The organism is Tsukamurella conjunctivitidis (genome assembly GCF_007858475.1).
GTDB lineage: Bacteria > Actinomycetota > Actinomycetes > Mycobacteriales > Mycobacteriaceae > Tsukamurella > Tsukamurella conjunctivitidis.
This window is the reverse complement of record NZ_VIGX01000013.1, coordinates 1-53,810: the sequence shown is the minus strand read 5'-3', so window position 1 is coordinate 53,810 and position 53,810 is coordinate 1. Positions and strand designations below refer to the sequence as shown.

General features: G+C 71.0%; 59 protein-coding genes, 4 tRNA genes, 1 other RNA gene and 1 pseudogene. 37 read left to right on the top strand and 28 right to left on the bottom strand.

From position 1 onward, the window contains the following. The first annotated feature begins 135 nt into the window (after positions 1 to 135). Positions 136 to 693, top strand: a complete 558-nt coding sequence (locus FK530_RS18335; RefSeq protein ID WP_146488419.1) for a DUF6578 domain-containing protein — start codon at positions 136 to 138, stop codon at positions 691 to 693. A gap of 4 nt (positions 694 to 697) precedes the next feature. Here the strand turns inward: FK530_RS18335 and FK530_RS18330 are convergent, their stop codons facing one another. Continuing rightward, the gene (locus FK530_RS18330) at positions 698 to 2,023 is read right to left on the bottom strand and encodes an MFS transporter (protein ID WP_191834140.1); all 1,326 of its coding nucleotides are present in this window, start codon (positions 2,021 to 2,023) and stop codon (positions 698 to 700) included. Between the two features lie 28 nt (positions 2,024 to 2,051). On the opposite strand from FK530_RS18330, the gene FK530_RS18325 reads away from it, so the two are divergent. The 3 genes from FK530_RS18325 to FK530_RS18315 all read left to right on the top strand — a co-directional run bounded on the left by FK530_RS18325 (position 2,052) and on the right by FK530_RS18315 (position 5,453). Then, positions 2,052 to 3,017 carry a GlxA family transcriptional regulator gene (locus tag FK530_RS18325; RefSeq protein ID WP_146488418.1) on the top strand — a complete coding sequence of 322 codons (966 nt, stop codon included), beginning with the start codon at positions 2,052 to 2,054 and terminating at the stop codon, positions 3,015 to 3,017. A gap of 77 nt (positions 3,018 to 3,094) precedes the next feature. Continuing rightward, positions 3,095 to 4,237: an acyltransferase family protein gene (locus FK530_RS18320; protein ID WP_146488417.1), complete on the top strand. Its 1,143-nt coding sequence runs from the start codon at positions 3,095 to 3,097 to the stop codon at positions 4,235 to 4,237. Further along, entirely contained in the window at positions 4,218 to 5,453 is a 1,236-nt protein-coding gene (locus FK530_RS18315; protein ID WP_146488416.1) for a hypothetical protein, read from the top strand. Before FK530_RS18320 ends, FK530_RS18315 begins: the two co-directional genes overlap by 20 nt. Here FK530_RS18315 and FK530_RS18310 read toward each other — a convergent pair. The 9 genes from FK530_RS18310 to FK530_RS18270 all read right to left on the bottom strand — a co-directional run bounded on the left by FK530_RS18310 (position 5,426) and on the right by FK530_RS18270 (position 9,931). Further along, entirely contained in the window at positions 5,426 to 5,860 is a 435-nt protein-coding gene (locus FK530_RS18310) for an acyl-CoA thioesterase (protein WP_146488415.1), read from the bottom strand. The two genes, FK530_RS18315 and FK530_RS18310, sit on opposite strands and share 28 nt — an antisense overlap. Then, positions 5,857 to 6,948, bottom strand: coding sequence for a histidinol-phosphate transaminase (hisC, locus tag FK530_RS18305; protein WP_146488414.1), 1,092 nt, complete (start codon positions 6,946 to 6,948; stop codon positions 5,857 to 5,859). The genes FK530_RS18310 and hisC overlap by 4 nt, the downstream gene beginning before the upstream one ends. Before the next feature lie 85 nt (positions 6,949 to 7,033). Further along, positions 7,034 to 7,219, bottom strand: coding sequence for a CsbD family protein (locus tag FK530_RS18300; RefSeq protein WP_146488413.1), 186 nt, complete (start codon positions 7,217 to 7,219; stop codon positions 7,034 to 7,036). Between the two features lie 122 nt (positions 7,220 to 7,341). Next, on the bottom strand, positions 7,342 to 7,551 hold the full coding sequence (locus tag FK530_RS18295; RefSeq protein WP_146488412.1) for a CsbD family protein: 210 nt from the start codon (positions 7,549 to 7,551) through the stop codon (positions 7,342 to 7,344). A gap of 2 nt (positions 7,552 to 7,553) precedes the next feature. Beyond that, positions 7,554 to 8,147 (bottom strand): Asp23/Gls24 family envelope stress response protein, encoded by a 594-nt coding sequence (locus tag FK530_RS18290; RefSeq protein ID WP_191834141.1) that lies wholly within the window; start codon positions 8,145 to 8,147, stop codon positions 7,554 to 7,556. Then, positions 8,144 to 8,947: a hypothetical protein gene (locus FK530_RS18285; protein ID WP_146488411.1), complete on the bottom strand. Its 804-nt coding sequence runs from the start codon at positions 8,945 to 8,947 to the stop codon at positions 8,144 to 8,146. The genes FK530_RS18290 and FK530_RS18285 overlap by 4 nt, the downstream gene beginning before the upstream one ends. Positions 8,948 to 8,949: 2 nt before the next feature. Further along, positions 8,950 to 9,135, bottom strand: a complete 186-nt coding sequence (locus tag FK530_RS18280) for a DUF2273 domain-containing protein (RefSeq protein WP_146488410.1) — start codon at positions 9,133 to 9,135, stop codon at positions 8,950 to 8,952. Further along, positions 9,132 to 9,458 carry a hypothetical protein gene (locus FK530_RS18275; RefSeq protein WP_146488409.1) on the bottom strand — a complete coding sequence of 109 codons (327 nt, stop codon included), beginning with the start codon at positions 9,456 to 9,458 and terminating at the stop codon, positions 9,132 to 9,134. Before FK530_RS18275 ends, FK530_RS18280 begins: the two co-directional genes overlap by 4 nt. Continuing rightward, positions 9,455 to 9,931 (bottom strand): Asp23/Gls24 family envelope stress response protein, encoded by a 477-nt coding sequence (locus tag FK530_RS18270; protein WP_146488408.1) that lies wholly within the window; start codon positions 9,929 to 9,931, stop codon positions 9,455 to 9,457. Before FK530_RS18270 ends, FK530_RS18275 begins: the two co-directional genes overlap by 4 nt. 114 nt (positions 9,932 to 10,045) lie before the next feature. On the opposite strand from FK530_RS18270, the gene FK530_RS18265 reads away from it, so the two are divergent. From FK530_RS18265 to FK530_RS18250, 4 genes are all read left to right on the top strand, one after another. Beyond that, positions 10,046 to 10,606: an RNA polymerase sigma factor gene (locus FK530_RS18265; RefSeq protein WP_146488407.1), complete on the top strand. Its 561-nt coding sequence runs from the start codon at positions 10,046 to 10,048 to the stop codon at positions 10,604 to 10,606. A 71-nt stretch (positions 10,607 to 10,677) separates the two neighbouring features. Then, positions 10,678 to 11,199 (top strand): hypothetical protein, encoded by a 522-nt coding sequence (locus FK530_RS18260; RefSeq protein ID WP_146488406.1) that lies wholly within the window; start codon positions 10,678 to 10,680, stop codon positions 11,197 to 11,199. A 133-nt stretch (positions 11,200 to 11,332) separates the two neighbouring features. Then, positions 11,333 to 11,424, top strand: a tRNA-Ser gene (locus FK530_RS18255). Positions 11,425 to 11,462: 38 nt separating this feature from the next. After that, a tRNA-Arg gene (locus tag FK530_RS18250) sits at positions 11,463 to 11,535 on the top strand. An 83-nt stretch (positions 11,536 to 11,618) separates the two neighbouring features. Here FK530_RS18250 and FK530_RS18245 read toward each other — a convergent pair. Next, the gene (locus tag FK530_RS18245; RefSeq protein ID WP_146488405.1) at positions 11,619 to 11,819 is read right to left on the bottom strand and encodes a hypothetical protein; all 201 of its coding nucleotides are present in this window, start codon (positions 11,817 to 11,819) and stop codon (positions 11,619 to 11,621) included. After that, on the bottom strand, positions 11,816 to 12,181 hold the full coding sequence (locus FK530_RS18240) for an STAS domain-containing protein (protein WP_146488404.1): 366 nt from the start codon (positions 12,179 to 12,181) through the stop codon (positions 11,816 to 11,818). Before FK530_RS18240 ends, FK530_RS18245 begins: the two co-directional genes overlap by 4 nt. Before the next feature lie 266 nt (positions 12,182 to 12,447). On the opposite strand from FK530_RS18240, the gene FK530_RS18235 reads away from it, so the two are divergent. The 3 genes from FK530_RS18235 to FK530_RS18225 all read left to right on the top strand — a co-directional run bounded on the left by FK530_RS18235 (position 12,448) and on the right by FK530_RS18225 (position 14,990). Further along, on the top strand, positions 12,448 to 14,028 hold the full coding sequence (locus FK530_RS18235; RefSeq protein ID WP_146488403.1) for an FAD-binding protein: 1,581 nt from the start codon (positions 12,448 to 12,450) through the stop codon (positions 14,026 to 14,028). 100 nt (positions 14,029 to 14,128) lie between these two features. After that, positions 14,129 to 14,506: a DUF779 domain-containing protein gene (locus FK530_RS18230; protein ID WP_146488402.1), complete on the top strand. Its 378-nt coding sequence runs from the start codon at positions 14,129 to 14,131 to the stop codon at positions 14,504 to 14,506. Positions 14,507 to 14,543: 37 nt separating this feature from the next. Further along, positions 14,544 to 14,990 carry a carboxymuconolactone decarboxylase family protein gene (locus FK530_RS18225; protein ID WP_231706692.1) on the top strand — a complete coding sequence of 149 codons (447 nt, stop codon included), beginning with the start codon at positions 14,544 to 14,546 and terminating at the stop codon, positions 14,988 to 14,990. On the opposite strand, the gene FK530_RS18220 is transcribed toward FK530_RS18225, so the two are convergent. After that, positions 14,938 to 15,648, bottom strand: a complete 711-nt coding sequence (locus tag FK530_RS18220) for a phosphatase PAP2 family protein (RefSeq protein WP_158645140.1) — start codon at positions 15,646 to 15,648, stop codon at positions 14,938 to 14,940. The genes FK530_RS18225 and FK530_RS18220 overlap by 53 nt on opposite strands. 94 nt (positions 15,649 to 15,742) lie before the next feature. On the opposite strand from FK530_RS18220, the gene FK530_RS18215 reads away from it, so the two are divergent. Then, positions 15,743 to 16,441 carry a hypothetical protein gene (locus FK530_RS18215; protein WP_231706691.1) on the top strand — a complete coding sequence of 233 codons (699 nt, stop codon included), beginning with the start codon at positions 15,743 to 15,745 and terminating at the stop codon, positions 16,439 to 16,441. Positions 16,442 to 16,682: 241 nt separating this feature from the next. Here the strand turns inward: FK530_RS18215 and exaC are convergent, their stop codons facing one another. The 3 genes from exaC to FK530_RS18200 all read right to left on the bottom strand — a co-directional run bounded on the left by exaC (position 16,683) and on the right by FK530_RS18200 (position 21,597). Next, complete coding sequence (gene exaC / locus FK530_RS18210; protein WP_146488400.1) at positions 16,683 to 18,206, bottom strand: acetaldehyde dehydrogenase ExaC; 1,524 nt, start codon at positions 18,204 to 18,206, stop codon at positions 16,683 to 16,685. A gap of 99 nt (positions 18,207 to 18,305) precedes the next feature. Then, complete coding sequence (locus FK530_RS18205; protein ID WP_146488399.1) at positions 18,306 to 19,538, bottom strand: helix-turn-helix domain-containing protein; 1,233 nt, start codon at positions 19,536 to 19,538, stop codon at positions 18,306 to 18,308. 31 nt (positions 19,539 to 19,569) lie between these two features. Next, complete coding sequence (locus FK530_RS18200; RefSeq protein ID WP_146488398.1) at positions 19,570 to 21,597, bottom strand: CocE/NonD family hydrolase; 2,028 nt, start codon at positions 21,595 to 21,597, stop codon at positions 19,570 to 19,572. 200 nt (positions 21,598 to 21,797) lie between these two features. Between FK530_RS18200 and FK530_RS18195 the strand changes: the two genes are divergently transcribed. The 3 genes from FK530_RS18195 (at position 21,798) to FK530_RS18185 (ending at position 23,358) form a co-directional block, all read left to right on the top strand. Continuing rightward, positions 21,798 to 22,238, top strand: coding sequence for a DUF6918 family protein (locus FK530_RS18195; RefSeq protein WP_068526034.1), 441 nt, complete (start codon positions 21,798 to 21,800; stop codon positions 22,236 to 22,238). A gap of 2 nt (positions 22,239 to 22,240) precedes the next feature. Further along, positions 22,241 to 22,633, top strand: coding sequence for a RidA family protein (locus tag FK530_RS18190; RefSeq protein WP_146488397.1), 393 nt, complete (start codon positions 22,241 to 22,243; stop codon positions 22,631 to 22,633). A 110-nt stretch (positions 22,634 to 22,743) separates the two neighbouring features. Further along, on the top strand, positions 22,744 to 23,358 hold the full coding sequence (locus tag FK530_RS18185; RefSeq protein WP_231706690.1) for a putative glycolipid-binding domain-containing protein: 615 nt from the start codon (positions 22,744 to 22,746) through the stop codon (positions 23,356 to 23,358). Positions 23,359 to 23,371: 13 nt separating this feature from the next. On the opposite strand, the gene FK530_RS18180 is transcribed toward FK530_RS18185, so the two are convergent. Continuing rightward, positions 23,372 to 24,334, bottom strand: coding sequence for a prephenate dehydrogenase (locus tag FK530_RS18180; RefSeq protein WP_146488474.1), 963 nt, complete (start codon positions 24,332 to 24,334; stop codon positions 23,372 to 23,374). Between the two features lie 85 nt (positions 24,335 to 24,419). Between FK530_RS18180 and FK530_RS18175 the strand changes: the two genes are divergently transcribed. The 3 genes from FK530_RS18175 to FK530_RS18165 all read left to right on the top strand — a co-directional run bounded on the left by FK530_RS18175 (position 24,420) and on the right by FK530_RS18165 (position 25,539). Then, positions 24,420 to 24,938 (top strand): tRNA adenosine deaminase-associated protein, encoded by a 519-nt coding sequence (locus FK530_RS18175; RefSeq protein WP_146488396.1) that lies wholly within the window; start codon positions 24,420 to 24,422, stop codon positions 24,936 to 24,938. Continuing rightward, positions 24,938 to 25,402 carry a nucleoside deaminase gene (locus FK530_RS18170; protein WP_146488395.1) on the top strand — a complete coding sequence of 155 codons (465 nt, stop codon included), beginning with the start codon at positions 24,938 to 24,940 and terminating at the stop codon, positions 25,400 to 25,402. Before FK530_RS18175 ends, FK530_RS18170 begins: the two co-directional genes overlap by 1 nt. A 46-nt stretch (positions 25,403 to 25,448) precedes the next feature. After that, positions 25,449 to 25,539, top strand: a tRNA-Ser gene (locus FK530_RS18165). Positions 25,540 to 25,627: 88 nt separating this feature from the next. Here the strand turns inward: FK530_RS18165 and FK530_RS18160 are convergent. After that, positions 25,628 to 26,308 (bottom strand): DUF2306 domain-containing protein, encoded by a 681-nt coding sequence (locus FK530_RS18160; protein WP_146488394.1) that lies wholly within the window; start codon positions 26,306 to 26,308, stop codon positions 25,628 to 25,630. A 112-nt stretch (positions 26,309 to 26,420) separates the two neighbouring features. Between FK530_RS18160 and FK530_RS18155 the strand changes: the two genes are divergently transcribed. Continuing rightward, positions 26,421 to 27,257, top strand: a complete 837-nt coding sequence (locus tag FK530_RS18155) for an arylamine N-acetyltransferase family protein (RefSeq protein ID WP_146488393.1) — start codon at positions 26,421 to 26,423, stop codon at positions 27,255 to 27,257. Here FK530_RS18155 and FK530_RS18150 read toward each other — a convergent pair. Next, positions 27,244 to 27,639, bottom strand: coding sequence for a hypothetical protein (locus FK530_RS18150; protein ID WP_146488392.1), 396 nt, complete (start codon positions 27,637 to 27,639; stop codon positions 27,244 to 27,246). The two genes, FK530_RS18155 and FK530_RS18150, sit on opposite strands and share 14 nt — an antisense overlap. Here FK530_RS18150 and FK530_RS18145 point away from each other — a divergent pair. From FK530_RS18145 to FK530_RS18130, 4 genes and pseudogenes are all read left to right on the top strand, one after another. After that, a pseudogene (locus FK530_RS18145) lies at positions 27,630 to 30,077 on the top strand (MMPL family transporter); the annotation flags it as partial. The gene FK530_RS18150 and the pseudogene FK530_RS18145 overlap by 10 nt on opposite strands. Positions 30,078 to 30,656: 579 nt before the next feature. Next, positions 30,657 to 31,925, top strand: a complete 1,269-nt coding sequence (gene tgt / locus FK530_RS18140; protein ID WP_410468452.1) for a tRNA guanosine(34) transglycosylase Tgt — start codon at positions 30,657 to 30,659, stop codon at positions 31,923 to 31,925. A gap of 96 nt (positions 31,926 to 32,021) precedes the next feature. Continuing rightward, complete coding sequence (locus FK530_RS18135; RefSeq protein WP_146488391.1) at positions 32,022 to 33,011, top strand: GlxA family transcriptional regulator; 990 nt, start codon at positions 32,022 to 32,024, stop codon at positions 33,009 to 33,011. Positions 33,012 to 33,069: 58 nt separating this feature from the next. After that, complete coding sequence (locus tag FK530_RS18130) at positions 33,070 to 33,282, top strand: hypothetical protein (protein ID WP_146488390.1); 213 nt, start codon at positions 33,070 to 33,072, stop codon at positions 33,280 to 33,282. Here the strand turns inward: FK530_RS18130 and gluQRS are convergent. Together gluQRS and FK530_RS18120 are read right to left on the bottom strand one after the other, a co-directional pair. Beyond that, entirely contained in the window at positions 33,279 to 34,130 is an 852-nt protein-coding gene (gluQRS, locus tag FK530_RS18125; RefSeq protein WP_146488389.1) for a tRNA glutamyl-Q(34) synthetase GluQRS, read from the bottom strand. The two genes, FK530_RS18130 and gluQRS, sit on opposite strands and share 4 nt — an antisense overlap. A gap of 9 nt (positions 34,131 to 34,139) precedes the next feature. Then, positions 34,140 to 35,090 (bottom strand): helix-turn-helix transcriptional regulator, encoded by a 951-nt coding sequence (locus tag FK530_RS18120; RefSeq protein ID WP_146488388.1) that lies wholly within the window; start codon positions 35,088 to 35,090, stop codon positions 34,140 to 34,142. A gap of 62 nt (positions 35,091 to 35,152) precedes the next feature. Between FK530_RS18120 and FK530_RS18115 the strand changes: the two genes are divergently transcribed. From FK530_RS18115 to FK530_RS18090, 6 genes are all read left to right on the top strand, one after another. After that, positions 35,153 to 35,683, top strand: a complete 531-nt coding sequence (locus FK530_RS18115) for a DinB family protein (protein WP_146488387.1) — start codon at positions 35,153 to 35,155, stop codon at positions 35,681 to 35,683. A 58-nt stretch (positions 35,684 to 35,741) separates the two neighbouring features. Then, the gene (locus FK530_RS18110) at positions 35,742 to 36,770 is read left to right on the top strand and encodes an ATP-dependent DNA ligase (protein ID WP_166443311.1); all 1,029 of its coding nucleotides are present in this window, start codon (positions 35,742 to 35,744) and stop codon (positions 36,768 to 36,770) included. Then, positions 36,767 to 37,858 (top strand): DNA polymerase domain-containing protein, encoded by a 1,092-nt coding sequence (locus FK530_RS18105; RefSeq protein WP_410468450.1) that lies wholly within the window; start codon positions 36,767 to 36,769, stop codon positions 37,856 to 37,858. Before FK530_RS18110 ends, FK530_RS18105 begins: the two co-directional genes overlap by 4 nt. Before the next feature lie 48 nt (positions 37,859 to 37,906). Then, positions 37,907 to 39,430 (top strand): esterase-like activity of phytase family protein, encoded by a 1,524-nt coding sequence (locus FK530_RS18100; RefSeq protein WP_146488385.1) that lies wholly within the window; start codon positions 37,907 to 37,909, stop codon positions 39,428 to 39,430. Positions 39,431 to 39,491: 61 nt separating this feature from the next. After that, positions 39,492 to 39,842: an ArsR/SmtB family transcription factor gene (locus FK530_RS18095; RefSeq protein ID WP_146488384.1), complete on the top strand. Its 351-nt coding sequence runs from the start codon at positions 39,492 to 39,494 to the stop codon at positions 39,840 to 39,842. Beyond that, on the top strand, positions 39,839 to 40,480 hold the full coding sequence (locus FK530_RS18090; RefSeq protein ID WP_146488383.1) for an SRPBCC family protein: 642 nt from the start codon (positions 39,839 to 39,841) through the stop codon (positions 40,478 to 40,480). The genes FK530_RS18095 and FK530_RS18090 overlap by 4 nt, the downstream gene beginning before the upstream one ends. A gap of 4 nt (positions 40,481 to 40,484) precedes the next feature. On the opposite strand, the gene FK530_RS18085 is transcribed toward FK530_RS18090, so the two are convergent. The 3 genes from FK530_RS18085 to FK530_RS18075 form a co-directional block, all read right to left on the bottom strand. Next, positions 40,485 to 42,026, bottom strand: a complete 1,542-nt coding sequence (locus FK530_RS18085; protein ID WP_146488382.1) for a PE-PPE domain-containing protein — start codon at positions 42,024 to 42,026, stop codon at positions 40,485 to 40,487. 31 nt (positions 42,027 to 42,057) lie between these two features. Beyond that, the gene (locus tag FK530_RS18080) at positions 42,058 to 42,954 is read right to left on the bottom strand and encodes an alpha/beta fold hydrolase (protein WP_146488381.1); all 897 of its coding nucleotides are present in this window, start codon (positions 42,952 to 42,954) and stop codon (positions 42,058 to 42,060) included. A gap of 61 nt (positions 42,955 to 43,015) precedes the next feature. Then, entirely contained in the window at positions 43,016 to 43,309 is a 294-nt protein-coding gene (locus tag FK530_RS18075) for a DUF1330 domain-containing protein (protein WP_146488380.1), read from the bottom strand. Positions 43,310 to 43,490: 181 nt separating this feature from the next. On the opposite strand from FK530_RS18075, the gene FK530_RS18070 reads away from it, so the two are divergent. After that, positions 43,491 to 44,228 (top strand): class I SAM-dependent methyltransferase, encoded by a 738-nt coding sequence (locus tag FK530_RS18070; RefSeq protein ID WP_146488379.1) that lies wholly within the window; start codon positions 43,491 to 43,493, stop codon positions 44,226 to 44,228. Positions 44,229 to 44,294: 66 nt separating this feature from the next. On the opposite strand, the gene FK530_RS18065 is transcribed toward FK530_RS18070, so the two are convergent. The 4 genes from FK530_RS18065 to FK530_RS18050 form a co-directional block, all read right to left on the bottom strand. Continuing rightward, positions 44,295 to 44,987: a hypothetical protein gene (locus FK530_RS18065; protein WP_146488378.1), complete on the bottom strand. Its 693-nt coding sequence runs from the start codon at positions 44,985 to 44,987 to the stop codon at positions 44,295 to 44,297. Next, the gene (locus tag FK530_RS18060) at positions 44,984 to 45,175 is read right to left on the bottom strand and encodes a hypothetical protein (RefSeq protein WP_146488377.1); all 192 of its coding nucleotides are present in this window, start codon (positions 45,173 to 45,175) and stop codon (positions 44,984 to 44,986) included. Before FK530_RS18060 ends, FK530_RS18065 begins: the two co-directional genes overlap by 4 nt. Before the next feature lie 53 nt (positions 45,176 to 45,228). Then, positions 45,229 to 45,534, bottom strand: coding sequence for a hypothetical protein (locus FK530_RS18055; protein WP_146488376.1), 306 nt, complete (start codon positions 45,532 to 45,534; stop codon positions 45,229 to 45,231). Between the two features lie 301 nt (positions 45,535 to 45,835). Further along, positions 45,836 to 45,921, bottom strand: a tRNA-Ser gene (locus tag FK530_RS18050). 60 nt (positions 45,922 to 45,981) lie between these two features. Here FK530_RS18050 and ffs point away from each other — a divergent pair. The 7 genes from ffs to FK530_RS18015 form a co-directional block, all read left to right on the top strand. Beyond that, positions 45,982 to 46,078: signal recognition particle sRNA small type (gene ffs, locus FK530_RS18045), an RNA gene on the top strand. A 34-nt stretch (positions 46,079 to 46,112) separates the two neighbouring features. Further along, on the top strand, positions 46,113 to 47,399 hold the full coding sequence (locus FK530_RS18040) for an aspartate aminotransferase type Ic (protein ID WP_146488375.1): 1,287 nt from the start codon (positions 46,113 to 46,115) through the stop codon (positions 47,397 to 47,399). 29 nt (positions 47,400 to 47,428) lie between these two features. Next, positions 47,429 to 48,754 (top strand): glycosyltransferase 87 family protein, encoded by a 1,326-nt coding sequence (locus FK530_RS18035; protein ID WP_146488374.1) that lies wholly within the window; start codon positions 47,429 to 47,431, stop codon positions 48,752 to 48,754. Beyond that, a complete protein-coding gene (locus FK530_RS18030) occupies positions 48,744 to 49,976 on the top strand; it encodes a threonine/serine exporter family protein (RefSeq protein WP_146488373.1) in 1,233 nt (410 codons plus the stop codon). The genes FK530_RS18035 and FK530_RS18030 overlap by 11 nt, the downstream gene beginning before the upstream one ends. A 56-nt stretch (positions 49,977 to 50,032) precedes the next feature. Further along, on the top strand, positions 50,033 to 51,502 hold the full coding sequence (gene phoA, locus FK530_RS18025; RefSeq protein WP_146488372.1) for an alkaline phosphatase: 1,470 nt from the start codon (positions 50,033 to 50,035) through the stop codon (positions 51,500 to 51,502). A gap of 200 nt (positions 51,503 to 51,702) precedes the next feature. Next, positions 51,703 to 52,290 carry a hypothetical protein gene (locus tag FK530_RS18020; RefSeq protein WP_146488371.1) on the top strand — a complete coding sequence of 196 codons (588 nt, stop codon included), beginning with the start codon at positions 51,703 to 51,705 and terminating at the stop codon, positions 52,288 to 52,290. 77 nt (positions 52,291 to 52,367) lie between these two features. After that, positions 52,368 to 53,810: DNA polymerase III subunit gamma and tau (locus tag FK530_RS18015; protein WP_146488370.1), on the top strand; the 1,443-nt coding region annotated here is incomplete at its 3' end.

The window sequence follows — 53,810 nt, the reverse complement described above, 5'->3', positions numbered from 1 at the left end:
CGCCGGCGGCGACATCCCGGCGCTCGGTGCGTGTAATCGCACCGCTTCGACGGGGCATGGCTACGATAGCCGCGGAGGTACGCCGGGAGCCCGTGGAACCTACGTGCGGATAATCGAACACCCCGGTGCAGAGTCGTGAATTCTGCTTGGTCGCTGGACGTGTCGCTCGTGTACGTGCACATCTCGAACTGGGAGTACCAGTGCTGCGGCACGGTGCCCCGCGTCGGCGGGACGGTGCGCGGTTCGCTCACCCTGCACCCCAGCCGGCGGCCCGGCTACCCGGCGCCCGAGGTGCTCGACTGGGATCCCGCGTCGGGGCTGGTGCGGGTCGGCGATCTGTACGCGCAGCTGGGCTTCTCCGTGACCGATCCCTACCGCACCGATCTCATCATGAGCCTGGGCTGGCACGACGCCGGTCCGGCGCCGGCGGTCCTCGGCACCGTCGAGGTTCTGCTCGAGGAGACCGGCACCTACGTGCGGGAACGCACCGGCGAGCTCGACATCGATCCGGCCACCGTCGAGTACCGCGAGGTGCGCGAGGCCACGACGTGGCCGGAGGACCGGCTGGAGGTGGGCGGTCCGGCCGCCGCCGGCGTCGTGGCCGGGGTTCGGCTCGCGGGCGTCGTCGAGGCCGACGACCGGGCGCACGTGCGGGCGGAGGGGCTGCGCCTGTTCACCGAGGCCTCGGTCTGACGGCTCAGACGGCGACCGGCTCCGGCTCGGCCGCCCGGGCGCGCGCCCGCGGGATCGTCCAGCACATCGCCGCGGCGGCCACGCAGAGGGCGCCCGCGGTGTAGAACGCCGGGTCGTAGCCGCCCGACGCGTCGCGGATGTACCCGGCGCCGAAGGCCGCGACGGCGGCACCCAGCTGGTGCGAGGCGAAGATCCAACCGAAGACGACGGGGGTCGACTCGCCGAAGTGCTCGCGGGCCAGCGCCATCGTGGGCGGCACCGTCGCCACCCAGTCGAGGCCGTAGAACAGGATGAAGACGAGCAGGCCCGGCGCGATCCCCGGCGACAGCAGGGCGGGGAGCAGGGCGAGAGCCAGTCCGCGCCCGAGGTAGTAGACGACGAGCAGGATCCGGGAGTCGACGCGGTCGGTGAGCCAGCCCGAGGCGATGGTGCCGATCACGTCGAAGACGCCGATGAGCGCGAGCAACGAGGCGGCCGCGGTGGCGGGCATCCCGTGGTCGCCGGCGGCGGGGATGAAGTGCGTCTGCAGCAGGCCGTTGGTCGTGGCGCCGCAGATGGCGAAGCTCGCGGCGAGCAGCCAGAAGGCGGGGCGCCGGGCGCCCGCCGCGAGGCCCGCGAAGGCCGCCTTCACCGCGCCGCCGGCGGGGGCGGCCGGGGCCACCACCTCGGAGCCGCCGAAGGGCGGCAGGCCCAGCTGCGCCGGCCACGACCGCAGGAACAGGCCGGCCACGGGGATCACCGCGACGGCGACGGCGGTGACCACGAGGGTCGCGGTGCGCCAGCCGTGCGCCTCCGACAGCGCGGCGACCACCGGGAGGAAGATCAGTTGACCGGTGGCGCTGGCCGCGGTGAGCACGCCGGTGACCAGGCCCCGACGGGCGACGAACCACCGCATGGCGATCGTCGCGACGAAGGCCGTCGAGAGCGAGCCGGTACCCAGCCCCACCAGCACGCCCCACAGCAGCACCAGCTGCCAGGCGTCGGTCATGAAGACCGCGAGCCCGGTGCCGGCGGCGACGAGCGTGAGCGCGCCGATCACCACCGGCCGCACGCCCAGCTTGTCCATGAGCGCCGCGGAGAAGGGGGCGGTCAGCCCGAAGAGCGCCATGTTCACCGACATGGCGGCGCCGATCGTCGCGTGCGACCAGCCGAACTCCATGTGCAGCGGGTCCATCATCACACCGGGGACGGACCGGAAACCGGCCGCGCCCAGCATCGTCACGAAGGCGACGCCGGCCACGATCCAGGCGTAGTGCGGCGCGCGCAGGCGCCTCAGCGGTGTAGTCACCGGACCAGATTCCCGGATTCCGCGGACTCGAACCAGTGGCATTAATGACAGGATATGAAAGAATCGTGCCATGCATGTCGTCGCCGTCCTGCTGCTGGAACCGATCGTCGGCTTCGACGCCGCGATCCCGCCGATGTGCTTCTCCGAGGCCACCGACGAGGCCGACCGGCCTCTCTACCGGGTGATCACCTGCGGCGTCGACCGGAATCCCGTCCGCGCGACCGGCGGCTACGCGATCACCCCCGAGGCGGGCCCCGAGGCACTCGCCCTCGCCGACACGGTGATCGTGCCGGGTACGAAGATCGCCGGTCCGCGGTTCGACGGCACCCTGCCCGACGACGTCCGCGCCGCGCTCGCCACCATCCGGCCGGGCACCCGCATCGTCTCCATCTGCACCGGCGCCTTCGTGCTCGCCGCCGCGGGCCTGCTCGACGGGCGGAGCGTGACCACGCACTGGAAGTACGGCGCGCAGCTGCGCGCGCTCTACCCGTCCGTCGGGCTCGTCGACCACGTCCTGTTCACCGACGACGGCGACGTCTTCACCTCCGCCGGCCTCGCCGCCGGGCTCGACCTGTGCCTGCACCTGATCCGCAGCGACCACGGCGCCGCCGTCGCGAACAAGGTCGCGCGACACTGCGTCGTCCCGCCCGCGCGCGAGGGTACGCAGGCCCAGTTCATCGACGTGCCCGTGCCGGTGAGCGGGGCGGGCAGCACCGTCGAACCGCGGGACTGGGCCGCCCGCAACCTGCACGAGAACCTGTCGGTGGAGGTCCTCGCGCGTCGGGCGGGGATGTCGGTGCGGACCTTCAACCGGCGGTTCCGCGAGGAGACCGGACAGACCCCGGGGGCGTGGATCCTGCGCCGCCGGCTCGACCGCGCCCGCGAGCTGCTGGAGACCACCGAGCTGTCCGTCGACGCCGTCGCCCGCGACGCCGGGCTCGGTACGGGCGCCGGTCTACGGGCCCACCTGCGGCGCGACACCGGCATGACGCCGCTCGGCTACCGCCGGGCCTTCCGGGCGGCGCCCGGCGCGTGAGCCGCGCACCGTCGGGCCCGGTCGAGCGCCGCCCGGGCGCTGGACGAGCCCCGGGGTCGGGCGGGCAAGATGAACGGATGCAGAGTCGGGTAGCGCCGCTCACCGGGCTGCGCGCCGTCGCGGCGGCCACGGTGTGCCTGACGCACGCCGCCTTCTCGACGGGGCACTACACCGACGACTTCGTCGGCCACCTCTGGGCGCGGTTCGAGATCGGTGTGCCGATCTTCTTCGCGCTCTCGGGGTTCCTGCTGTTCCGGCCGTGGGTGCGCCTGCTGCAGGACGGTTCCGCTCAGCAGCCGGACCTGCGACGGTACGCCTGGCACCGGTTCCGGCGCGTCGTCCCGGCGTACTGGGTGGTCGTGATCGTCGTGTACGCGCTGGGCCTCGTCCGGCACGAACCCAATCCGTCCGGCGGCGGGATCGACGGTCTCGTCCGGAACCTCACCTTCACCCAGATCTACGGCTTCGGGCACCTGCGGGTCGGCCTCACGCAGGCGTGGAGCCTGGCCGTCGAGATGGCCTTCTACCTCGCGCTCCCGCTGATCGGGTGGATACTGACCGCGCTGCTGTGCCGGTATCGGTGGCATCCCGGGAGGCTGCTCGCCGGCCTCGCTGCGCTCGCCGCGATCACCCCGGTGTGGATCGTGATCGCCCCGTCCATCGAGCTCACGGCCCGCATGTGGCCGCCCGCCTACCTCTGGTGGTTCCTGGCGGGGATGGCCCTGACCGTGGCGGCCGCGCAGGCCCGACGGTGGCCGCGCGGCGCCACGGCCGCCTGCCTCGCGGTGGCGCTGCTCGCCTTCGTCGTCTCCGCGCTGCCCGTGATCGGCGGGCCGCCCACGATGGTGCCGAGGAGTCCCGTCGAGGCCATCGTGAAATCCGCGTTGTACCTGGTGATCGCGGCCGCGCTGATCGCACCGCTCGGGCTCGCACCGCACTCCGGATCGCTCTACCACCGACTGCTGGGCAGCCGTCCGATTGTGTGGCTCGGCGGGATCTCCTACGAGTATTTCCTGGTGCACCTCATCGTCATGGACGTGCTGCTCCTCGACGTCCTCGGCTGGCGGCCCTTCACCGGGAACATCGCCGTGGCCTTCCTCGCGACCTCCGCGGTCAGCATCCCGCTCGCGTGGGCGCTGCGCGCCGCCCTGCCCTTCGGGGATGATGAAAGGCGCACGACGACGGAGAAGGGGGTGACGGATGTCCGCGCAGGAGCCTGAGGTGCACATCGAGGCACCGGTGCGCCGGTGGTGCGATGCGCGCGCCATTCCCATGCCGCGCCGGGAGCTCTCCGACGAGGCGGCGCTGCTCATCGGCGCCGGACACCTGTCGCCCGCTGCTCGTGAAGTGGTGCTCAACCGCTTCGACACCGAGCGGGCCTTCCCGGACATCGGCGGCTACTCCAAGCTGCGCCGGCTCAGCCGGATCGCCGAGCACGAGGTGCCCGCACCGGCCGCCGACGGTACTCCGCCGAACCCGCTGCAGCAGGCCAGGGCGGCGGCCGACGCCGTCCGCGCCGCCGATGCCCGGCGCAAGCTGGCGGGCTTCCGGCACGCCTTCACCCTCAACCGGCTGTCCTTCGCCGCGGGCGTGCGCGCGGTGCGCCGCGCGCGCAAGGACGCGGTGCACCTCGACCTGGACGAGCGCGACGCCCTGTTCGACGCGCTGTGCCTGACCCCGCTGCCGGTGACCCCGTCGGCCGCGGCGGTAGCCGCACGCACCGTCGCGCGAGTGGCCGGGCCGGCCCTGCGGCTCGCGCCGCAGCTCGCGGGCTGGGTCGACGGACACGGCGCCCCCGACGAGGGCCTACTCGTCTTCGAGGACCGCTACGACGTGCTGCTCTTCGTCGCGGGCCTCGTCTACGACAAGGTCAGTTACTCCCGCTCGGTGAGCGCCGGCGAGTTCGACGAGCAACTCGGCCAGCTCGACCTGCCGACCGACCTGGTGCAGATCTCCGCCGACGTCGTGCAGCTCAAGTCGGTGTGGGGTCAGCTGCGCTACGCGCCCGGCCTCGCCGACGGCACCCGCGCGGGCGAGCTCGACAAGGTGTGGGACGAGCTCGTCGACCGGGTCACCGCGCTCACCCACGTGGGCGACCTCGTGGACGTCGCGGATTCCAAGCGTCCGCGGCGCATGTCCATCGAGTCGATCGACCAACAGATCCACGAGCTGGTGCAGCGCGCGGGCGAGCGCGAGATCTCCACGCAGAGCGCGCGCCGCGTCGCCGGTCAGATCATGGGCGCGCGCGGCGACCTCCCGCCCGCGCTGCCCGACGGTGCGCGGCGTGCTCTGCCGGGCGGGGGACACGGCCCTGCCGGGCCCTCGGCCGGGGCCGGCGGTCGAGACGGCGCCCGCCCCGGAGCGGCGCTGCCGGGCGAGGCGCCGAAGGCGTGGAAGCCGGCCCCGGCTCAGCCGCGCGACCAGGACGCCAGGTAGGACTTCTCCTCGTCGGTGAGGCGCCGCAGGCTGCGCTTGTCGATGTCGACCACGGCCATCTGCGTGGTCGCGAGGATCGCGGGCTTCGACTCCGGAGCCGCTTCGCGGGCCCGCACCTCGTAGCCGATGGTGAAGTCGACGCTGCGGTTCGACGCGATGTACATGCCCACCTGGACCGGCGAATCCTCGTGGTACAGCTGCGCCTTGTACTTGATCGCGACGTCGGCGATGAAGGCGCTCTTGATCAGCGGCGCGTACTTCTCGCCGGCGGAGAGCAGCCATTGAATGCGCGCCTCCTCCAGCAGCGTCACCATCCGCGCGTGGTTGACGTGGCCCAGCGCGTCCATATCCGACCAGCGCACGGGAACGTGTGCGGTGAAGGCGAACTCGTACCTGCCGAGGCTCACCGCCGCCACCCCGTGGCGAAGGCGAGGAAGGCGTCGTTCTCCTCGGGATCGGTCACGGTGACGCGGACCCCGGCCCCGTCGAAGCCCCGGACCAGAAGGCCCGCCTCGGCGGCGTCGGCGGTGAACCGCAGGGCATCGGCGCCCAGGGGCAGCCAGACGAAGTTCGCCTGCGTGTGCGGGACCTCGAATCCGGCGCCCAGCAGCGCCTCCCGGACGCGGGCGCGTTCGGCGACGACGGCCTCGGTGCGGGCGAGCAACTCGTCGCCCGCGTGCAGCGAGGCGATCGCGGCGGCCTGCGCGGGGACGCTGACGGAGAAGGGGAGGTGGACCTTGGTGAGCGCGGCGATCAGCTCCGGATCGGCGATGGCGTAGCCCACGCGCAGGCCCGCGAGCCCGTAGGCCTTGGAGAAGGTGCGCAACGCGATCACGTTGCGGTGCCGGGAGATCAGGGCGGCACCGTCGATGCGCTCGCCCGTCTGCTCGTTGGCGCGGTGGTACTCGTAGTAGGCCTCGTCGAGGGCCACGACGACGTGGGGCGGCACCTTCTCCAGGAACGCCTCGAGCGCCTCCGCGGAGACCGTCGTGCCGGTCGGGTTGTTCGGGTTGCAGATGAAGATCAGGCGCGTGCGGTCGGTGATCGCGGCGGCCATCGCATCGAGGTCGTGTTCGTGGTCGGCGGTGAGCGGGACCTGGACCGGCGTCGCGCCGACGACCCGGGTGACGATCGGGTAGGCCTCGAAACTGCGCCACGCGAAGATCACCTCGTCGCCCGGACGGCAGGTGACCTGCACCAGGTCCTGGCACAGCGCCACGGATCCGCAGCCCGCGTGCACCTGTTCCTCGGTGGCGCCCGTGAGCTTCGCCAGCTCGGCCTTGAGTGCCGTGGCGCCGTTGTCGGGATACCGGTTCGCGCTGCGCAGCACCTCCGTGAGGGCGGCGGCGACGGACGGCAGCGGGCCGTCGACGATCTCGTTGGAGGCGAGCTTGATCGCACCGGGCGCGGACTTCCCCGGGACGTACGCGGGGAGGGCGTCGAGATCGGAGCGGATGCTCAGCGGCGCGGGGCGGGACGGGTTCTCAGTGGCCACCACGCCAGGGTAGACCGCCGGTTCGCCCCGGCGGAGCACCGAGGCCGGTCGCGGCGACCGGCCTCGGTGTCAGTACTGCGGTGCGTCAGTCGCCCGAGAGCTTGTCCTTGAGGGAGTTCGCCTCGCCCTTGACCTTGTCGCCGAACTCGGCGGCCTTCTCCTTGGCGGTGGCGGCGGCCGAATCGATGTCGCCCTGCACCTTGCTGGCGGCCTCCTGGGCACGGCCCTTCAGATCCTCGGCCTTGCTCTTCGCGTCGTCTGCGAAACTCATGTCGTTGCCTTCCGGTGAACACGATGTACTGACCCGAGGACGGCCCCCGAGGCTTTGATTGTGCAAGAGCAGGGGCCGTCCCGCTGGGTGAACGTTTGCAATCGCGTCCCACCTGGGCGGATTCAGTTACCGGTCAGCTTGTCCTTGACGGCGTCGACGCCCTCCTTGACCTTGTCGGCCGCGTCCGCGATCTTCTCCTTCGCCGCCGCGAGGCCCTGATCGGCCTGGCCCTCGGCCTTGAGATCGTCATCGCCGGTGGCCGCGCCCGCGGCCTCCTTCGCGCGACCCTTGAGGTCCTCGGCCTTGTTCTTGGCGTCGTCTGCGATTCCCATGCCTATGTCCTCTCGGAGATCGTTCGGTGTTCCTCTTCTCGGGGGCGTTCCCCAAGTCCTTTGTCGCCCCGCCGGTCGTTCACCAGGATCTGGAAGCCGACGTCGGGGTTGGTGGCCGCGGTGACCTCGCGTCGTGCTGCCGACGCGAGCGCCGTCAGGTCCTCGACCGACGCGTCGGGGACGACGCTGACCGCCATCCGGACGATCGGCCGGCCCTTCTCCACGACGGTCGACGGCCGGGCCCGGCGGATCAGCGGGCTCCGCGACAGGTCCGCGGCGACCGCGTCGCCGACCCGGCCCAGGTCGACGGTGCCGCCACCGTCGGTGGGGACGGTGCGCGTGGACGCGCTCCGCAGGTGCCGCACCAGCAGCCACAGCGTGCCGAGGATCAGCACCACGCCGGCTGCGCCGATCACGGCGGGCCACCACGGTTCGTCGGGCAGCCGCGTGATGGTCGCGGTCGACACCCGGCGGGTGGCGTCCGTGGCCGTGCGCTGGCCGAGCCGGTAGCCGAGGGCCCAGAGGCCCCCGCCGAGCAGGACGATCCCGACCAGGCCGGCGACCAGCCGGTCGATCACGCGGGTCGAGGTCTTCATCGGGCCACCTCCTCGGCGGTGCGGCGGTCGGCGGCGATGCGCCGGCTGAACCAGAGGTCGTCGGTCACCGGCGCGTGGCTGCGCCGCCGCGGTTTCACGGCCGCGATGAGCAGCACCAGGCCCAGCACGATCGCACCGATCGTCGCCGGCCACGCCCACCAGGCCCACTGCACGTCGTCCGCGATGCGGGGGACCGTGTCGAGCCATCGGTGGCCCGCCACCCATCCCAGCGAGACGACGGTGTCGCGCACGGCGAGGACGCCGAGAGCCAGGACGCACAGCAGGAGCGGAACCGTCGCGATGCTCGCTCCGGCGGTCCGGCGGGGCGCCTGCTTGCGCAGGGTCCGTGCCGCCGTCGGCTCCTCCCGCTCGGGGAGGGGGCGTCGGTGCGCGAACGCGGCGGCGGAGGTCGTGCGCTCGTCGCTGATGCGGGTGATGTGCACGTGGACGTCCTCCGGGGTGGAACCGAGGCTGCGGGCGAGTTCGTCATCGATGGCGGTGCGCACGGACGGGACCAGGCGGGCGGCGTCGAGCGGCCATTCGGCCGCGATCTGCACGTCGACGTCGTTCCGGTCGCGATCGGCGAACCGGACGGCCGGGAGCTGCCGGGTCGCCAGCCCCCGGCGGCGTTCGGTGCCGGGCACCGTCAGGACGGCGTGCTCGATCAGCTTGCGCCGCACGCGGTCGTCGATCACGGTGCGACCCCGGTCGGCGGTCTCGACCGCCCGCTCCGCGCCCGACCGGCCGGGTGCATCGGTGGCGTCGGGTGCGGTATCGGGAGTGACCGATTCGGTGGTCATGGTCAGCTCCGGTCGCGCCGCCGCAGAGCGGTGAGGTCGATCAGGCCGTCGAAGTGGGCACCCACGGCCATGCCGGCCACCCCGAGGACGATCGCGAGCAGGAAGCCGACGAGCCCGCCGACGACGACGGCGATCGCCACCAGGAGGCCGATCACGCCTCCCCAGACGGTGAAGTTCCCTGGTGTCATGCGGTGTACTCCTTCGAAGAAGCGGACTCCGGGAGGTCGGAGACCACGATGTCGGACACGACGACGTCGACGGGGACCCCCGCAGCGTCGGTCGCCGCCCGTCGGACCCGGTCCGCGAGGTCGACGAGGTCGATGTCGCGGCGGAACTCGAGGACGACGCAGACCTGCCCGCCCTCGTCGTCGAGGCGGATCCCGCGGACCGTCCGGCCCGGCAGGTGGGTAGCGGGCGAGCCGGGGCCGCCGGCGTGGACGTCCACGACGCCGTCGATGGCCGTCACCGCGGCGACGACCCCGTCGACGCGCGCTGCGTGCGCCTTGCTCACTGGACTCGCGGCTCGGTCGAGGTCTCCTCGGCGGCCTCGTCGTCGTCGGCGAAGTGGACGTCGTGGACGGTGACGTTGACCTCGGTCACTTCGAGGCCGGTCATCGTCTCGACGGCGTCGATGACGTTGCTGCGGATACCCGCGGCGAGATCGTGGATCGCGACACCGTACTCGGCGACGATCGCCACATCCACGGCCGCCTGCTTCTCGCCCACCTCGACGGTGACGCCCTGCGTCAGATCGGGCGCGCCGGGGAGGGTCTCACGAATGCGGCCGACCACGCGGGCGGCCTGGCCGCCGAGGTCGTACACGCCGTCGACCTCGCGCGCCGCGATGCCGGCGATCTTGGACACGACGATGTCGGCGATGCTCGTGCTGCCGCGACCGACCTGAGTGGAGACCGCGGAGCCCGGCTTGCCGGCCGTCGGCTCGTCGGTGGCCGCTGCGGAGGGCTTGGTGGTGGTCGAGGTCATCTTCCGTCTCCTTGTGTCGACTGATGTACCGGGATCCGTTCCGGCACACTAGGTGAGTCGCCGGCTCTCGGAGATCGGCACGCGATTGTGACCCATCTCACATCAGGAGGGTGGTTGTTCGACTCGGAGCTGCTGCCGTCGCTGTCCGACGAGACCCTGACCCGGCGCGCCCAGAGGGGTGACGCCGCGGCCTTCGACGTGCTCGTGCAGCGCCACGCGCCCGCGCTGCACCGCTTCGTCGCGCGGACCATGCCCGAACGCAGCGATTGCGACGACATCGTGCAGGAGTCGCTCATCGCGGCCTGGAAGGCGCTCCCGAATTTCGCCTACCGGTCGAGCCTGCGGACCTGGCTGTTCTCGATCGCGGCCCGGAAGACCGCTGACGTGCTGCGTCGTCGCGCGCCGGTCGTCGATTCGGAGGTCGTGGACGAGGCCGTGGCGAGCGGGCCCGGGCCCGTGGAGAAGGCGACCGACCGGGACTTCCTCGACGCGCTCGGGAGGGAGCTCGCTCGGCTGCCGTACCCGGCCCGTGCGGCGTGGTGGCTCCGGGAGGTCGACGGACTCTCGGTCGCCGAGATCGCCGGCGTCCTGCGGACCACCGAGGGATCGGTGCGCGGGCACCTGCAGCGGACGCGGCAGCGCCTCGCCGACGCGCTGGGGGAGTACTGGCCATGAGCGATCCGACGCGGCCCGCGGAAGCGGGAACGTTGTGCAATCCAACGCGACGTGGTCACACTGGGGGAGCGATGAGTTTCAGGCGAGTGGAGAGTGGCCACGCCGAACCGGCGCAGGCCACCGATTGGATAGCCGACGCGACACGTCGGCTCGCAGGGCTGGCCGGACCCGGGTCGGCGGCGCCCGAGGTCGACCCCCGCTGGGGTGCCGACGCCGTCGAGCGGCTGCGTGCCGCCGTCGCGCTCCAGGTGTCGGGACTGCCCCGTCGCTCCCGCGCGATCGAGACGGTGCGGCCGGGGATCGCGGTCACCGAGCTCGCGCTCTCCAAGGCCGTCACCGCGGCGCTCTCGGATGCCGCCGCCGCCGAGGCGGCGGCGGTCGCGGACGTGGCTCTGGATCTCGCGGGCGCCCGGCTGACCGCCGTGCACGTCCACCTCGTGGCCGTCGGTGCGGACGGACGATCGCGGTCGCTGCTCGACGGTGGCGACCGACTGCGCGCGCTGGCGGAGGACGTCGTGCGGAGGATGATCGGCGACGCGGACGTGCGCGTCGACCTCACGTGGGAGGACGTCCTGACGCCCGAGCCGATCTGATCGCCCTGATCGCCCGCGCGGGCCCCGATGGGGACTGACCTGCTGTTTTGTGGGTTGCGGGGAGGTTGTGTAAAGTAGCTGCTCGGCGGTTGCGCGTGACCCGTAAGGATCGCTCGCGCATCGCGTCCGATTTGGAGGCGTGCCAGAGCGGCCGAATGGGACTCACTGCTAATGAGTTGTCCGGCCAACACCGGACCGGAGGTTCAAATCCTCTCGCCTCCGCCACGTCGGTCTTCGGGCCGGCGAGAATTGAATATGGGTATGCGCCCGTAGCTCAGTGGATAGAGCATCTGACTACGGATCAGAAGGTCAGGGGTTCGAATCCCTTCGGGCGCACAGAGGTCAGGTCCGGTTTCCAGCGATGGAAACCGGACCTGATTCGTTTCCGGGCACACGCCGGTCCTCGCTGCACGGCGGTCCTACGCGGAGCGCGGCGTACTCGGCCCCTGCGCCAGCAGGAGTGCCTCGACGACCCGCAGGGGCATCGTCCGCCGGGCCCCGCCGTCGAGGGGTTCGAGTTCGACGTAGCTGAACGGCGCGTGCCGGATCGCCGCGACCCGACAACCGACCCGTCGGCCCGCGCCGACATCGATGACGACGTGCGTACCGAGGCCGATCATGCGCTCGCCCGGGACATCGACAGGTGGTGGTGTCCGCCGGTCAGTACCGCGTCACACGCCCGCGGGAGGTCGCCGAAGACCCACGGCGGGCGACCGTCGTTGACGCGGTCGAGGAGGTGATCGACGCGGCGGCCCGCGACGACGGCGCAGCACAGATCCCGGGAGAACGCGATCTGCGGCAGTCCGATGACGATCCACAGTGCGCCGAGGCCGATGAAGTGGAGCTGCGACAGGTCGATCACGATGTCGTTGCGCTGATTGAACTGGCACTGCACGCTGCGGGCGACCTCGCGGGTGTTCGAGGCGTCGATGAATCCGGTGACGGAGAGTATCGCCGGCGACGTCGAGGTACCGCGCTGCACGGCGACCCGGTGAGCACGGGCGGAGGTGGGGGATGCGGTCGACCCGGAAATTGGTGAACTCATACGGCTCCCGTGGGTGGTGCGTTTCGGCGTGGGCCTACCTGGCCGCACGGGCGGGGAAACGCGAACTCGGGGCTGTGTCGATCAACCGATTCGAGCGTATCAAGGTTCGAGGCCGGTGCATACGGGTCGAGCCGCATCGCCGAGAATTCCGGCCCCGGTTCTGTAACGTGTTCTAGAAATCGACGCGGGACGGTGGCTGGTGCATGAGTGAGTGGGATCTGTCGGCTGAGGTGGTGGTGGTCGGCTACGGCGGCGCCGGCGTCGTGGCCGCGCTGGCGGCGCGCGAAGCCGGCGCGGACGTGCTGGCGCTGGACCGCTATCTGGGCGGCGGCGCGACGGACCTGTCCGGCGGCATCGTCTACGCCGGGGGCGGCACCTGGGTGCAACGTGCGGCCGGGGTCGAGGACACCGTCGACACCATGTACGCCTACCTGCGGGGCGAGGTGGGCGAGGTCGTCTCCGAGGCCACGCTCCGCAGCTTCTGCGCGGGCTCGCCCGCCATGATCGACTGGCTCACGGGGCACGGCGTGCCCTTCGATCCGTCGTCGTGCCCGTACAAGACCTCGTACCCCACCGACGACTACTACCTCTACTACTCGGGGAGCGAGAACTCCTTCCCCGACCGCGCCGTCCCCCGCCAGCGCGGGCACCGCGCCCACGGCCCGGGGGTCTCGGGCAAGGCCTTCTACCGGCCCCTCGCGGCGTCGGCCGCGCGGGCGGGTGTGCGGGTTCGGACCGGCACGCGCGTCACCGATCTCGTCCTGGAGGAGGGCCGCGTCGTCGGCGTCGAGGCCGTCACGCTCGACGGTGCGCCGCCCGCCGTGCTGCGCCGGTTCGCCGCGCTCACGAAGCTCTCCGCGAAGCCCGGCGTCTACCACCAGGGATTCCGATCCGTTCTACAGGCGCTCCTGGACCGCCTCGAGCGCCGCCACGGCCGCACCATCCGCATCCGCGCGACCTCGTCGGTGATCATCACGACCGGCGGCTTCATCGCGAACCGCGCCATGGTCGCCGCGCACCGGCCCGACTTCCCCTGGGACGAGGGCCTGCCGCTGGGTACCGCCGCCGACGACGGCAGCGGAATCACGATGGGGTGCAAGGCCGGCGCCGCCGTCGACAAGATGGACCACATCTCCAACTGGCGGTTCATCGGCCCGCCGAGCGCCTTCTTCGCGGGCCTCGCCGTGGGGAGCGACGGCCGCCGCATGATCGACGAGTCCCGCTACGGCGCCGCGCTCGGCGACGCCCTCGCGACCCGCCCCGACCACCGCGGCTGGCTCCTCGTGGACGCACCGCTCCTCGCCGAGGCGCGCAGGCAGATCCCCCAGCAGTCCACCTGGTTCCAGCGCCTGCAGACCGAGCGGCTACTGCGGCTCGGCGCCACCCGGGGCGCCACGCTCGACGAGGTAGCCACGCGGGCGGGCGTCGATCCCGCTGCGCTGCAGAGCACCGTCGACGCGCACAATCGCGCCATCGAAGACGGCGTACCCGACCCGTTCGGCAAGCCCGACGCGGTCCGCCGGCCGATCGGTGCCGGCCCGTTCACGCTGCTCGACATCTCCTTCCGCGCCCGGACCACATACCCCATGCCGATGCTCACTCTCGGGGGGCTCGTCGTCGACGAGGAGACCGGGGCCGTGCTCCGGCCCGACGGTGCGCCGGTGCCGGGTCTGTTCGCCGCCGGCCGCGCGGCGGTCGGCATCTGCTCCGATTCCTACGTCAGTGGTCTCTCGCTCGCCGATTGCGTCTTCTCCGGCCGGCGGGCGGGTGCACACGGAAGCTGACGGCGCACGGCGGAAAGGGCTGCGCACGCGGGTGATCCGCCGGACCCGGCCTCAGCGTGGTGTCGCTGCGTTACCGTCGAGGGAGGCGAAGGGAGTGGGCATGGACGAGCGGGTCGAATCGACTCCCGCGGCACGGGAGATGCTGCGGGAGCTGTGGGACGGCAACGGCGCGCTCCTGATCCACCAGAGCGGCGGCTGCTGCGACGGTTCCGCCCCGATGTGTTTCGCCGTCGACGAATTCCGCGTGGGCGACGCGAACGTGCGGCTGGGCACCGTCGACCTGGAGGACGGACGGGCGGTTCCGGTGTGGGTCTCCGACGGAGAAGCGCGGGTGTGGGAGAACAGCGTGCTGATCCTGGACCTCGAGCCCGGGCGTGCCGCGGGCTTCTCCCTGGAGGGTTCGACGGGGAAGCGTTTCGTCTCGCGGGTGCGGATCGTCGGCGCCGACGGTGCCGCCTGCCCTGTGCCCAGGAGCTGAGCCGCGCGCGGTCGTCCGGGCCGGGTTACCGTCAGTCGTGAGGCTTGCGAACGACGAGCCGCGGACGGAGGGGCGCGTGCCCGAGCAGTACGACATCGACAGCGAAGCGGCGATCGAGCGGCGCGAGGCCGGTCTCGAGGTGCTGGCCGGCATCGACGGCGAGGACGCCCGCACCGTGATCGACGGCCTGGCGGAGGTGAGCCCCGCGCTCGCGCACCACATCGCGGCGTGGGGTTTCGGGGAGATCTACGCGCGGCCCGGTCTGGACCCGCGCAGCCGACAGCTGGTGACGCTGGGCATCCTCACCGCGCTGGGCACGGATCCGCAACTGCGCGTGCACATCAACACCTCGCTCAACGTGGGGATCACGCGCGAGGAGATCACCGAGATCTTCCTGCACTCCGCGCTCTACGCGGGCTTTCCCCGGGCGATCAACGCGACGCTGGTCGCGCGGGACGTGTTCGCGGAACGCGACCGCGGCTGACCAGATCCGCGATCCGTCGGTCGCCGCGCGCCCAGGAGTCGGGTGGCAGCAGCGCCAGGCCCACCGCCAGCCCGGCGAGGCCGACCGCGAAGCCCGCCGCGGTGTCCGAGAACCAGTGCACGCCGAGGTAGAGGCGGCTCGCCGCGACCGCGCCGATGACGACCGCGGGAACGAACAGGGCGAGCAGACGCCGTCGCGCCGACCACCCGGCGGTGACCGCCACCGTCGCCGCGAGGAGCAGCGCGGTCGTGCCGGTGACGTGGCCGGACGGGAAGCCGTAATCCGTCTCGTTGACCAGGTGATCGACGACCGGGGGACGCTGCCGAGCGAAGACGTACTTCAGTGCCAGGGTCGCCGCCGAGGCGAACGCCGTCGAGCTGAGCACGAAGAGCGCGGCGGAGGCGGACCGTCGCCACGCCAGGAGCGCCGCCGCCACGAGCCCGAGGGCGATCGTGCCGCCGGGTGAGAAGACGTCCGTGAGCAGGGTCATCACGGACGTGGCGGCGGCGTCGCGATGCTCGACCATCTCCTCCAGCACCTCGCCGTCGGCGTCGGTGACCGGCTTCCAGCCGACGAGCAGACCGAGGACGACGACGCCGACGAGGAGCGCGGCCGCGGCGGCGAGCAGGGCCCGGCCGCGGCCGGTGAGGGAGTTCATCCGACCAGAATGCCCGCGCGAAAGTCGTTCGGGCAACCCAAGACCGGGTAAAGCGCACCTCATGACCGGGTGCTCACGGGGTAGCGTGGGCACCGTGAGGAAGCGACTGAGGCGGGCGCGCGCCGCGCGGCTGCAGAGCGACACGCTGTACGCGGACGTCTCGGAATGGCAGCCGCCGCTGCCCGAGAAGTACCCGTACCGGTGGGTCGCCATTCGCTCCAACGACGGCACCTACCGCGACCGTCGGTTCGCCGAGAACTGGGACACGGTGCGGCGCATGCTCGACGACGGGCGCCTGGTCGGCGCGATCGTCTACGCCGTGGTGCGGCCGAACTGGGAGGAGAGCCTCGCCGTGCACGTGGAGATGCAAGGCGAGGATCGCGCCGACGTGGTGACGATGGCGGACGCGGAATCCTGGGGCGGGCAGATCGTCGGCGACCACTCGGACGCCTTCAACGGCTTCACCCGGGGCGCCTCCGAGTGGCGCGGCGGCGGCGCCGACCCTCGCCCCACCCGCTGCATCGGCTACCTCAACCCCAACGACATCGGGATCTGGCCGACCCTCCCCGAGATGCCCTTCGTCGTGCCCTCGTACGGCGCACTGCCCGACTTCTCGCGCGCGCCGGAGCTGGGGCGTCGCTTCGCGATCCACCAGTACACCGACGGCAGCGGCTACGGCAACGGGCTGCCCGAGGGCTACGGCCGCGTGCGGTGCGACATGAACGCCGCCAACGGACTCGATCCGTGGCAGTTGGGGGACCTGCTCGGCACCACCACCATTCCGGTGGACTGATTCACTCGTACACCGTGTCGGGCAGCGTGGGCATGCGAGCGTTCGTGGCGCGACTCGGCGAGAACGGTGTTCGCGGCGGGACGATCTGCGATGCCGTCGTCGGGGTCACTGCCGCCCACGCCGAGGTGCCGCTGTTGACGCGCGACCGCCGGGCGGGAACGCCCGGACACGCGAGCGGCGCCGCCCCCGGATCGGGAACGGCGCCGCGGACACCCTCACCAGGTGCGGTCCGGGGACGGGATCAGAAGAAGCCCTGCGCGCCCGGCGCGTACGAGACCAGCAGGTTCTTGGTCTGCTGGTAGTGATCGAGCATCATCTTGTGGTTCTCACGGCCGATGCCCGAGTCCTTGTAACCGCCGAACGCCGCGTGCGCGGGGTACTGGTGGTAGGTGTTCGTCCACACGCGGCCCGCCTGGATGTCGCGGCCCGCACGGTAGGCGACGTCGCCGTTGCGCGACCAGACGCCGGCGCCGAGGCCGTAGCGGGTGTCGTTGGCGATCTCCATCGCGTTGTCGTAACCGTCGAAGGACGTCACTGCGAGGACCGGGCCGAAGATCTCCTCCTGGAAGATCCGCATGCTGTTGTCGCCCGAGAAGATCGTGGGCTGCATGTAGTAGCCGCCGGACAGGTCGCCGCCCAGGTCGGCCGCCTCGCCGCCGGTGACCAGCGTCGCGCCCTCGTTCTTGCCGATGTCGATGTAGGAGAGGATCTTCTCCAGCTGCTCCTTCGACGCCTGCGCGCCGATCATCGTGTCGGTGTCCAGCGGATCGCCCTGGATGATCGACTTGGTTCGGATGGAACCGAGCTCGAGGAACTCGTCGAAGATCGGCTTCTCCAGCAGGGCGCGCGACGGGCAGGTGCACACCTCGCCCTGGTTCAGCGCGAACATCGTGAAGCCCTCGAGGGCCTTGTCCTGGTAGTCGTCGTTCGCGGCCATGACGTCCTTGAAGAAGACGTTCGGGCTCTTGCCGCCCAGCTCCAGGGTGACCGGGATCAGGTTGTCGGCGGCGTAGCCGGCGATCAGCTTGCCCGTCGTGGTTTCACCCGTGAAGGCGATCTTGCGGATGCGCTTCGACGAGGCGAGCGGCTTGCCCGCTTCGAGGCCGAAGCCGTTGACGATGTTCACCACGCCCGGGGGCAGCAGGTCGCCGATGAGCGAGAACAGGTAGAGCACCGAGACCGGGGTCTGCTCGGCGGGCTTGAGCACGATCGCGTTGCCCGCGGCCAGCGCCGGCGCCAGCTTCCAGACGGCCATCAGGATCGGGAAGTTCCAGGGGATGATCTGGCCGACGACGCCCAGCGGCTCGTGGAAGTGATAGGCGACGGTGTTCTCGTCGATCTCCGAGAGCGAGCCCTCCTGCGCGCGCAGGCACGAGGCGAAGTAGCGGAAGTGGTCGATCGCCAGCGGGATGTCGGCGTTGAGGGTCTCGCGGACCGGCTTGCCGTTCTCCCAGGACTCGGCGACCGCGATGGCCTCGAGATTGGTCTCCATCCGGTCGGCCATCTTGTTCAGGATGTTCGCGCGGACCGTAGGGGAGGTCTTGCCCCAGGCGGGGGCCGCGGCGTGGGCGGCGTCGAGCGCCAGCTCGATGTCCTCCGCGGTGGACCGGGCCACCTCGCAGAAGGTCTGCCCCGTCACGGGCGACGGGTTCTCGAAGTACTGGCCCTTGACCGGCGCGACCCACTCGCCGCCGATCAGGTTGTCGTAGCGGGACTGGTAGCTCATGAGCGAGCCGGCCGCGCCGGGACGTGCGTAAACGGTCATGGAGGACCTCCAGAGAGTGCGTGATGTCAGTCACAGTCCACCGTACGCAGTGACCGTTGCAACACCGTTGCAGTCGGTTGCATCCCCGATCGGGGCAGGTCAGGCCAGGTCGATGGCGATCGCCGCGAGCCGGCCGTCGGCTTCTGCGCGCGCCCGCGCGTCGCCGTGGGCGCGCAGCACCCGCCAGCCGTGCTCGTCGTCGCGGGCGTCCGGCAGGTCGAGCCACCGGCGCAGGAGACCCAGGTCCCGGCTCGCCATGACGGCCGACCGCAGGCTCTCGGCGAGCTCGGTGCGCAGGCGCGCGACGCCGGGCGCCGCCGAGTTGGGCAGCAGAGGGCCGCGGTAGACGGCGAGCGCGTCCGCGACGCGGCCGGCCCGGATGGCGCGCGCGGCGTCGTCCGCATCGGAGTCCAGCGAGCCCAGCAAGCGGTACGGGCGCGAGCCCAGGAGATCGGCGCCGACCGTCTTGCGCAGCCGGGAGACCTCCGCGCGGACCGTGACCACGTCGAGGTCCCGCTCGTCGAGCAGTAGGGCCAGGTGATCGGCGGTCAGGCCCTCCGGATGCCGGGCCAGCAGCGCCAGGATGTCCGCGTGCCGGCCCGTGAGCGGCACGTCGCGGCCGTCCTTCTCCAGCACCGGCCGGCCGCCCAGCAGCCGCAGCCGCGGCGAGGCGGCCGGGGTGGGCGGGGCGAGTCGGAGGATCGCCAGCTGTCCCTCGACGGCCAACGCCGCGGCGCGCACCAGGGCCAGGGCGTGCGGCGAGGCCACCTCGGGGCCGCCGGTCACGTCGAGCACGCCGATCGGTGCCCGGGTCACCGGATCGTGGACGGGGACCGCCGTGCAGTTCCAGCGATGCGCCCGCCGGGCGAAGTGCTCCGACCCGGCGATCTGCACCTCGGTGTCGAGCGCCAGCGCGGTCCCCGGGGCGTTGGTCCCCGCGGCCGTCTCGCTCCAGTTCGCACCCGGGATGAAATTCATCGCGGCGGCCCGGCGGACGGCGGCACCGTCGCCCTCCACCCAGAGCAGGGTCCCGTCGCGATCGCCCACGGCCACCATCGCGCCGGCGGAATCGTCGACGAGGAGCCGCCGGATCACGGGCAGCACGCCGGACAGGGGACTGCGGGCGCGCAGGGCGTCGAGCGCACCGTCGCCCGACGGCGCCTCCCCGTCCGGGTTCACGCCCACGGCGCGGCTGCGCTGCCAGCTCTCGGCGATGAGGTGGCGCAGCTGCGATGCGCGCAGCGCGGACTCGTCGACCGCACCGTCGACGAACATGCTGTGCAGCCGCGCGGCCGCACCGGCGGACGCGACGGCTCGGGAACCGGTCACCATCGTGGAGACGACGATAGCCCGGAACGGGCGGTCACCAGCCCGGATCGCCCACGATCTGCAGGCTCACATAGGAGGGGTGCTCGGGGCTCAGTAGCACGGTCTGCTTGCCGAACCGGGTCTTCACCAGGTCCGGGACCGTCGCCAGGTAGCGGGGGACGCTGCCGGCGTAGACGTCGATGCGCAGCCGGTGGCCCTCGTCGAGCAGCGCATCGGTGGGCACCACGTCGACGTCGAGTTCGATGATCTCGCCCGGCACCACCCGCTGCTTGGCGGACCAGGTGAGCGGATGGCACGCGCTCAACAGCTCACCGTCGACGTCGAAGGTGCTGCGGGCGGGGTCGACGGCCCGGTTCGAGGCCAGCAGCGCGCCGCCGGAGAGGACCGTCGAGGTGCCGTCCGGCGCCACGTCGTTGACGGTCACGGTCCAGATCGCCTCCTCGCCCTCGCACTGCGTCACGAGGTGCACGTTGATCGCGCCGCTCAGCTGCACCGGGACGGCCGCGGGCGGCGAGGTGAAGGAGATCGCTCCGCGCTCCTGGAGTTGCGCGTTCTCGCACGCCGGGACGGCCTTCGTCAGGCCCGCCAAGACCATCGTCAGGTCGGGGGAGGCGAGGCCGCGCAGGTCGATCCGGGTGGACGCCGACGCGCGCCGTCGCGCCGGGAAGGTGGCGAGGCCACCGTCGTACCTGGTGTGCCCGGCCGTGCCCGACGGGTCCGGCGTCGCGTACAGCCGCTGCGTCCGGGCCCCGGGCCGGGGGAAGGCCTCGCCCGCGGTCCAGCCGCCGCCCTGCTGCTCCAGGGTGACGGGGCCGTACCGGTCGACGCCGTTGTCGATGTTCTTGAGCCAGCGGTCGTACCAGGCGCGCTCGAGCACGTCGATCCGCGGCGGCGCCTGGGTGCCCCCGAAGCCGGCGCCCATGTCGAAGTGATAGCCGTTCGTGATGACCATCTGCTTCCGGCCCGGGGGCAGGTTCAGGCGCTGGTAGGTGCGGGGCGTGCTGCGGCCGAAGAGGTCGTGCCAGCCGCCGAACAGGAAGGTGGGCGCGGTGATCGCGTCGATCTTCGCGTGCCGCTCGGTGAAGTACGGATTGTCGTTCACCCGCGGGTCACGGCCGGTGAGGACGCCGGAGACCACCGACGAGATCTCCGTCGCGGGCGAGACCAGCCGGCTGTGCAGCCAGCGGAAGACGTTGCCGTTGACGGTGTCGCGCAGCAGCGTGCGGGGGTTGTACAGCCACTTCAGGGCGTTCACGGCGCCGAGCCACAGCGGGATGAACACCGACGGGAGGCCGCCCGTGATGTAGATGTCCCGGACGATGTCCTCGCTGCCCTCGATCGCGAAGACCGCGCCGAGGCCCTCGGGCGCGTGCCCCGCGGCCTGCAGCGAGTTGATCGCGGAGTACGACCAGCCGCCCATGCCGAGCTTCCCGTCGCACCAATCCTGCGAGCGGGCCCAGCGCAACACCTCGACGGAGTCCTGCTGCTCGCGCGGGCCGAGGATCTGCCACACGCCGTGCGAGGTGCCGGTGCCGCGGACATCGACGATCACCTGCACGTATCCGCTGCGCACCAGGCGGCGGTTGATGCCGAAACCCTGCAGCAGGCCGCCCGAGAAGTCGACGGTGCCGCCCGTGAGCGCCTTCGAGGCGTTGGTCAGTGCCGGCCCGACGAACGCGGCATGGGTGGTCTCGTCGATCGCGTCGACGACCATCCGGTTGTAGGGGTTGAGGTTGAGGATCGCGGGGTAGGGCCGCTCGACGGGCACCCCGTCGAGCTCGGCCGGCCGCACGACGGTGGCCCGCAGCACCACCCCGTCGGACATGCGGATGTCGACGTTGCGGTCGATGTGCACCCGGGGATAGGTGAGCCGACCGTCGACGGCGTCGCGCCAGGCGAGGGCGTCGGCGCCGCCGGTGGGATCGCCGAGGGGCAGCGTGTGGTCGACGCGCGAGTGGTGCCGGCCGCCCGACGGGGCGGGCAGCGAGGGGCTGCGGTCCCAGAGCGGGATGCGCACGCCGGACAGCCGTGCGTTCGCTCTGCCGGATCGGCTGGTCACCATTGCAACCCCTTCCTTCAACCGTCAACCTAGAGCACGAGTGACGAACCTCACAAACCGCGGTGCCCGTTGTTGCAGATCCGATGCAGAACAGTTGCATTCCCGGCGGCTCTCGATCAGTGCGGATTCAGCACTCCGCACGCCGCCGGAAGGCCCGATAAGCTCGATCTCGCAATCGACCGTGCATGATTCGGAGGTACCCCATGTCGCTCACCACCACACTTCTCGACCCCGCGCGCCAGCCGGCCGTCGTCGCCGACTTCGCGTCGGTCGTCGAAGCCGAGGTGGGGGACAAGAGCGGGCTGTCCGGCACCGTCATCAAGACCGCGTACTCCGCGGTCAAGAAGGTCTCGCCGAACGTCATCGAGTCGGCGCTGACCAAGCTGCTGCCCGACTTCGCCGCCGCGCTCGACCCGTTCTGGACCGAGTTCCAGGCCCAGGGCCCCGGTGACTTCGGCCAGTTCCTCGCGGCCCGCGGCGACGCCGTCGGCGACGCGCTGCTCGCGGTCACCGACAAGAAGGCCGAGTCGACCAGCCAGCCGGCGCTGCGCAAGGCCTACTCGAGCCTGCGCGGCAAGGCCAAGGAGAACGTGGTCGCGGCGCTGCCCCGCGTCGGCGCAGCCGTGCAGAAGAACGCCGCCTGATCATGGGCAAGGTGCAGCTCCACGGCTCGGACCAGCTGACCACCGCGGTCGAGCACGCGTACAGCGCGACGGTGCCCGCGGGCGCCACCCTGCACGTCGCCGGTGTGGCGCCCCTCGATCAGGGCGGCACGACGCAGGCCCCGGGCGACGTCCAGGGCCAGGTCCGCGCGGCCGTCGCGAACCTGCGGGTGATCCTGGGCGAGCAGGGCGCGGAGCTGTCCGATGTCGCGCGCCTGACGGTCTTCGTCGCCGAGCACCTGCAGGTGGACCTGCAGGTCGCCGCGGAGACGCTGGCCGAGGTCTTCGTGGACCTGCCGCCGGTGTCGATCGTCGGCGTCAGTCGACTCCGGTACGACGACCAGGTGGTCGAGCTCGAGGCCGTCGCGGCCCTGTAACCGCGGTGCCGGCGTTCGCTCGGATGTGAGCGCCGGCACAGCGACGGCGGCCGGCGAGTGGTGGCCACAGGGGTTCGTTCGCACCGGATGCGAGGAGTTACCGTAGGGGCGTGAGTACCCCTTCATCCGCAGACGCAGTGGCCACCGTGATCACCGGCGCGAGCTGGCCCAGGATCCTCACCTGGCGTTCCGAGGACGGGAATCTCCTCGAGTCCGTCCGCGTGCAGCTCACCGGCGACCGGATCAAGGCCTACGGCCGCATCATCGCGGCACCGTCGTCCGACGGCCCGGCCTTCAACGCCTCGTACGACCTGGTCACCGACGACGAGGGCGTCACCAAGCGGCTCTCCGTGCACGCGCTCACCGCGGCCGGCGAGTCGCAGGTGACGATCGCGCGCGACGGCGAGAACCACTGGCTGGTGCAGGGCGCGCAGGGCTCGGAGCGGGGATTCTTCTCCGGCGCGCTGAGCGTCGACGTGCTCAAGTCCGCGTTCTTCAACGCGCTCACCATCCGCCGGTTCGACCTGCAGAGTCACCCGGAGGAGATCGACGTGCCCGTCGTGTACGTCGACCTGCCGAGCCTCGCGGTGAAGGAGACGGTCATCAACTACGACGGTGCCGCCGACGGCATCACCGTGATCTCCCCGATCAGCAGCTCCAAGGTCTCTGTCGACGCCGACGGCTTCATCGTCGACTACCCGGGCCTGTCGCGCCGCGTCGAGTAGGTCTCGCGCAGCGTCAGGGGAGGGCGGTGATCACGCCCCCGGAGTGACCGGCCTCCCGCAGCGCCCGCTGCCATCCCGTCCCGTCGAGAACCGGGGTGAACGGGGTGCGGCGGGCGTTCTCGTACCGCCGGCGCGCCGCGTAGCCGCGCGCGGTGATCTCGCCGACGGTGCCCTTCGCGGCGAGCTCGGCGCGCGCGGCGATGAGCTCCGCGATGGTGTCGTCCAGCGCGTCGAGCAGCGCCTCCGCGTTCGCCTCGCACATCGCGTTCACCAGTGACGGAGCCGTGCCGGCCACCCGCGTGACGTCGCGGAAACTGCTCGCGGCCAGCGAGAGGGCCAGCTGCTTCGCGGGCGGGTCGAGCTCCGCGGTGATTGCGACGGCCTCGGCCACGACGTGGACCGAGTGCGAGATCCGCGCGACGGCCGCGTCGTGCTCGGTGGATCCGGCGGGCACGACCACCGCGCCGCAGTCGAGCCCGACGGTCGCGGCCAGGCGCCATGCCTCCGCCGGCGTCTCGTCGTCGGCGGTGACCACCCAGGTCGCCCCGTCGAACAGCCCGGCGTCGGTGGCCTCCCAGCCGGAATGGGCGGTCCCCGCCATCGGATGCCCGCCGGCGTACCGCCCGGTCAGTCCGGCAGCGGCGACCCGTCGGGCGACGTCGCCCTTGACGCTCACCGCGTCGGTCAGCCAGGCGTTCGGGGCGTGCTCGGCGACGGCGGCGAGCACGCCGTCGAGCGCGGGGACCGGTACCGCGACGATGATGACGTGCCCGCCCTCGTCGGCGCGGCGCAGCGTCGCGGCCAGGTCCGTCGAGGCGTCGAAGCCCGCGGCCCCGGCGTCGTCGACGGCGGCGGCCGAGCGGTTCCATCCGTACGCCGGCCGACCGGCGCGGGCGAGCGCGCGGAGGATCGAGCCGCCGATCAGGCCGAGGCCGAGGACGCACACGGGAACGCCGGAATGAGGAGCACGCTGCACGGACACCCCGACAGCGTTTCACAACGGCGTGAGGAAGCCGTATGAGACGTGTCGCGGACGCGCGTTTACGGATACGGTTTCACCCATGGCCGCAGAGACCTCGCCGGAGCGCTACGACGACACCGACGGCTACGCCGTGGCCGTGACCCGTGAGGAGACCACCTGGACGGTGCACCTCCTCGACCCCGGTGCGCTGGGCAGTATCGCCAAAGCCGAGCAGGCACTCAAAGCGCTGCGCGCGACGGGAGCCGTGTTCGGCCTGCTCAACGTGGACGACGAGTACTTCGTCATCGTTCGTCCCGGCCCGTCGGGTACCCGGCTGCTGCTCTCCGACGCGACGGCGGCCGTCTTCGACGAGCTCGCCGTCCAAGCACTCGATCGGCTCAACGTCGAGGTGCCGGACATCGACCCCGAGGAGATCGAGGACACCGATCCGTGGCCCGAGGGCGACCTCGGCATCCTCGGCGACCTCGGCCTGGGCGAACAGGAGCTCAGCGTCCTGCTCGCCGACCCGGACCTCTACCCCGACGAGCAGCTGCAGGTGATCGCCGAGCGGCTGCAGTTCGACGGGGAGCTGGGCGCGATCCTCGATACCTTGGGTTGATGGCCTTTCTGGACCCCGAACGCGCGTCGATGTCGTTCGCGCTGGAGGCCGCGCGCCTCGCGGGACCGGCCGACGTGCCCGTCGGCGCGGCGGTGCTCTCCCCCAGTGGTTCCGTGATCGCGATGGCCGGCAATCGCAGGGAGGCGCTGGGTGACCCCACCGCGCACGCCGAGATCCTCGCGATCCGGGAGGCAGCCACACGGTTCGGCGACGGCTGGCGGCTCGAGGGTTGCACCCTGGCCGTCACCCTGGAGCCCTGCGCGATGTGCGCCGGCGCGCTGGTCTCGGCCCGTATCGCGCACCTCGTCTTCGGCGCCTTCGAGCCGAAGACGGGCGCGGTCGGGTCCGTGTGGGACGTGGTGCGCGATCCCCGCGTCACGCATCGCGTGACGGTGCGCGGCGGCGTCCGGGAGGCGGAATGCGCGGTGCTGCTCACCGACTTCTTCTCCCCGCACCGCTCCTGACCTGGCGATTTAACGCCTGAGTCGTCTTCCGGTAAAGTTTCGCGACGGTGGCGTGTCCGAGCGGCCGAAGGTGCAGCACTCGAAATGCTGTGTGCGGTAACCCCGTACCGAGGGTTCAAATCCCTCCGCCACCGCCACGGTTGAGCCGGGATGTCAGATCGCTGACATCCCGGCTCAGTCCATTTCCGGCCCTGGTTCTGCGGTACTCGTCGCCGATCCGATCCTTCAGGCATCGGCCTGAGCGGCGCCCGCGCCGGAGACTCCCAGGTCGCGCGACGAGCGCGCCGCAGGGGGCGACGTGCGTGCGCGAGCCGGGCGTACCGGTCGCCGCAGCCACCACTCGCAGAAGCCGAGCGCGATCAGCCAGCTCGGCCAGGCGACGATCGCGGGCCCCCACGCGTCCATGAACGACTCCGGCACCCCGGCGGCGTCGAGCACGAGGAAGGCCACCGGGCCCAGGATCCGATTGATGATCACCGAGTACATGAGCGCGGCGCTGCGCAGCATCCAGCGCCGGTGCGAGGTCACGTCGCGGCCGACGATGGCGCGGACGCCGAGCGCTGTGAACAGCAGCATGAGCGAGCCGAGCGTCACGTTGGACGCCGCGTTCACCGGCCCGAACGGAGTCACCGTGCCGATCGCGATGGCCGCGAGCCCGACGGGCAGCGCGCACGCGACGTAGATCCGGCCGGCGATCCAGTGGTACTTCGCGAACCAGCGACGGCCCAGCTGCACCAGTCCCGCGAGCATCGCGACGGACCCGAGCAGGATGTGCCCGACGAGCAGCCCGTAGTACCAGTCGGGCTGATCGTCGAGCGGGACGCGGCTGCCGCCCGTGAGGTAGGGAGGGAGGGAGTAGGCGAGGAAGACGAGCACCAGCAGGGCGCCCACCAGCAGTTTCTTCATGCGCGAAACGCTAGGGACGTGACGTGCGGGCCGGGATCACCCGCGCGGGTGGACCTGCGTAGTCCGCACGGGTGAGGCACCATGGATCGGGGGGATCCTTCGAGGAGGGACGATGAACGCCGACGGTGCCTGGGGCGCGCCCGATCTCGACCTTCCGCGCTACCTGCGCAGGGTCGGACTGCACGGGGCGCCGCCGCCGGACCTCGACGGGCTGTCGGCCCTGATCCGCGCCCACGCGACCACGCTGCCCTGGGAGAACTTCGACGCCGTGCGCGGCGTTCCGGGCGAGCTCACCATCGACGCCCTGCAGCGCCGCATGATCGACGGTCGCCGCGGCTACGGATGCACCGGCCACGTCCCGCTGCTCGCCGCGGTGCTGGAGCGCACGGGTTTCCGGTTCGGCGCCGCCTCGGGCCGGGTCCTCGTCGACGGACGACCGTCCGCGAGCACGCACGCACTGCTCGTCGTCGAGGTCGACGGTGCGCCGCACCTCGCGGAGGTCGGTTTCGGGGCGGTCCCGACGGCGCCGCTGCGCCTGGAGAGCGGGCTCGAGCAGGACGCCGACGGCTGGCGCTATCGGCTCACCGCGTCGACCGTCGGCTTCGGCGAGGAGTGGCAGCTCGACTTCCTCGACCCCAGCTCGGCGCAGTGGCGCCCGCAGTACCGGTTCGCGCTCGCCGACCGCACCTGGTCGGACCTGCGGATGACCAACTTCTACGTCGCGACCTCGCCGCACTCGCCCTTCCGCGGCCGGATCATGGCCGTCGTGAACCGGCCCGGCGCGCGGCATGTCCTCACCCGCGATGCGGTGATCACCACCCGCCCCGACGGCTGCAAGGAGTCCGTGCCGTACGCGGTGGCGGACCGTCGGGCGATCCTCGCCGAGACCTTCGCGCTCGACCTGCCCGAGGACGAGGCCGCCGCGCTCGCGGCCGTCAGTGGGAGCTGAAGAAGCCGATCGCCTTGTCGCCGCTGTCGCAGCGCGCGAGCATGCCCGGGGTCTGCGGGAAGGTGCAGTTCCAGCCGTCGACGGTGACGGGCTGCGCCATCGCGATCTTGGGGCTGAAGCCGTTGGCGACGCGCATCGCCTCGGCGCAGTCGACCTTCACGGTGCCCAGGGCGTGCACGTAGAGGGCCCCGTCGGGGCCGCGGGTCTGCCCGCACATCTCGGCGCGGTTCTCGGCCATCGTCGTCGTGGCCGACGGTGCGCCCGACGGCGCGGGGGCCGAGGCGGGATCGGACGAACTGCCGCAGCCCGCGAGGATCAGGCCGCACACTGTTGCAGTTGCGACAGCTGTGACAGGCGTTGCGAAGTGCTGAAATGCGGTCATGTCCTGCACGGTACCCGCCCGCCGGTGATGGACCTCACAAAACTGCCGGTCAGCGACATTATTGCGGGCGGCAACGATCGGTACACTCGAACTCGACCCGCATCGCGCAGCCCGTCGCGCCTCGACGACTCGGAGTGACTCGCATGGCACTGTTCCTGTACCGGCTGGGGAGGTTCGCCTACCTCAATCGCTTCAAAGTCATCGCGGCATGGCTGTTGATCTTCGTCGGCATGCTCGCCGGCGGCGCGCTCCTGAGCAAGCCCACCGTCGACAACTTCTCGCTGCCGGGCCTCCCGTCGGCCAAGGCGACGGACATCGTGTCCCAGAACTTCGGCGACAGCGGCGGCGACCCGTTCACCACCGCGTCGGCGACCATCGTCTTCCACGCCAAGGAGGGCAAGCTCACCGATCCGGCCGCCGCGGCGGGCATCGACCGGACGATCGCCGATCTCAAGAACCTCACCAAGGACGAGGACGGCCGCAAGGTCTCCGTGGTCCAGGACCCGGAGCTGCTGCACAACCCGACGGGCAAGCTGGATCCGGCGTCGCTCACCCCGGATCAGCGCTCGAAGCTCGAGGCGGTCACCGAGCAGGGCAAGACCATCGCGTCGACCAAGACGCAGGCGCAGAAGGACGCCGACGCGACGGCCACCTCGTCGGTGAGCCCCGACGGCAAGACCGCCAAGATCACGGTGGACTTCGTCGGCAAGGTCACCGACCTGCCGAAGGAACTGTCGGACGACATCACGAAGGCCCGCGAGGCCGGCGAGGCCGCGTCGAACGGCACGCTGCAGATCGAGGCCGACGGTTCCGCCGCTCGCGGCAATCCCGACATGGGCATGACCAGCGAGATCATCGGCATGATCGTCGCCGCGATCGTCCTGATCATCACCTTCGCCTCGCTCGTCGCCTGGGGCCTGCCGCTGATCAACGCGATCATCGCGGTCCCCGTCGCCATCGGCGGCGTCATGATCGCCACCCACTTCATCGAGCTCGGCACGTTCCCGACGGTCCTCACCTCGATGATCGGCCTGGCCGTCACCATCGACTACGCGCTGTTCATCGTCTCGCGGTACCGCCACGAACTGCGGCGCCTCGGCGCCACCACGAAGGAGCAGCGGGCCGAGGCCGCGGGTATCGCCGTCGGCACCGCCGGCACCGCCGTGATCTTCGCGGGCCTGACGGTGATCATCGCGCTCGCCGCCCTCGCGTTCATCGGCATGGACTTCCTCGGCCAGATGGGCGTCGCCGCCGCGTGGGGCGTCTTCATCGCCGTCATCGTGGCGCTGACGCTGCTCCCCGCCTTCCTGGGCCTCTTCGGCTCCAAGGTCTTCGCCGGCCGCGTCAAGGGCCTGCACCCGCCGGACACGGACCAGGGCGAGGGACGCGTCGCCAACGGTCTGCGCTGGGCCAACCTCGTCAAGAAGGTCCCCGTCGTCACCCTGGTCGCGGGCGTCGCGGTGCTGGGCATCCTGGCGATCCCGATGAAGGACATGAAGACCGCGCTGCCCGGCTCGGGCATGAGCGAGAAGAGCACTTCGGAGCGTCAGGCCTACGACCTGATCGCCGACGGCTGGGGCAAGGGCGCCAACGGCACCCTCCTGGTCGCGCTCGACGGTGCCGGGGCCCAGCCGAATCAGCGTCTCGCCGCGTACAAGCAGATCGTCGACCAGCTCAACAGCAACGAGGCCGTGGCGCCGCTGATCGCGAACGCGCAGCTCGCGCAGTTGGCGCAGGACAACAAGGCCGCCACCGTGATCGTGACGCCCAAGTCCGGGCCCAACGACGAGGACACCCAGAAGCTGGTGACCAAGCTCCGCACCATGGTCAACGGCGATTCCGGGACGATGGCCCGGCTCGGCGTCGACCTGGGCGTCGCGGGCAGCACCGCGATCGAGATGGACATCTCGGACAAGCTCGGTGACGCCCTGTGGATCTACCTCGGGATCGTGGTGGGCTTGGCGTTCCTGCTGCTGCTCCTCGCGTTCCGCTCGATCCTGGTGCCGCTCACCGCGGTCCTGGGCTTCCTCCTGTCGGTGGTCGCGACCTTCGGTGTGACGTCGGCGATCTTCACCGACGGCGCCCTGGGCCTCATCGACAACACGCAGCCGCTGGTGTCCTTCCTGCCGATCTTCCTGATCGGCATCGTCTTCGGTCTCGCGATGGACTACCAGGTCTTCCTCGTCTCGCGCATGCGCGAGGAGTTCGTGCACACCGGGGACGCGACCCAGTCCGTGGTGACCGGCGTGCAGTACGGCGCCCGCGTGGTGACCGCCGCGGCGATCATCATGATCTCGGTGTTCGCCTCGTTCATCCTCAACGAGCAGGTGTTCATCAAGGAGATCGGTTTCGGGCTCGCCGCCGCCGTGCTGCTCGACGCCTTCGTGGTGCGCATGGTGATCATCCCCTCGGTGATGACGCTGCTCGGCAAGTGGGCGTGGTGGCTGCCGAAGTGGCTCGACAAGATCCTGCCGAACGTCGACATCGAGGGCGAGGCGCTCGTCTCGCAGCTCGGCCGCGCCGACACGAGTGCGGACACCGCCGCGATCCCCGCGCAGGTCACGGCGGAGATCCCGGTGGCCACCGCGCCACTGGTCGCCGCGGGCCCGACGGACGTGCACGCCCGCGGTGCCGCGCGCGTGCAGACGGCCGGCGTGAACGGCCACGTCAACGGCGTCGCCAACGGATCCGAGCGGCCCACGGCCGCCCCGACCGCGCCCGTGCCGCTGGCGCCGGTGGGCGAGGACGAGCACGTCACCGCACCGAGCCCGGCGCAGGCCGACACGGAGCAGGTGGAGGCCGGGTCCGTCGCACCGGACACGGGCGAGTACCCGGTCGCACGGCCCGGCGTGCCGCGCCCGGATCACGTCGAGACCGGGCCGATCCGCCCGCGCGATCGCACCCGGGACGAGATCGCCCAGCTGCGCGAGCAGAACAAGGCGATCGCGGCGGAGCTCAGCGCGCTGCGGTCCGACTACCGCTCGATGGCGAGCCGCACCCGGCTGCAGAGCGAGCACATCAGCGACCCCACCCGCTTCGAGATCGAGGGTCGCCTCGACGGGCCCGACGGTCCGCTCGGGCGCGCCGGCCGGCTGCTCACGCCGCACGGCGAGATGCTCACGCCCGCCTTCATCCCCGTCGGTACGAAGGCGACCGTGAAGACGGTGCTGCCCGAGGCGGTCTCGGATCTGGGTGCGCAGGCGGTGCTCGCGAACGCCTACCACTTGTACCTGCAGCCCGGCCCGGAGATCGTCGAGCAGGCCGGCGGCCTCGCCGCGTTCATGAACTGGGACGGCCCCACCTTCACCGATTCCGGTGGCTTCCAGGTGATGTCGCTCGGCTCGGGCTTCAAGAAGGTCATCGATATGACGGGCGGCGAGGAGCTGCAGGGCGACGACGCCATCGCCGAGGGCAAGGACCGGCTCTCCCGCGTCGACGACGACGGCGTGACCTTCCGCAGCCATCTCGACGGCACGGAGCACCGGTTCACGCCGGAGGTGTCGATGCAGATCCAGCACCAGCTGGGCGCCGACGTCATCTTCGCCTTCGACGAGCTGACCACGCTGCACAATTCCCGTGCGTACCAGGTGGAGTCGCTGGAGCGCACCCGCCTGTGGGCGCGCCGCTGCCTCTCGGAGCACAACTGGCTCACCGCGCAGCGGCACGACGCGATCTCACTGTGGGGCGTCGTGCAGGGCGCGCAGTACGAGGATCTGCGGCGCAAGGCGGCCAGGGACCTGCGGGCGCTGAGCGAGGAGGACCGGCTCTCCGGCGGCCTCGGCTTCGGCGGGTACGGCATCGGCGGTGCTCTGGAGAAGGCGAACCTGTCGACCATCGTGCGCTGGGTGAACCAGGAGCTCGAGGAGGACAAGCCCAAGCACCTGCTGGGCATCTCCGAGCCCGACGACATCTTCGCCGCGGTGGAGCAGGGCATCGACACCTTCGACTGCGTCTCCCCGTCGCGGGTGGCGCGCAACGGTGCGATCTACTCGCTCGACGGCCGCTACAACGTGACGAACTCGCGGTTCAAGACGGACTTCCGCCCGCTGGACCCGGAGACCGAGAACTTCACCTCGCAGTACACGCGCGCCTACATCCATCACCTCTTCAAGGCGAAGGAGAGCCTGGCGGCCACGCTCTGCACCATCCATAACGAGCAGTTCGTCGTCTCGCTGGTCGCGAAGATCCGCCAGTCGATGCTCGACGGCACGTACTGGGACTTCAAGGAGGAGTTCCTGGGTCGCTACTACAAGGGCACCCAGCAGCACCTCGCCAAGTCCGACTAGGCGCGGACGTCCGGTCACCGGTCCCCGTGCTCACGGGGACCGGTGATCGCGCATTCCGGGCTCGTGCGCCCCGGCCGCGCACCGTAGGATTCGGACATGGCCCACGTCGTCGCGTTGCCCGTCTGCGACGGGATGACGATGCTCGAGTACGGGACCGTGATCGAGGCGCTCGGCTTCGCGTGGAACGACCTGCCCTCCCTGGGCTACGACGTGCGCGGCTGCGGCCCGGCCGACGGGGTGCGCACGCTCGGCGGCGCGGTCCTGCGCCCGTCCTTCGGCCTCGACGAGATCGCCGGCGCCGACACGGTGATCGTCACCGCGGTCTCGGACCCGCGGATCGATGCGAACCCGGAGTGGCACGAGCCCCTGCGCGCCGCGGCGGCGAACGGAGCGCGGATCGTCTCGATCTGCACGGGCGCCTTCGCGCTCGCGGCGGCCGGCCTGCTCGACGGGCGGCGCGCCACTACCCACTGGCGCCGTGCGGGCCTGTTGCAGTTCCGCTTCCCGCGGGTGCACGTGACGCCCTCGGAGCTGTACATCCAGGACGGACCGGTACTCACCGGCGCGGGTTCCGCCGCCGGTCTCGACCTGTGCCTGCACCTGATCCGCAGCGACCACGGCGCGGGCACCGCCAACGAGGTCGCACGCCGCCTCGTCGTCGCGCCGCACCGCGACGGCGATCAATCGCAGTTCGTCAACATCGATACGCTGCGGCCCGATATGGACAAGCGCTTCGCCGACTTCCTCCAGGGCCTCGCACACGGTATCGGTGGCGTGAAGGGCCTCGACGACATGGCGGCCCGCGCCGGTGTCTCCCGCCGCACCCTGCATCGGCGGTTCCGGCAGTACACGGGCGTCGCGCCGCTCGAATGGCTGATGCGGCAACGGGTCTACCGCGCGATGCGACTCCTCGAGACGACTGACGATTCCGTCACCGTCATCACCGGACGCGCGGGTTTCGATGCGGAGGAAACGCTGCGCTACCACTTCAAGCGGCAGACGGGGCTCGCCCCCACGGCGTACCGCGACCGGTTCCGCGGCAGCGACGTCGGGCCGAGTGCGGCCCGGCCCGTGGCCGGATCTTGAGGAAATCCGGCACCGCACACCTGGGCGCCGACGGTGGCCCCCGCATAGCGTTGCGGCCATGAGGATTCAGCAGATGAGGAAGGTCTTCGGCGGCACCCGGGCGGCCCCGTCGACGACGAACGCGAGCCCGGGATGGATGCGGGAGTTCGCCTCCGGTATCGCGGCGGGCAACCTCGTCCGCCACGGAGCGGGCGTCCCCGGTGCGCACGGCGCGCGCACCTGCGAGCGGCCCCGGCTGGGACCGGCACCCGCGGGGCGGCACGCGCGTTAGAGCGGTAGCGTCCAGGGCTCTCGGGGCAGCCGAGCGGGATCGAAGTCATCGAGCATCTCCCGCGGGGTGCTGCCGCGCAGCCTCAGGCTCGCGGCGATCTCCGGGAGCACCACCGCCGGCCCGCCGCGCTCGGTCATCGTGACCGCGCCGTCGCGCTTGGCGAGCCGGACGCCGGTGGGGCCCAAGACCATCGGGACGTGAGCGTAGGTGGGTGGCGGGTGGCCCAGGAGCGTTCCCAGGTACGCCTGCCGCGGCGCGGAGGACAGGAGGTCGTCGCCGCGCACGACCTGGTCGACGCCCTGCGCGGCATCGTCGACCACCACGGCGAGGTTGTAGGCGTAGGTCCCGTCGCCCCGGCGGAGCACGAAATCGTCGACCGCGCCGGTGTACTCGCCGTGCAGCAGATCGGTCACCGTGAACTCGTCGACCGTCGCGCGCAGGCGCAGCGCCGCCGGGCGCTCGCGTCGCCGCGCCGCGCGCTCCTCGTCGGTCAGGTCGCGGCAGGTGCCCGGGTACGCGCCCTCCGGCGCATGTGGTGCCGACGGGGCGGAGAGGATCTCGCGGCGCGTGCAGTAGCACTCGTAGACGTCGAGCCGCGTCAGCGCGGCCGCGTACCCGGCGGTGCGGGCGGACTGCCGCACCACGGCGCCGTCCCAGTCCAGGCCGATCGCCGCCAGGTCCGCGAGCTGCCGGGCCTCCGCGCCTTCGGCCACCCGGTCGAGATCCTCGACGCGGAGCAGGAAGTCCCGCCCCGTCGACCGGGCGAAGAGCCAGGCGAGCAGCGCGGTGCGCAGGTTGCCCACGTGCAGGTCGCCCGACGGGCTCGGCGCGTACCGTCCAGCTGTCACCGGTCCAGCTTACGAGCGGACGCGCGCGAGGTTCCCGGCCCAGCGCGACAGGTGCGCCGTCAGCTCTGCCGGCTCCACGACGGTGACGTCCGCGTCGAGGACGGCGATCGCCATCGCGGGCCAGTCCAGCGAGTCGGCCTCCATCCGCACGACGGTGCCGTCCGGCACCTCCTCGAGGCGCGCGTACCGGCCGATGGCGGCCCGGACGTGGTCGATCGGGGCGGCCACGCGGAACTCGATGCGATGACCGGGCGCGCGCTGCCCGACGGCGGCACGGACGTAGGCGGCCGCATCCTCGGCCGGGAGCTCGCGCGGGCGGAACCGCACCCCCGTGCTCGACGGTCCGCTGATCCGGTCGAGCCGGAAGCTGCGCCAGTCGTGGCGGTACAGGTCGTAGGCCACGAGGTACCAGCGGCGGCCCAGGGGCACGAGGCGCAGAGGTTCGGCGAGGCGCTCCGTCACGGCACCGTCGGCCGCGGTGTAGCCGAACTCGATCCGCTCCTCGGCTCGGCAGGCCTCAGCGAGACCGGTCAGAACGCGCGGATCCACGGCCGGACCGCCGGTCAGGACGGCGGGCTGGGTGACGGCGCCCAGCGCCTCCACGCGTTTGCGCAGCCGTGGCGGCATGACGGCGGCGACCTTGCCCAGCGCGCGCACGGAGGTCTCGGCGATGCCGGTGATCCCGCCCTGCGCTGCGGTCTGCAGGCCGACCGCGATCGCCACCGCCTCCTCGTCGTCGAGGACCAGCGGCGGGAGGGCGGCGCCTGCGGCGAGCTGGTAGCCGCCGTCGACGCCGCGGGTCGCGGAGACGGGGTAGCCGAGGTCGCGCAGGCGCTCGATGTCGCGTCGCAGGGTGCGCACGGAGACCTCGAGCCGGTCCGCCAGTTCGGAGCCCGGCCAGTAGCGGTGGGTCTGCAGCAGGGACAGCAGCCGCAGGGTTCGGGAGCTCGTGTTCGCCATGATTTCCAGTGTGTTCTGCATTAAGGACAGAAACTGACACTAATACTTCCTAGGCTTGCAGCATGACCGAGACACAGAACATCTCCGCCGAGCGCAACGACATCCTCAGCTTCCTCGCCGAACGCCGGCATTTCCTGCGTTTCACCGCGCAGGGCCTGACCGACGAGCAGGCCAACACCCGCAGCACCGTCAGTGAGCTCACCGTGGGCGGCCTCATCAAGCACGTCACCGAGGTCGAGAAGGGCTGGCAGCAGTTCGCCCGCGGCGAAGGCCACGCGATGGACGAGATGGACTTCGAAAGCCTCACGCCCGAGCAGATCGCGGCCTTCGCGGACACCTTCCGCCTCACCGACGGCGAGACGATCGAGGGCGTGCTCGCGGAGCACGAGCGGGTCGCCGCCGTCACCGACGAGCTGGTCCGCACCCTGGATCTCGACACCTCGTACGAGTTGCCCGAGGCGCCGTGGCAGCCGCCGGGCGTGTTCTGGTCGGTGCGCCGCGTCTTCCTGCACATCGGCGGGGAGACGGCCCACCACAGCGGGCACGCCGACATCATCCGCGAGAGCATCGACGGCCAGAAGAGCATGGGCTAGCGGGATCGCCTCCTCGGGTCCGGTCCCGATGTCGGCCCCTGCGCCTACGATCGGACCCGTGGACCTCCCCGTGAACCCGCCGCTGGACCCGATGCTCGCCAAGGCCGCGAAGGCCGTGCCGGGCGAGGGCTACTCCCACGAGCCCAAATGGGACGGTTTCCGCGCCCTGATCTTCCGCGACGGCGACGAGGTCTTCATCGGCTCGCGCAGCGGTAAGGATCTGGGCCGGTACTTCCCCGAGGTCGTCGCCGCGGCCCGGGCCGAGCTACCGGAGCGCTGCGTGCTCGACGGGGAGATCGCGGTCGCGGTGCACCGCGAGGGCCGCAAGCGGCTCGACTGGGAATCGCTGTCGGCGCGGATCCACCCCGCGGAGTCCCGGATCACGAAGCTGTCCGAGGAGACACCGGCGATCTTCATCGGTTTCGACGCCGTCGCGATGGCCGACGTCGACCTCACCGGCAAGCCCTTCAGCGCGCGGCGCGAGGTCCTGGTCTCGGCGTACGCGGGCACGGGGACCTGCAGGATCAGTCGCGTCACCACCGACGCCGCGGCCGCCGCCGAGTGGTTCGAGCGGTTCGAGGGCGCGGGCCTCGACGGGGTGATCTCCAAGCGGATCGACGGGCACTACCTACCCGGCAAGCGCGAGATGATCAAGGTCAAGCACGCGCGCACCGCCGAGGCGGTGGTCATCGGCTACCGCCCGCACAAGTCGCAGCCCAACGCCGTCGGCTCGGTGCTCCTCGGTCTCTACCAGGACGGGCAGCTGCTGCCGATCGGAGGCATCGGCGCCTTCACCGCCGCCAAGCGCGAGGAGTACCTCCGGCTCCTGGAGCCCATGCGGACGGCCGACTCGGTGCAGGGCGAGCCCAACCGCTGGGCGACGCCGGAGAAGACGGGGGAGTGGGTGCCCGTGCGGCCCGAGCTCGTGGTCGAGTTCGACTACGACCAGATGGAGGGCATGCGCCTGCGGCACACCGCCAAGTTCAAGCGCTGGCGCCCCGACCGCGACCCGTCGAGCTGCGGTTACGAGCAGCTCGACGTCCCGGTCAACTACGACCTCGACGACGTGCTGCAGGAGGGCGAATGATGGCGAAGGCGCCCGCAGCGGAGGTGGTCGTCCCGGGGCCCGACGGGGACCGACCTGTCCGGGTGTCCAGCCCCGACCGGATCATCTACCCGGCGACCGACCTCACCCCCGAGGTCTCCAAACTCCAGGTGGCGCAGTACTTCGCCGCCGTCGGCGAGCCGTTGCTCGCCGCGATCGGCGACCGCCCGACCGCGTTGGAACGCTGGCCCGGCGGCGTGCACCCCGGCGGCCGGCTCGCGCAGGGCCCGCAGGACAAGGACGCCGACGGCTTCTACCAGAAGCGGATGATGAAGGGCGCCCCCGAGTACGCGCAGACGGTGCGCATCGCCTTTCCGTCCGGCCGCCCCGCCGACGAGCTGTGTCCCTCCGAGATCGCGATCCCCGTGTGGTGCGCGCAGATGGGCACCATCACCTTCCACCCCTGGCCGGTGCGCAGCGCCGACGTGGACCATCCGGACGAGCTGCGCATCGACCTCGATCCGCAGCCCGGCACCGACTTCCGCGACGCCGTCCGCGTCGCGGGGATCGCCCGGGAGTTGGCCGACGACCTCGGGCTGCGGGCCTACTGCAAGACCTCGGGTAACAGGGGCGTGCACGTCTTCATCCGCATCGCGCCGCGGTGGGACTTCGTGGACGTGCGGCACGCCGCCATCGCGTTCGGCAGGGAACTGGAGAAGCGCGATGACGGCGTGACCACCGCGTGGTGGAAGGAGGAGCGGGGTGAGCGGATCTTCGTGGACTACAACCAGAACAGCCGTGACCGCACCATCGCCTCCGCGTGGTCGCTGCGCGCAGTGCAGGGCGCCACCGTCTCCACGCCACTCACCTGGGATGCGCTGGCGGAGCTCAAGGACCCGCACGAACTCAACCTGTTCACGGTGCCCGAGCGCCTCGCGGGCGGGAACCCCTGGGCCGACATGGACGACGTCGCCCACGATCTGACGCCCCTGCTGGAGCTGTGGGAGCAGCACCCCGTCGAACTGAACTACCCGCCCGACTACCCGAAGATGCCCGGCGAGCCCCCACGCGTGCAACCCAGTAAGAAGGTCGCCGAGCACTGGGATGCCGAGGGCAATCGCATCGAGTAGCCGAGCGCGGTCCACGCGCGGTTCACGTGGGTCTGGTAAGCACAGGGCATGCGCTCGAATCGCCGCCTCGCCGTCGCCCTCGTCGCCGTCCTCGCGGGAGGCTCCCTCGCCGCCTGTTCCTCGGGCGGGGGTGAGGACGCCGCGAAGCTCGATCTCAAGACCGGTACGAACTCGCCGCTCACCATCACGGCCGCGCAACTCGCGGGACTCGCACAGGGCGGCGCGGTGGTCGATGTGAAGCCCACTTCCGACGGCACCGTGGAAGCGGCGAAGGGCGGCGCGCTCGTCTTCAAGCCGAAAGCCGGTTTCACCGGCTCGGTCCGGCTCACCGCGGTCGTCTCGCCGGCGGTCTCGCTGTACTCGTCGGACATCCCGCCGCTCGCCACCGTCGGCGGCGTCTCGATCGATGGCAGCGGCTACGGCTCGTCCTGGACGCCGGTGCCGGGCGCGCCCGGTGAGTTCTACGGCCTGACCGACCGCGGGCCCAACGTCGACGGCCCGAACAAGGACGAGAAGGTGTCGGTGACACCGGACTTCACCCCGCAGATCGGCCGCTTCAAGCTCGAGGGCGGCGCCGCTGTCCTGCAGAGCGTCATCACGCTCAAGGGGCGCGACGGCCGTCCCCTGAACGGCCGGAACGACACCGCCGCGCCCACGGGCGAGAAGATGCTCGATCTGGACGGCGTGGAGCTCCCGCCCACCGACCACGGCATCGATTCCGAGGGCCTTGTCGCGCTGGCCGACGGTTCCTTCTGGGTCTCGGACGAATACGGACCCTTCCTCGTCCACTTCGACGCGAACGGCCAGGAGCTCGAGCGCCTCGCCCCCGGCAAGGGGCTGCCCGAGGTACTCAAGAGCAGGACGCCGAACCAGGGCATGGAGGGCCTCACCGTGACGCCCGACGGTAAGCGGCTGGTGGGAATCATGCAGTCCGCCTTGAACGTCCCCGGTCTCAGTGGCAACGCCAAGGAGGTGCCGGTCACGCGGATCGTCGCGATCGACCTCGCGACGAAGGCCGTGCAGCAGTACGCCTACCTGCTCGACAATCCGAAGGACACCAAGAAGGCGGTCTCCGAGATCACGGCGATCTCCGACACCGAGTTCCTCGTCGACGAGCGGGACGGCAAGACCGCGCCCAAGGCGAACAAGACGATCTACCGCATCAACCTCGACGGTGCGACTCCCCTCGCCGAACAGAACCCCGAGACCATCGCCGGCGTCAGCACCACGGCGGAGGCGGAGGCCGCGCTCAAGGGGGCGGGCATCAGCCCGGTGCGCAAGACGGTGGCCCTCGATCTCAGCGGCCTGGTCGACAAGCTCAACCCCGCCGGGAAGTTCTTCGGCCACGACAAGGTCGAGGGGCTCGCCTCGCCCGATGGCGGCAAGACTCTGTTCATCGCGAACGACAGCGACTTCGGGCTCGAGGGGATTCAGGGACCGCAGACTCCGTTCCGGCTCAAGCCGAAGATGCTGGCCAACGGACTGCAGGACAGCCTCGAGGTGCTCAAGGTCGATACCACGAAGCTGAACGAGCCCACGTCCGAGCGGACGATCACGGTCACCGTCGGTTGAGCATGCGACCCGTTCGAATTAACTCTTGACTTATATAAGCCAACAGTGAAATACTCGTCGAGTGCACGCCTTCGACGTCCTCGGTGACCCCGTCCGCCGCCACCTGATCGAGCTTCTCGCTCGCGGGGAGCATTCGGCGGGCGACCTGAGCGACGACGTGCGTGGGCGCTTCGGCATCAGCCAGCCCGCGGTCTCGCAGCACCTGAAGGTGTTGCGGGAAGCGGGATTCGTCACCGTCCGGCCGGAGGGGGCGCGACGCTTGTACGCGGTCTCGCCGGAACCCCTGCGGGAGATCGACGACTGGCTGGTCCCGTTCCGGCACTTCTGGGAGCCGCGATTCGCGGCCCTCGGCACCGAGATCGCGCGCGGGAAGCGTGCGCGCCGAACATCGACGGACAAGGACGAATCATGACCTACGACATCGACGATCTCGCCGCGGCACAGCCCACGGCGGTCACCCGGCGCGCCGAGGTGCGCGACAGCGGCGAGGGGGACGTCTACGTCTCGGGGGCACTGAGCCAGACGTACCCCACCGACGTCGACGACCTCTGGGACGCGGTCACCAGCGCCGAGCGTCTGCCGCGCTGGTTCGCGCCCGTCCACGGCGATCTCGAGCTCGGCGGCCGCTTCCAGGTCGAGGGCAACGCCGGGGGCACCGTCCTCGAGTGCGACGCCCCGCGCCGCTACCTCGTCTCCTGGGAGATCATGGGCGGCAGCTCGCAGGTGGAGGTCGTCGTCGAGCCCGACGGTGACGGTGCCCGCCTGACGCTCACCCACTCCGGCGACAACGTCCGCGACTTCTACGAGCAGTTCGGGCCCGGAGCGATCGGTGTCGGCTGGGACCTCGCGTTCCTCGGCCTCAACGCGCTGCTCACCACCGGTCAGGACCGCCCCGAGGACGCCGAGGCGTTCTTCGCGACGCCCGCCGCCAAGGCGCTCATCGCCGCCTCTGCCAAGGCCTGGGCCGAGGCGAGCGTCGCCGCCGGCGTTCCCGAGGAGCAGGCGCGCGCGCAGGGCGGGCGCACCGCGGCGTTCTTCTCCGGCGAGTAGCCGCTCAGGCCGCGGCGGCCGCCACGACGGGTTCGTCGGAGGCGGTCCCGGTGGAATCCGTCGCGGGCTTCGACTCGGTGGCCGTGGCCGCGCCGGCCGGCGCGGGTTCGACGGTGCCCGTTGCGGCCGGGGACTCCGGCGTCGCCGAAGTGGCCGGCTCCTGCGTCGCGCTGGGCTCCTGCTTCGCGCTCGGCTCGGGGGTCGCGCTCGGCTCGACCGTGCTGCTCTGCCCGGTGGTCGGCGAGGGTTGCGTGCTCGGGCTCGGATCGGGCTGCGGCACTGCGGTCTCCACGAGCTGTAGCACCGGCGACTGCTCCTTCGTCGGCTGCGGCGTCGACGGTGCGGCGGGCGTCGGATCGCTCGTGCGAGACGGCTCCGCGTCGCCGGTCGTCGCCGAGGTGGCCGGCTTCGGGGTGAGGAAGCGGGACGCGTCGCCCGTGCCGGTCGCGGCCTGGCCGATGCCCTGCACCGCGGCGCCGAGCAGGTCGGTGCCCAACCGCAGCGGATCGAGCAACGGGACGATGCCGAACGGCGAGACGGCGCCGTAATCGCGGCGGTCGTAGCCGGTCTCGATCAGTACCCGGGCGACGGGCGAGACGAGGTCGATGAAGGGCGTGAACAACGCGGTGGTGCCCGTGGCCTTGCCGAGGTCCAACAGCGGCAACATGATCGGCAGGATCTTCGCCGGCAGTGTCACGTAGCGGGTGTCGCCGCTCACCTGGCAGTAGGTGCCCGCCGTGCAGTTCGCGGTCGCCGCCTCGACGGCCGCGCGGACCTCGTCCGGGGTGTAACCGATCGGCGTCGCCGACGGGTCGTCGGAACCCTTGGGCGCCAGCATCTTGCCGTGCACGTACCAGAACCCGGCGAGCGCGTTGGCCGTCGCCAGCAGGTTGGCCGGGTACTTCGGGAAGTCGGTGACGCCGTCGTACTGGAAGCCCACGTCGGTGGTGTTGACGGGGCGGGTGCCGGTGCCGGTGTTCGTCGGGGTGCCGGTGCCGAAGGTGACGTCGAGGATCGGGATGTGGCCGAGGAACGACGGCCGGGTGAAGAGTCCGCCGTTGGGGCGGCTCGCGTTGCCGATGAGCACGAAGGAGACGTTGTCGGGGACGCCGCCGTTCTCGGCGAGCTGCTTCTTGACCGCGGTGACCACGGTGCCGCCCTGCGAATACCCGAAGATGACGATCGGGGAGTCCTTGTCGGCGGCGGCGTACTGCTCGTTCAGGCTCGTGACTCCGCTCGCCACGGAGTCGTCCCACTTCGCGCCCTGCAGGCCGCCCCAGCCGGACAGCGGGATCGGCCAGAACTCGGCGATGTACGGCACGGGCTTCGCGATGCAGTCGGTCGCGCCGCACGCGCCCGTCGGCGCCACGTAGTAGCCCACGACGTTCTCCTGGTAACCCTCGACCTTCGACGGATCCTTGGTGCCGGTACCGGGCACGACGAGCACCGTCGTGGCCGCCCAGGCGACCGCGGAGGTGAAGGTGAGGGCGATCGCACCGAGCAGTGCGACCAGGACGTATCCGAGCTTGCGGGCGGTTTCGCGCATGACGGTGCGGCCTCTCGTGTTCAGGTTGCGCTCAGTTTCGCACGACTGCGCTCGTCGTGCTTGCGAACTCAACCGGCCGCGGTCCGGCTACCCGGCGGCGGCGATCACCCGCTCGGCGCGGTCCGGTACAAGGTGACCCGCTCCGGCGAGCAGGGTGACGGCCCCGTCGCCGAAGACGGTGCGCGCGTGCGCTGCGGCCCGCGGACCGTCGAGCATCTTGTCTCGCGCGCCGAACGCGGCGGTCACCGGCACGGTGATCCGGGCGAGGGCCTCGTCTGCGAAGACGGGGGAGGCCGTCGGTGCGGGGCCGGAAGGCGCGGAACGTGAGGTCGCTGAACACGGCGAGGTCGCGCTCGAGGCCCGGTTCGTTCGAGGGGCTCCACCCCGTGAAGTAGCGCATCGCGGCCCGGCGGCCGGGCCGGCCCAGCAGGCTGAGCAGGCCCGCGACCAGCAGCGGAGCCGTCCGGCGCGGACCGAGACCGCCCGGCACCAGCAGGCCCAGCGAGCGGATGCGGGTGGGGTGCTCCGTCGCGTAGTCCAGGGCGACCCAGCCGCCGAGGGACTCGCCGATCACCGCCGCGTGCGGCGCGCCCAACGCGTCGGTCGCCCCCGCGAGCCATGCGGCGTGCGCCCCCGGTTCGAGCGGCAGCCGCGGGACGACGGTGCCGCCGGGCTCGCCGGGCAGGTCCAGCGCGTGCACTCGGTGCGTCCGCGCCAGGCGCGGGATCTCCGTCGCCCAGTTCAGCGACGTTCCGCCGGAGCCGTGCAGAAGAACGACGGGCGGGGCGTCCGCCGGGCCCGCGCTCAGGACGTGCGTCCCGTCGACGACGGTGCGCTCCACATCCGGCAGGTACGCCGACAGCAGCCGTGCGTACTCCTCGCGCACCTCCCGGGCGCCCTCGGCGCTGCGGAATCGATCGTCGGTCATCGCGGCCTCCTCGTCCGCGCTCAGTCTGGCAGGGATTCCCGAGTTCGAGGCGCGGCGAGTGTCAGCCGAGGCCTTCGACGATGCGGAAATCGCGCTCCACGGCGTCGCCCAGCGTGGCCAGCGCCTCCTGGTACGCCGCGCTCTCCCGGGCGGCGACGGCCTGCTCGAAGCTCGCGAACTCGATCAGGATCGTCCGCTCGGCGACGCCCTGCTCGTACGGGGCGACGCGGCCGTCGCGGGAGAGGAGCCGCCCACCGCCGGCCTGGACGGCCACGCGCGCCAGTTCGTCGTAGGCGGCCAACTTCTCGGAGTCCTTGATGACCCGGTAGACGCTGACCCAATAGCCCTTGGCCACGGTGTCTCCTGTGCTCGGAGGGGAAGGTTCCTTCGGCTCAACCGGTGGGGCGAACCGTTTATGCCCGACGAACAGCGAGGCCGCCCTGCGGCCAGGTGATCGGGTGACGTCGCTTTCCGCTCCGGACCCGCACCTGCACGTAGGTCGATGCCCACCGTGGATACGTAGGTAACGTCGAGTCATGACGACTCCAAAGGATCAGTCAAGCACTAGTGCGGCGGCGTACGACTCGATCGCGGAGGCGTACGCGGACCTGAACGCGACCAGCATTCTGAACGAGTACTACAACCGTCCCGCGATCCGCGAACTGCTCGGAACCGTGAACGGAAGGCGGGTCCTCGACGCGGGGTGCGGCTCTGGGCCGACGCTGGTGGACCTGGTCGAAGGGGGAGCCGTTGCGGTCGGCTTCGACGGCAGCAGCGCTTTGATCGACATCGCCAGGGGACGTGTGGGTTCCCGCGCGGAGTTGCACGTCGCCGACCTCGGCGAGCCGTTCCCGTTCAAGGACGACTCTTTCGACGACGTGGTGTGCTCGTTGGCCCTGCATTACCTCGAAGACTGGCACGGCCCGCTCTCCGAGATGTGGCGCGTACTCAAGCCGGGTGGGCGGGTGATCCTTTCCGTAGAGCATCCGCTCGCCATCTGGTTCAGTCAGCTTCAAGAGGGCAACGAGACGAACTACTTCGCCACGCGGGCGCGGCACGATTCAGAGCTGGCGGGGATGGAAGTGGACCTGACCTTTTGGGACCGTTCGCTCTCGACGATGTTCACGACGTTCACTGAGTGCGGGTTCCGCGTGACGCACCTCGATGAGCCTGCACCGTCACCCGAGGCGGTGGAGCGCTTCCCTGACTTCTTCAAGGGACGCGATGATCCGCGCTTCCTCGCGTTCCTCTTCGCTGTGCTGGAACGAGATTAGTGACGCGGATCGTGCTCGGATCGGCGGGTCCGCGGGGGTGCGATGTCACGTCCCGTGGGTGGCGGTCTACCTCACTGCGTCCTCCGTGGTGACACGGCATATTAGTGAGTCTGCTTCCTCGGCAAACGTTCCCACACGTCGAACGCGATCATCGGGAAGTTGTGGGTCGATGAGGGTGAGAACGTCGTGTGGGCCCGTTGAGCAGTAGACGCTGTCCCACCAGTAGCTCGGCATCACGACCAGAAACGACTCGATGTCGCCGAAAGCAGCTGTGTCCCACCAGTCAGGAGCGCTGCCGCCGCAATGTTCCCGGAAAGTCCAGCCCGTGCCTTCGGTACCGAGTGGACCAGCGCCCTCGCCGTCCCGTACGAATCCCGAGTGAACTTCTCGGGAGAACCGTAGAAGATCGGGCGGGAGTTCGCTGCTGACGGCGGGCTCTGGGGTGGGCGGACCGCCGATCCACAGTCGTGCGCGGTCCGCGTCGTACTCGGTCTCGGAGCAGGCGAGGTAGCCAACGACAGAACTGTCGTTGTTGGTATTGACTAGAACTGCTGCGTCCCAGGTATGTTCGGCGAACAGTTCTGCTGACTGTGGGAGTATCGGAGCCATTGTCTGGACTAAGCGGTCCCTGAGCGTGTGGTACTGCTCATCCTGACTCCGGGGGATACCGCCCAATCCAGCAGCTGCGACCTCTCGTGGAGTTCTCGCACGGCGATAGGGGAATCCGCATTCCGTCAGATAGGTGTCGAGGTAGGTCATCGGATCGCAGCCTTGATCCACTGCCCCAGCAGTCGCGACAGCGCGGTACCGACGATGAACACGCAGACACAGGCGAGGATCCAGGCCCACACTCCGTGTCGAGTCGCCTCACCGCCTGCGGAAACCGCGACGACCACGGATGCGATGGAGGCAATTGCCGATGTGGCAATGCGGGATGCGCGGTTCATGTCCGCAGGATAGCGGGTAGAACTCACACTGCTTGACATACTGCACTCGTGAGTTACGCGTTCGCGGCATCACCTGACCAGGCGGCTGACAACGCCGCCGCTAGAACCTTCGCGGTCGGTACCCGCCCCTTGAGGTCGAACTTTTCCAGCACCCCGGCAGCCGCACCCGCTGCCTCATCCAGCCCCAGAGCCTCCCGCTCGCGGACCTCCGCGTCCACTAGTTCGGGCGCGTGAACGTCAAATCCGGACCTGATACCTCTGCGGACTTCCTCCGACTCCGACGACGTGATCCCGGTCCGCTCGCCCGCATCCACCTGCGCCTTCCGGAACCACTTACGGACCGACTCCGCCGAGGTCACCGCCAAACAGCGCGGAGACCCGCTGCATCGCCGCGTACTCCGACTCACCTTCCGGCCGCTCCGCGACCATCCGCACCGCCCGCGCCTTCAACTCAGCCGGGTACCGATTCGATGTACTCCCCGCCATGACTCCTACCTTCCAACGTTCGGAGTCTCCGGACTACCCGGGGCGGTTCAGGGAGTGGTAGGGGCACCCTGTGGGCATGCGTTTCCCCAGGTCGTCCGTACATTTTTGTGGGATTTGTGGGACGGAAGCAACAGAGCCGGTTTCTGAGTTTCCTCAAAAACCGGCTCTGATCTGCGGAGGATAGGGGATTTGAACCCCTGAGGGCTATTAACCCAACCCGCGTTCCAGGCGAGCGCCATAGGCCACTAGGCGAATCCTCCGTGGACCACTGTAGACGACGGCCCCCGTCGACCCAAACCAGGACGACCACGTATAGTCGGTACCGGACTCCGCGCGGCGTCCATCCTGTGAACTCCCCCAGGGCGGGAACGCAGCAAGGGTCAACGGGCTCTGGCGGGTGCGCGGAGTCCCCTTTATGTCCGGGCCCGAGAATCCGCCGGAGGCGCACCCGATGTCCACCTACGTGTCCCTGAGTCAGTCCGAACTCGCCGACGTCCACGCGACATTGACGGAGCTGTTCGAGACGCTGAAGGCCCGGGGACTGAAGCTGGACCTCACCCGCGGCAAGCCCGCCCCCGACCAGCTGGACCTGTCGAACGGGCTCCTCGCGCTGCCCGGCGCGGACGACTACCGCGCCGCCGACGGCACCGACACCCGCAACTACGGCGGCCTCGCCGGCCTGCCGGAGCTGCGCGCGATCTTCGGCGAGCTGCTGGGCATCCCCGTCGCGAACCTCTACGCGCAGAACAACTCCAGCCTCGAGATCATGCACCGCCTGATCACCCTGGCGTGGATCCACGGCACCGTCGACGGCGAGCGCCCCTGGGGCGCTGAGAAGACGGTGAAGTTCCTCTGCCCGGCCCCCGGCTACGACCGGCACTTCGCCATCACCCAGGAGTTCGGCATCGAGATGATCGTGGTGCCGCTCAACCCCGACGGCCCCGACATGACGGTGGTCAAGGAGCTCGTGGCGAACGATCCCGCGATCAAGGGCATCTGGACCGTTCCCAAGTTCGCCAACCCGACGGGCTCGGTGTACTCGGAGGAGGTCACCCGCGAGCTGGCGTCGATGCCGACCGCCGCGCCCGACTTCCGCATCTTCTGGGACAACGCCTACGCCGTGCACCCCCTGGTGGGCGACGCACCGTCGGACCCCGACGTCCTGGGCCTGGCCGCCGAGGCCGGCCACCCGAACCGGCCGTACGTGCTGGCCAGCACCTCGAAGATCACCTTCGCGGGCGCCGGCGTCAGCTTCTTCGGCGCCTCCGCCGAGAACCTCGCCTGGTACGGCAAGTACACCGGCCTGACCTCGATCGGTCCCGACAAGGTGAACCAGCTGCGGCACGTCCGCTTCTTCGGCGACGCGGAGGGCGTGCGCGCGCACATGCGCAAGCACCGCGACCTGATCGCGCCCAAGTTCGCGCGCGTCCTGGAGATCCTCGAGGCGCGGCTCGGCGCGGCCAAGGTCGCCTCCTGGAGTGAGCCCACCGGCGGCTACTTCATCAGCCTCGACGTGCTCGACGGGACCGCGAAGCGGACCGTCGCCTTGGCGAAGGAGGCGGGCATCGCCCTGACCGCCGCCGGCGCCACCTTCCCGCACGGGGAGGACCCGCACGACCGCAACATCCGGCTCGCGCCGACCTTCCCGTCCATCGCGGAGCTTGAGACCGCAATGGACGGCGTGGCGACCTGTGTACTCTTGGCTTCTGCTGAAAAGCTGATGTCGCAGCCCGACTAGGGTCGCGCCTGAGCAGGAGGATCGCGCCGGTGGCGGATGAGAACAGCCGGCGGTTCCCCCGGCAGTGGTGGGTGCTGGCCCTCTTCGCGGTGTCCGCGGGGGTGGCCGTCTGGCAGCAGTTCGTCCGGATCCCGTTCTCCACGCCGATGTACGGGCTCTTCCACAATCAGATCGACGCCGAGGTCTACCGCAAGGGCGGCGAGATCGTGGCGCACGGCGGCGAAGGGCTCTACGACGGTCCGCTGCTCAACGACATCCTGCCCTTCACCTACACGCCCTTCGCGGGCGTGCTGTTCGTGCCGCTGAGCTGGATGTCGACCGACGTGCTGCGGTGGGTGTGGACCGCCGCGGTGATGATCGCCCTCTTGGCCTGCATCCTCATCGCGCTGCGGCTGGTCGGCTTCGTCCGCGACTGGCGCGTCTGGTTCGCGGCCGTCTGCCTGACTCTGGTCGCGACGGTCCTCGAGCCCGTCCGCACCACGCTGTGGTTCGGCCAGATCAACGTCTTCCTGATGCTGCTCCTGCTGTGGGACCTGGGCCGTCCCGCGGGCTCGCGGTTCAAGGGCTTCAGCATCGGCATCGCCGCCGGGATCAAGCTGACGCCGCTGTTCTTCCTCGCCTACCTCGTCGTCACGCGGCAGTGGCGCGAGGCCCGCACCGCCATCGCGACGCTGGCCGGCACCGTCGTGATCGGCTTCCTGGTGATCCCGCAGCAGTCGTGGCAGTACTGGTCGGGCACGTTCCTCGACGCCAACCGCGTGGGCGAGCCGAACCAGGTGGGCAACCAGTCGATCAACGGCCTCATCGCCTACCTGACCGATGCCGAGGAACCGTCGACCATCCTCTGGCTGGCCGTCGCCGTGCCCGCCGCGCTCGCGGGCCTGGCGATCGCGGCGTGGGCGTACCGGCGCGACGAGGTGCTGCTCGCGGTCACCGTCGTGGGCCTCACCGCGTGCGCGGTCTCGCCCTTCTCGTGGGGCCACCACTGGGTGTGGATCGTGCCGCTCCTCGTGCTCCTGATCGGCCGCGCACTCCTGACCGACGACCCGCTCCACCGGGTGCTCGCACTGGTCGCGGCGGCTGCGCTCGTGGCGGCGACGTTCATCTGGGTCACCTACTTCCCGACCCTGCAGCCCACGGGCGTCGACGACGTCCACGACACCTACGCGATCGGGATCTTCCTGCGACCGATGGGCAACCCCGTGCTCAAGGCGCTCGCGGGCGGGGTCTACGTGTGGATCTTCGTCGCCACGCTCATCGGCTCCGCGTGGTACCTGCGGAGCACGGACACCGGAACTACGACCGCGGACGAGGCCGTTCCGGCGAGCGCGGACCGGTCCGGCCGTGCAGCCTGACCGGATCGCCGACGACCGCCGGCTGCTGGCCTACCTCGGCGCCGCGATGATCGCGGGCGGTCAGCCCGTGCACGAGGTCGAGGACGAGCTGAAGAGCGTCGCCACCGCCATGGGGCACCCGCTCGCCCAGATCGGGGCCACGCCCACCGGCCTCACGCTGGGCCTCGAGCCCGGCTCGGCCGCCACTTTCGAGTCGGTCGACGGGCCGATGCGGCTCGACCAGTCGGCCGTCGTCGCGGAGGTCCGACGGGGCCTCGTCGCCCGCACGCTCTCGGTGGACGAGGCCTTCGCCCGCCTCGGCACACTGCGCTCGCTGCCGCACCACTACCCGCAGTGGGTGCAGGACGTGTCGTGGTCGGTGATCGCCGTGGGCATCGCGATGCTGCTGCAGCCCGGCTGGCCCAACATCGCCGCCGCGGCGATCGGCGGGGTCGTGGTGATGCTCCTGGTGAAGCTGGCGCGACGTGTGCGGCTCGCCGCGACGCTGCTGCCCACGATCGCGGCCTTCGCCGTGGGCACGGGCGTCTTCGCCGCCGCCCAGGCCGGCTGGCTCGACGGTCCGCTGCGCACCCTCCTCGCGCCCCTCGCCGTCCTGCTGCCAGGGGCACTGATGGTCACGGGCATGTCGGAGCTCGCCGCGGGGGCGATGGTCGCGGGCAGCTCCCGCCTGACGTTCGGCACCGTGCAGCTGCTGCTCTTCTCGCTCGGCATCCTCGCCGCGACGTCCGCGCTCGGCGTCGCGCCGGACATGCTGGTCAACGAGCGCGTCAACCAGCTCGGCTGGTGGGGGCCGCCGGTCGGCCTGGCGCTGATCTGCGTCGGCGTCTGCCTCAACGAGGGCGCGTCGATGCGGCTGCTCCCGGCGATCGGTCTCGTGGTGGCCGCGGCCTTCGGCGCGCAGCTCGCGGGCCAACACCTCGCCGGCGCGGTCCTCGGCGGCTTCCTGGGCGCGATCGCGGGCAGCCTCGGCGCATCGCTCGTGGCGTCGGTGCGGCCGCAACTGCCGCGGCTCGTGGTCTTCCTCCCCGCATTCTGGGTGCTCGTGCCCGGCAGCCTCGGGCTCCTCTCGGTCACGTCCGTCGGCATCGATCCCGAACAGGGCGCGCGCACCGTCGTCGACGTGGCCGCCGTCATCTGCGCGCTCGCCCTGGGCCTCCTCTTCGGTTCCGCCCTCGCGCAGGCGGTGACCGGACGCGTCGAGCGGCGCCGGCGACCCCGATAGCGCAATGTTCACCCGGGCACCGATTCATGTTCACTCGCGCATGTTTCGCTGCAGCAATGACGAAACTCGGTAGCGGAAAGGCCCGGACGGCGCTCGCCGTCAGCGCGGTGGCGGTCCTCGGCGTGGTCGCGGCCTGCGGCAGCAACGACAGCGGTCCCGGCACCTCGGGCGAGACGGCCTCGAAGGTGGAGATCAACCGCCAGGCGGCCGGCGACATCACGTCCCACGGTGGCGCGAAACGCCTCTCCGGCGACCAGACCCAGGCGATCGCCGAGTCGATCCAGCGCTCGAAGGCCAAGAACGTGATCCTGGTGATCGGCGACGGCACCGCCAACCAGGAGCTCACCCTCGCGCGGAACTACCAGTGGGGCGCGGGCGGCCAGATCCCCGGCATCGACCAGCTGCCCCTGTCGGGCGACTACACCACCTACGCGCTCGACAAGAACACCAAGAAGCCCGACTACACCACGGATTCCGCCGCTTCCGGCACCGCCTGGTCCACCGGCACCAAGACCTACAACGGCGCCGTCGGTGTGGACGTCAACGGCAAGGCCCAGCGCTCGATCCTCGAGATCGCCAAGGCCAACGGTCGCAAGACCGGCAACGTCACCACCACCGAGCTGCAGGACGCCACCCCGGCCGTCCAGGTCGCGCACGTCGCCCAGCGCAAGTGCTACGGCCCCGTCGAGACCAAGGAGAAGTGCGCCTCGGACGCGCTCGGCAACGGCGGCCTCGGCTCGATCACCGAGCAGCTTCTCGCGGCCCGCGCCGACGTCACCCTCGGCGGCGGCTGGAAGTCCTTCCAGCAGACCGCCGACGCCGGCGAGTACAACGGCAAGACGCTCGAGGTGCAGGCCAAGGAGCGCGGCTACCAGATCATCCGGTCGGGCGCGGAGCTCGACGGGGTCACCGAGGCGAACCAGGACAAGCCACTGCTCGGCGTCTTCGCCGACGGCAACCTGCCCCGCCTGTGGGGCAAGGCCACCGCCACCAAGGGCGGCGGCAAGGAGCCGGCCGTCACCTGCTCGGACAACCCCGAGTTCGGTGCCACCCCGAAGCTGGGCGCGCTGACCAAGAAGGCCGTCGACCTGCTCAAGGGCGACAAGGGCTTCTTCCTGCAGGTCGAGTCCGGCTCCGTCGACAAGGCCAATCATGACGCCGACCCCTGCGGCCAGATCGGCGAGACCGTCCAGCTGTCGGACGCGGTGACCGCCGCGCTCGAGTTCGCGAAGAAGGACAAGGACACCCTGGTCATCGTCACCGGCGATCACGCGCACACCAGCCAGATCATCGAGACCGGTTCGGACACGCCCGGCCTCACCCGCACGCTGAACACCAAGGACGGCGGCCTGCTGACCGTCAACTACGGCACGTCGCTCGACCCGGGCGAGGAGCAGCACACCGGCGGCCAGGTCCGCATCGCCGCCTACGGGCCGGGCGCCGCCAACGTGGTGGGCGTGACCGACCAGACCGATCCGTTCTTCTACATCACGGACGTGCTCGGCTTGGACCGCGACAAGAAGTAGGCGCGTGCGGCCGTTCGGTCATCACGACGTGCCCGGCGTGGATCGCGACAAGAAGTAGCCCCACCTGGGACGCGTAGAGCCCACTCGCGAGCCACGGCCCCCGGAATCCCCGGGAGTCGCGGCTCGCGGCTTTCGTCCACCTCCGTCGACGGTGGCCCGCTACCGTGGGTGCAGACGCAAACGTCAGGGGGAGAAGAGACATGTATCCGCAGGCAGTACCCGTTCCGCGCATCTACCGCGCACTCGCGCTGATCCAGGCGACGATCGCCGCCCTCACACTGGTCGGGCTCGTGATCTGGTGGATGGCGACGTACCCGTCGATGGCGGAGGACTACGAGAACGACTACGGCCTCGGCGTGATGATGTTCCTCGTGGTCACGCCGAAACTGTTCGACGCGGCCCTGTTGCTCGTCCCGCTCATCGGTCTCGCCGTCTTCGTCGCGCGTGGCTCGTTCCCGGCTCGCGTCGCCAGCTGCTGCATCTGGGGCGTGTTCGTGGCGCTGGGCCTCGTCGCGGTGCAGGTGCACCCCGCGTACGTCCTCGTCCTGTTCGTCTCGCTGTGCATGCTGATCGCGCTGTCCTTCGCGGGTCGTCTCGGCGGCGGTGCCCAGGTCCCGCCGCCTCCGCCGATGCCCGGTCCCGGACGGTTCGCGCCGCCGGCCCCGCCGTATCCGACGGGGCAGTTCCCGGTGGTCCCGCCGTTCCCGACGGGGCAGCTCCCCATCGCACCGTCGCACCCCTCGGGACAGTTCCCCGCGATCGCGCCCGAGGAGGAGAAGCGGTCGTGATAGGTCGGCGCTCCGGCCGCCGGGACGGCACCGGAGCGACCTGCGCCGCTGTCGGACCCTGCCGGTAACCTGGCACCGTGGCTCTCTACCGCAAGTACCGTCCAGCGACGTTCGCCGAGGTCGTGGGGCAGGAGCACGTCACCGAGCCGCTGAGCACCGCGCTCGATTCGGGTCGCGTGAACCACGCCTACCTGTTCTCCGGCCCGCGCGGGTGCGGCAAGACCTCGTCGGCGCGCATCCTGGCGCGCTCGCTGAACTGCGAGCAGGGCCCCACCAGCACGCCGTGCGGTGTCTGCAACTCGTGCGTGGCGCTGGCGCCGGGCGGTCCCGGCAACCTCGACGTCACGGAGATGGACGCGGCCAGCCACGGCGGTGTGGACGACGCGCGTGAGCTGCGCGACCGCGCCTTCTACGCGCCGGCCGAATCGCGCTACCGCGTCTTCATCGTGGACGAGGCGCACATGGTCACGCCGCAGGGCTTCAACGCACTGCTGAAGATCGTCGAGGAGCCGCCGGAGCACCTCATCTTCATCTTCGCGACCACGGAACCGGAGAAGGTGCTCACCACCATCCGCTCCCGTACGCATCACTATCCGTTCCGGCTCCTCGCACCCAACGTGATGCGTCCGTTGCTGGAGAAGATCACCGGTGCCGAGCAGGTGACGGTCGAGCCGCAGGTCTACCCGCTCGTCATCCGCGCGGGCGGCGGCTCCCCGCGTGACTCGCTGTCGATCATGGACCAGCTGCTGGCGGGCGCCGGGCCGGAGGGCGTCACCTATCAGCGTGCGCTCGGCCTGCTGGGCGTCACCGACACCGCGCTCATCGACGCCGCCGTCGACGCGCTGGCGGAGGGTGACGGCGCCGCCCTCTTCGGGGCCGTCGAGAAGGTGATGGAGGCCGGCCACGACCCCCGGCGCTTCGCGACCGACCTGCTCGAACGGCTCCGCGACCTGATCCTTCTCCACACCGTCCCCGACGCCGCCGACCGCGGGCTCATCGACGTGCCGCAGGACGTGCTCGAGACGATGCGCGGGGAGGCCGCGAAGCTCGGGCTCGCCACTCTCACGCGCTGCGCCGAGGTCACGCACGCCTCGCTCGCCGAGATGCGCGGCGCCACGTCGCCCCGGCTCCTGCTCGAAGTGATGTGCGCGCGCATGCTCCTGCCCGCCGCGGAGGACTCGCAGGCCGCGCTCCTGCAGCGCATCGAGACCCTCGAGCGCCGCCCCGCGGGCGCTCCCGTCGACGGTGCCGCGCCCGCTTCGGCTCCCGCCGCGGGAACCGGTGGGCAGGCCGTCCCCGCTCCTTCGTCCGACGGTCCGCCGGCCCGTTTCGTCCGGCCCAGCCAGCGTCAGGCCGAAGCGGCCCCGGAGCCGAGGCCCGCCTCGACACCGCAGCCCACGACGCCCCAGCCCGCGACGCCCCAGCCCGCGACGCCCCAGCCCGCGACGCCCCAGCCCGCGACGCCCCAGCCCGCGGCGGCCGCCCCCGCCGCGGAACCGGCGCCACCATCCGCCCCGCCG

Excerpts from the sequence above, each read along its gene's own strand:
- FK530_RS18330 (WP_191834140.1), bottom strand. The coding sequence starts at position 2,023 with ATGCCACTGGTTCGAGTCCGCGGAATCCGGGAATCTGGTCCGGTGACT.
- FK530_RS18325 (WP_146488418.1), top strand. The coding sequence starts at position 2,052 with ATGCATGTCGTCGCCGTCCTGCTGCTGGAACCGATCGTCGGCTTCGAC.
- FK530_RS18320 (WP_146488417.1), top strand. The coding sequence starts at position 3,095 with ATGCAGAGTCGGGTAGCGCCGCTCACCGGGCTGCGCGCCGTCGCGGCG.
- FK530_RS18315 (WP_146488416.1), top strand. The coding sequence starts at position 4,218 with ATGTCCGCGCAGGAGCCTGAGGTGCACATCGAGGCACCGGTGCGCCGG.
- FK530_RS18300 (WP_146488413.1), bottom strand. The coding sequence starts at position 7,219 with ATGAGTTTCGCAGACGACGCGAAGAGCAAGGCCGAGGATCTGAAGGGC.
- FK530_RS18295 (WP_146488412.1), bottom strand. The coding sequence starts at position 7,551 with ATGGGAATCGCAGACGACGCCAAGAACAAGGCCGAGGACCTCAAGGGT.
- FK530_RS18290 (WP_191834141.1), bottom strand. The coding sequence starts at position 8,147 with ATGAAGACCTCGACCCGCGTGATCGACCGGCTGGTCGCCGGCCTGGTC.
- FK530_RS18285 (WP_146488411.1), bottom strand. The coding sequence starts at position 8,947 with ATGACCACCGAATCGGTCACTCCCGATACCGCACCCGACGCCACCGAT.
- FK530_RS18280 (WP_146488410.1), bottom strand. The coding sequence starts at position 9,135 with ATGACACCAGGGAACTTCACCGTCTGGGGAGGCGTGATCGGCCTCCTG.
- FK530_RS18270 (WP_146488408.1), bottom strand. The coding sequence starts at position 9,931 with ATGACCTCGACCACCACCAAGCCCTCCGCAGCGGCCACCGACGAGCCG.
- FK530_RS18260 (WP_146488406.1), top strand. The coding sequence starts at position 10,678 with ATGAGTTTCAGGCGAGTGGAGAGTGGCCACGCCGAACCGGCGCAGGCC.
- FK530_RS18245 (WP_146488405.1), bottom strand. The coding sequence starts at position 11,819 with ATGATCGGCCTCGGTACGCACGTCGTCATCGATGTCGGCGCGGGCCGA.
- FK530_RS18235 (WP_146488403.1), top strand. The coding sequence starts at position 12,448 with ATGAGTGAGTGGGATCTGTCGGCTGAGGTGGTGGTGGTCGGCTACGGC.
- FK530_RS18230 (WP_146488402.1), top strand. The coding sequence starts at position 14,129 with ATGGACGAGCGGGTCGAATCGACTCCCGCGGCACGGGAGATGCTGCGG.
- FK530_RS18220 (WP_158645140.1), bottom strand. The coding sequence starts at position 15,648 with ATGAACTCCCTCACCGGCCGCGGCCGGGCCCTGCTCGCCGCCGCGGCC.
- exaC (WP_146488400.1), bottom strand. The coding sequence starts at position 18,206 with ATGACCGTTTACGCACGTCCCGGCGCGGCCGGCTCGCTCATGAGCTAC.
- FK530_RS18205 (WP_146488399.1), bottom strand. The coding sequence starts at position 19,538 with ATGGTGACCGGTTCCCGAGCCGTCGCGTCCGCCGGTGCGGCCGCGCGG.
- FK530_RS18200 (WP_146488398.1), bottom strand. The coding sequence starts at position 21,597 with ATGGTGACCAGCCGATCCGGCAGAGCGAACGCACGGCTGTCCGGCGTG.
- FK530_RS18195 (WP_068526034.1), top strand. The coding sequence starts at position 21,798 with ATGTCGCTCACCACCACACTTCTCGACCCCGCGCGCCAGCCGGCCGTC.
- FK530_RS18190 (WP_146488397.1), top strand. The coding sequence starts at position 22,241 with ATGGGCAAGGTGCAGCTCCACGGCTCGGACCAGCTGACCACCGCGGTC.
- FK530_RS18175 (WP_146488396.1), top strand. The coding sequence starts at position 24,420 with ATGGCCGCAGAGACCTCGCCGGAGCGCTACGACGACACCGACGGCTAC.
- FK530_RS18170 (WP_146488395.1), top strand. The coding sequence starts at position 24,938 with ATGGCCTTTCTGGACCCCGAACGCGCGTCGATGTCGTTCGCGCTGGAG.
- FK530_RS18160 (WP_146488394.1), bottom strand. The coding sequence starts at position 26,308 with ATGAAGAAACTGCTGGTGGGCGCCCTGCTGGTGCTCGTCTTCCTCGCC.
- FK530_RS18155 (WP_146488393.1), top strand. The coding sequence starts at position 26,421 with ATGAACGCCGACGGTGCCTGGGGCGCGCCCGATCTCGACCTTCCGCGC.
- FK530_RS18150 (WP_146488392.1), bottom strand. The coding sequence starts at position 27,639 with ATGACCGCATTTCAGCACTTCGCAACGCCTGTCACAGCTGTCGCAACT.
- FK530_RS18135 (WP_146488391.1), top strand. The coding sequence starts at position 32,022 with ATGGCCCACGTCGTCGCGTTGCCCGTCTGCGACGGGATGACGATGCTC.
- FK530_RS18130 (WP_146488390.1), top strand. The coding sequence starts at position 33,070 with ATGAGGATTCAGCAGATGAGGAAGGTCTTCGGCGGCACCCGGGCGGCC.
- FK530_RS18120 (WP_146488388.1), bottom strand. The coding sequence starts at position 35,090 with ATGGCGAACACGAGCTCCCGAACCCTGCGGCTGCTGTCCCTGCTGCAG.
- FK530_RS18115 (WP_146488387.1), top strand. The coding sequence starts at position 35,153 with ATGACCGAGACACAGAACATCTCCGCCGAGCGCAACGACATCCTCAGC.
- FK530_RS18105 (WP_410468450.1), top strand. The coding sequence starts at position 36,767 with ATGATGGCGAAGGCGCCCGCAGCGGAGGTGGTCGTCCCGGGGCCCGAC.
- FK530_RS18100 (WP_146488385.1), top strand. The coding sequence starts at position 37,907 with ATGCGCTCGAATCGCCGCCTCGCCGTCGCCCTCGTCGCCGTCCTCGCG.
- FK530_RS18090 (WP_146488383.1), top strand. The coding sequence starts at position 39,839 with ATGACCTACGACATCGACGATCTCGCCGCGGCACAGCCCACGGCGGTC.
- FK530_RS18085 (WP_146488382.1), bottom strand. The coding sequence starts at position 42,026 with ATGCGCGAAACCGCCCGCAAGCTCGGATACGTCCTGGTCGCACTGCTC.
- FK530_RS18080 (WP_146488381.1), bottom strand. The coding sequence starts at position 42,954 with ATGACCGACGATCGATTCCGCAGCGCCGAGGGCGCCCGGGAGGTGCGC.
- FK530_RS18070 (WP_146488379.1), top strand. The coding sequence starts at position 43,491 with ATGACGACTCCAAAGGATCAGTCAAGCACTAGTGCGGCGGCGTACGAC.
- FK530_RS18065 (WP_146488378.1), bottom strand. The coding sequence starts at position 44,987 with ATGACCTACCTCGACACCTATCTGACGGAATGCGGATTCCCCTATCGC.
- FK530_RS18060 (WP_146488377.1), bottom strand. The coding sequence starts at position 45,175 with ATGAACCGCGCATCCCGCATTGCCACATCGGCAATTGCCTCCATCGCA.
- FK530_RS18040 (WP_146488375.1), top strand. The coding sequence starts at position 46,113 with ATGTCCACCTACGTGTCCCTGAGTCAGTCCGAACTCGCCGACGTCCAC.
- phoA (WP_146488372.1), top strand. The coding sequence starts at position 50,033 with ATGACGAAACTCGGTAGCGGAAAGGCCCGGACGGCGCTCGCCGTCAGC.
- FK530_RS18020 (WP_146488371.1), top strand. The coding sequence starts at position 51,703 with ATGTATCCGCAGGCAGTACCCGTTCCGCGCATCTACCGCGCACTCGCG.